Raw genomic sequence first — 57,252 nt, forward strand, 5'->3', positions numbered from 1 at the left:
CCCAGCAGGCGCTGAGCGACCGCGGCTACCGGCCGGTGATCGTGCACTCCCGCGAGGAGGTCGACGCCCAGATCGCCGCCTTCCCGGCCGCGCTCTTCGTCGACCCGCTGACCGGGCCCATCACCCGGACCGCGCTCCAGTCGCTGCGTCAGGCCGCCGTCGCCGCCGAGGTTCCGGTGCTGCTCGCGGCCGGCCTCGGTCAGGCGACCAGGGAGGCGGCGTACGGCGCCGACCCGGCCGTCCTGCTCAAGGCGCTCGCGCCCCGCGACAGCGAGCAGCACCCGTCCCGGGTCCTGCTGATCGAGGAGAACGAGACCATCGCGGAGGCCCTCGCGGCGACCCTGGAGCGGCGCGGGATGCAGGTCGCGCAGGCGGAGACGGACACCGAGGCGGTCATGCTGGCCACCCAGACCCGGCCGAACCTGGTGGTGATGGACCTGATGCAGGTGCGTCGCCGCCGGGCCGGGATCATCGACTGGCTGCGCGCGAACGGGCAGTTGAACCGCACTCCGCTCGTCGTCTACACCTCGACCGACCTCGTCGAGGAGGAGCTGCCGAGGCTCGACTCCGGCGAGACGGTCCTGTTCCTCGCCGAGCGGTCGAACAGCGCCGAGGTCCAGGCGCGGATCGTCGACCTGCTCGCGAAGATCGGCACCAACTAGGGCGGGGAGGGCTTCCGCCCTCCCCGCCCCGCCCCGCCCCGCCCCGGTCCGGTCCTGTCCGGTCCGCTACAGCCGGGTCACGTCCAGCTCGCCCTCCGCGTACTGCCTGCGAATGACCTTCTTGTCGAACTTGCCGACGCTCGTCTTCGGCACGGCCGGCACGATCGCCCAGCGCTCCGGCAGCTGCCACTTGGCGATGCCGCCCTCGTCGGCGAGGAAGGCCCTCAGCGTCTCGTAGTCCGCCGTCGCGCCCTCCTTGAGGACGACGGTGGCGAGCGGGCGCTCTCCCCACTTGTCGTCGGGGACCGCGACGACGGCGGCCTCGGCGACCGCCGGGTGCGCCATGAGGGCGTTCTCGAGCTCGACGCTGGAGATCCACTCGCCGCCCGACTTGATGACGTCCTTGGCGCGGTCGGTGAGGGTGAGGTAGCCGTCCGGGCTGATCACGCCGACGTCGCCGGTCTTGAGCCAGCCGTCCTCGCTGAACTTGTCGGCGGGGCGGATCGCCTCGGCGTCGACGCCGCCGAAGTACGCTCCCGCGATCCAGGTGCCGCGCACCTCCAGCTCGCCCGCCGACTCGCCGTCCCAGGGGAGGTGTTCGCCGCCGGGGCCGACGAGGCGCGCCTCGACACCGGCGGGGAAGCGTCCCTGCGTGACGCGGTACGGCCACTCCTCCTCGGCCGTGAGACCGGCCGGCGGGTGGGCCATCGTGCCCAGCGGGGAGGTCTCGGTCATGCCCCAGGCGTGGCAGAGGCGGACGCCGAGCCGGTCGTACGCCTCCATCAGGGAGGGCGGACAGGCGGCGCCGCCGATGGTGACCTGCTTCATGGAGGAGAGGTCGCGGGGGTGCGCGGTGACCTCGGCGAGGAGGCCCTGCCAGATGGTGGGGACGGCGGCCGCGTGGGTCGGCTTCTCGCGCTCGATCATCTCGGCGAGCGGGGCCGGCTGGAGGAAACGGTCCGGCATGAGCATGTTGATGCCGGTCATGAAGGTGGCGTGCGGCAGTCCCCAGGCGTTGACGTGGAACTGGGGGACGACGACCAGACTGGTGTCCTCGGCCGTGAGGCCCATCGACTCGGCCATGTTCACCTGCATGGAGTGCAGGTAGATGGAGCGGTGGGAGTAGACGACGCCCTTGGGGTCGCCGGTGGTGCCGGAGGTGTAGCACATCGCGGCGGCCGAACGCTCGTCGAGCTCCGGCCAGTCGTACGCGGTCGGACGGCCGGCGATCAGCTCCTCGTAGTCGTGGACGCGCGGGGCGGCGCCGTCCAGGACGGAACGGTCGCCCGGGCCCGCGACGACGACGTGCTCGACCGTCGGCAGGTGCGGGAGGAGCGGGGCGAGGAGCGGGAGCAGGGAGCCGTTGACGATCACGACCCGGTCGGCGGCGTGGTTGACGATCCACACCAGCTGCTCGGCGGGCAGACGGAGGTTGAGGGTGTGGAGCACCGCGCCCATGGCGGGGATCGCGAAGTACGCCTCGACGTGCTCCGAGTTGTTCCACATCAGGGTGGCGACGCGCTGGTCGCCGGTGACGCCGAGTTCGTCGCGCAGGGCGTGGGCCAGCTGGTGCGCGCGCGTTCCGGCCTCCGCGAACGTGCGGCGCTGCGGCTCCGGCTCGCCCGTCCAGGTGGTGATGGTGGACTTCCCGTGGATCGTCATCCCGTGCTGGAGGATGCGGCTCACGGTCAGTTGTACGTCCTGCATGGTGCTGTACACGGGGCGTCCTCCCGGTGGGCGCTACGTGGCAGAAGGGGTGTGGAGATTCTGCGCACATACCACGCGGTATGTCACTACCCGAGAGTACGGAAAATGCCAGTGATCGCTGGCGGGACCCGCCGGTCGGCTGCCGTCCCTACCGCACGGGCGTCAGCTCCGGGTCCTCGCGGAGCTTCCCGAGCGCCCGTGACACCGCGCTCTTCACCGTCCCGACCGACACCCCCAGCACCTCGGCCGTCTGGGCCTCGCTGAGGTCCTCGTAGTACCGCAGGACCACCATCTGGCGCTGCCGCTCGGGCAGCTTCAGGACCGCGCGCCACATCGCGTCGTGCAGCACCTGCCGCTCGGCCGGGTCCGGCTCCGGGAGGCCGGCCGGCTCGGGCAGCTCCTCGCAGACGAACTCGTCGACCTTGCGCTTGCGCCACTGCGACGTACGGGTGTTCAGCAGCGCGCGCCGGACGTATCCGTCCAGGGCCCGGTGGTCCTCGATCCGCTCCCAGGCCATGAAGGTCTTGGCCAGCGCGGTCTGGAGGAGGTCCTCCGCGTCCGAGGGGTTCGCGGTGAGGGAGCGCGCGGTGCGCAGGAGCACGGGCCCACGCGCCCGTACGTACGAGGTGAAGGTCGGGAACGACGCGTACTGCGAGGCACCGGCGCAGACGGGGCCAGAGGGTGGCGGAGTCATGGCTCCACGCTAGGAGCGGACGGGTGCCCGGCGGATCGGCCCCAGGTCCCGACCCGCCGTCCGCCTCAGGTTGTAGGGGTGGGGACGGCTCCACCTCCTCTGGGTGGAGGCCCGGGTCACCCGTGTCAGGGTCGGTGCCGCGTCAGGGCCGCCGGGACGTGACGAACGACAGGGGCACCGGGACGCGTGCGGCGAACCGGGCCGGGGCGGTCACCCGGGCCACGGGCGCGTCCATCGCGTTGCGGTCGATCGCGACGGTGTGCCCTCCGTACGTCTCGGTGACGTTCCCCGCGTACTGGTGGATCCGGGCGTGCGGCGTCCAGGCCTCCGGATGCAGCACCGACTCGGTGAGCAGCGCCGGCTGCCCCCGCCAGCGCGCGAACCACATCACGCCCGGCAGGTCCTTCGTCCCCGCCCTCCGCTGCGCCTCCAGGTCCCGCACCCCCGTGTCGGCGCTGCTGTAGAAGCCGGGGAGGTAGCCGAGGCGCCGCACCTCCCGGTTCCAGGCGCGGACGAACGCGAGGGTGGTCGCGGCGCAGGCCGTGTCGCCCCGCCGGTAGGCCTCGATGTCGAGGTAGAGCGGGCTGCCCGTGCCGATCCCGAGGGCGCTCGCGGCCCGGACCGCGTCGCCCCCCTCCTTGGTGCCCTGCCCCGTGGGGTCGGAGCCGATGGCGAAGCGGCGCTTGGCGAGGGAGTCCACGCACGGCGCCTGGGAGCCGACGAAGAGCGGCAGCAGCCGCCAGCCCATGGCGTGGGCGGAGGCGACCCAGGCGGGGGTGAGCTCCTTCTGGACGGGGCAGCCCCGCCCCCGCCCCCCGAAGTAGATCCCGACGGCCCCGTACGGGGACCCCCGCCAGGCCCTCATCACCGTGAGGGACGGCGCCGCACAGGTGTCGAAGGCCTTTCCGGCGAAGAGGACGGGGGTGGCGGGAGCTGCGGGAGCGGCGGGGGCGGCGGGAGCCGCGGGGGACCCGGCGGAGCCGGGGCCGGGGCCGGCCTCCGAGCGGGTCGCCGGGGCCGGGACAGGGCCCGGCGCCGGGGCGGCCCCCGTGGTCACGGGCGGGCGTTCGGCCCCCGTGGTCACAGGCGGGCGTTCGGCCCCCGTGGCCACGGGCAGACGTTCGGCCCCCGTGGTCACGGACGGGCGTTCGGCCCCCGTGGTGGCCGGGGGCGGGACGTCGAGGAGGACCGTCCCGGCCAGCGCCGCCATCACGACGGCGACCACGGCCCGCGCCCCGGGAGGCGGCGCGGAGCGCGGACGGACCGGTGCCGACGGCGGGTTCGGCGCGGGGGCGGGCGCGGCCGCGGAGGCGGCTGCCGAAGCGGCTTCGGATGCGGGCGGCGTGCGAGTGCTCATGGCGCGAGTGAAGGACCGCCCGCCCCGACCGGCCACCGCTCAGGCCGTCGCCTCAGCCGTCCGTGCCCAGGATCAACCCGGACGTGGGAACCCCCGTCCCCGCCGTGACCAAGGTCCGGGCCGCGCCGGGCACCTGGTTCACCGAGGTGCCGCGGATCTGCCGCACCGCCTCCGCTATGCCGTTCATGCCGTGGAGGTACGCCTCGCCCAGCTGTCCCCCGTGGGTGTTGAGCGGCAGCGCGTCGGCCGCGACGAAGTCGGCCGCCTCCCCCGGCCCGCAGAAGCCGAACTCCTCCAGCTGCATCAGCACGAACGGGGTGAAGTGGTCGTAGAGGATCCCCACGTCGATGTCGGAGGGCGCGAGCCCGGACGTCCGCCAGAGCTGCCGGGCCACCACGCCCGTCTCCGGGAGCCCGGTCAGGTCGTCCCGGTAGAAGCTGGTCATGGCCTCCTGTTTCCGTCCGGCGCCCTGGGCCGCGGCCAGGATCACGGCGGGTGGCCCCGGCAGGTCGCGGGCGCGCTCGACGGAGGTGACGACGATCGCCTGGCCGCCGTCGGTCTCCTGACAGCAGTCGAGGAGCCGGAGCGGTTCGACGATCCAGCGCGAGGCGGCGTGGTCGGCGAGGGTGATCGGCTTCCCGTGGAAGTACGCGGCGGGGTTGCGGGCCGCGTGCCGCCGGTCGGTGACGGCGACGTGGCCGAAGGCGTCCGGGGTCAGCCCGTACGCGTGCAGGTACCGCTGGGCGGCCATGGCGACCCAGGAGGCCGGGGTGAGCAGCCCGAAGGGCAGCTGCCAGCCGAGGGCGGCGCCCTCGGCGGAGGGTTCGCGCCGCTGGACGCCGGAACCGAAGCGGCGCCCCGAGCGCTCGTTGAACGCCCGGTAGCAGACGACGACCTCGGCGACCCCGGCGGCGACGGCGAGCGCGGCCTGCTGCACGGTGGCGCAGGCGGCGCCGCCCCCGTAGTGCACGCGGGAGAAGAACGACAGCTCGCCGATGCCGGACGCCTGGGCGACGGTGATCTCGGGGTTGGTGTCCATGGTGAAGGTGACGAGGCCGTCGACGTCGGCGGGGGCGAGCCCGGCGTCGTCGAGGGCCGCGCGCACGGCCTCGACGGCGAGGGAGAGTTCGCTGCGTCCGGAGTCCTTGGAGAACTCGGTCGCCCCGATGCCCACGACGGCCGCCCGCCCGCCGAGCGCGTCCCGGCCCCGGACGCTCATCGCGTCACCTCCACGGTGACCGTCCCGGTGACGTGGTGCCCGAGGCCGTTGGCGCCGACGACCCGGACCCTCGCCGTGTCCCCGTCGACGTCGGTGACCGTCCCGGTCAGGACCATGGTGTCGCCGGGGTGGTTGGGGGCGCCGAGCCGGATGGCGACCTTGCGGAGGACGGCGCGGGGGCCGAAGTGGTCGGTGACGTACCGGCCGACGAGGCCGTTGGTCGTGAGGATGTTCATGAAGATGTCCGGTGAGCCCTTCTCCCGGGCCAGCTCGGCGTCGTGGTGCACGTCCTGGTAGTCGCGGGAGGCGACGGCCCCGGCGACGATCAGGGTGCGGGTGATCGGGACGGCCAGCGGCGGCAGCTCGTCCCCGGGCCTCATGACGGGTCCCCCTTCGCGAGCCGGTCGCCGAGTTCGGCGAGGAGTTCGGTGCCGCAGCCCAGGTAGGCGTCGAGCTGCCGGCCCCAGAGGAAGTGCCGGTGGACGGGGTGGTCGAGGTCCGCGCCCAGTCCGCCGTGGAGGTGCTGCCCGGCGTGCACGACCCGTTTGCCCGCCTCGGAGGCCCACCAGGCGGCGGTCAGGGCCGCCCCGGCGGCGTCGAGGCCCTCGTCGAAGCGCCAGGCGGCCTCGTAGGCCGTGACCCGGATGGCCTCGGTGTCCATGTGGGCGTCGGCGGCCCGCAGTTGCACCGCCTGGTGGGTCGAGAGCGGCCGGCCGAACTGTTCCCGTACGGACGTGTGCTCCACGGCCCGGGCGAGCGACCCGGCGCACACCCCCGCCTGGAGCCCGGCGAACGCGATCCGCGCGGCGGCGAGCACGTCCTCGTACGGGGCGGGGGAGCCCTCCCCCAGCCGCTCGGCCGGCGTCCCGTCGAGGACGAGCCGGGCCGCCGCCCAGGGCGCGGTGAGCTCGACGGCCTCGACGGCGGCCGCGTCCTCGGTGCGGACCAGCCAGAGGGCGCGGTCCCCGTCCGGCACGAGCACATGGGTGGCGTCCCCGAGCCACGGCACCCAGCCCACGGCGCCGCCGAGTCCTTCCGGGCCCGAGGTCACCGTGCCCGGTGCCGGGAACGCGCCCGCCACCACCGTCGTGCCGTCGCGCAGGCCGGGCAGGAGCCGGGCGCGCTGCTCCTCCGTACCGTGGCGGGCGACGGCGAGGATCCCGTACACGCAGCTCGCGGCGAACGGCACCTGTGCCGTCCTGCGTCCCTGCTCCTCCAGGAGCAGGACCAGGCCGAGCAGGCCGGTCTCCTCGACGGCGCCGGGCAGTCCGGCCGCGCAGAGCGCCTTCCAGAGCCCGGCGTCCGTGCCGGTCCCGACGGCCCGGAGCCGCTCGTGACCGGCGAGGTCGGCGAAGATCCGTCCGGCCAGCTCCCGGGCGGCCGTCTGCTCCTCGGTGGGGGTGAAGTCCATGTCAGTCCTCCCTTCCCGCACGGAAGACGGGAAGCTCCAGGTCCTCGTCGACCCGCAGGAACCCGAGGCGTACGGGCATCCCGATCCGCACCTCGTCGTACGGCACCCCCACCACGTTGCTGATCATCCGCACGCCTTCGGCGAGCTCGATCAGTGCGACCGCGTACGGAGGGTCGAAGGCGGGGAAGGAGGGGTGGTGCATCACCACGTACGAGAAGACCGTCCCCTCGCCGCCCGCCTCGACCGCGTCCCACTCCCGCGAGCCGCAGTCGGCGCACCCCGGCAGCCAGGGGAGGCGCAGGGACGCGCAGCCGCCGCAGCGCTGGATCAGCAGCCGGTGGCCGGCCACGCCCTCCCAGAAACCGGCGTTGTCCCGGTTGATCACGGGCCGGGGGCGCCGGGCCGGGGGTTGCCGGGGCGGGCGGGCGGCGGGCGCGTACTTGAGGATGCGGAAGCGGTGCGTGCCCGCGAGCGCGCCGCCCGCCCGGACGTCCGTCCGGGTCGTCACGAAGTACCCGGTGCCGAGCTTGGTGGTCTTGCGCTCGGACACGGACTCGATGACGGTGTCGAAGCCGATCTCGTCGCCCGGGCGGAGCGGGCGCAGGTACTCCTGCTCGCAGTCGGTCGCGACGACCGAGGTGTATCCGGCGCCGTCGAGGAGGGCGAACAGCTCCTCGTACGCCGAGGACCGGTCCGTGTGGCCGGAGAGACCGCCCATCGTCCACGCCTGGAGCATGGTCGGGGGCGCGACGGCGTCCGGCCCCCGGTAGGCGGGGTGGGCGTCCCCCATCGCCTCGCACCAGTGCCTGATCATGGGCAGGTTGACCGGGTCCTTGCCGGTGCCGGCGGTGGCGGCGGCCAGACCCTGGAAGGCCACGAGCCGCCGGTGAAGCGGGTCGGACGCTTCCGGGGGCTTCGCGCCGGGTGCGTCAGGGGGCTTCGTACCGGGTGCGTCCGGAGAATTCGCGCCGGGTGCGTCCGGAGAATTCGCGCCGGGTGCGTCCGGAGGATTCGTACCGGGTGCGTCCGACACCTTCGTACGGCTCCTCACGGGGGCCTCCGGGGCACTCACCGCCGCCCCCTCCGTGGCACCCGCCCCGGACCGCTCCGGGGCACTCACCGCCGCCCCCTCCGTGGCGCCCGCCCCGGCCCGCTCCGTGGCGCTCACCGCCGCCCCCTCCCCTTCATGCCGAGCCGCATCCTCGCGACGATCTCGCGCTGCACCTCGCTCACCCCGCCCCCGAAGGTGTTGATCTGCGCGGCCCGGTTCATGCGCTCCAGCTCGCCGCCGTCGAACTCGCCCGGCGATCCCGCCCGGACCGCCCCCGGCGGCCCCGCGATCTCCTGGCAGATCCGGTACACCTCCACCGCCGACTCGGTGCCCGCGAACTTCACCCCGCTCGCGTCCCCCGGGGCCAGCCGGCCGGCGCCCACGTCGCCCACCAGGCGCCAGTTCAGCAGGCGCGTCGCGGCCAGCCGGGCGTGCGCCTCGGCGGCCCGGATCCGGATCCACGGCTCGTCGATGCGACGCCGTCCCGTCTCCGGGTCGGGGGTGCGGGCCCGGTCGAGGGCGGCCGCGAAGAAGTCCTCCGCCTGCATGCCGATCGCCGCCAGCGCGACCCGCTCGTGGTTGAGCTGGCTGGTGATGAGGCCCCAGCCGCCGTGCTCGGGGCCGACGAGGTTGCCCGCGGGGACCCGTATCCCGTCGTAGTGGGTGGCGGTCGTCGTCAGTCCGCCCACCGTCTCGATCGGGGTCCAGGAGAAGCCGGGGGAGTCGGTGGGGACGAGGAGGACGGAGATCCCGCGGTGCGGGGGCGCGTCGGGATCGGTGCGGCAGGCGAGCCAGATCCAGTCGGCGTTCTGGGCGTTGGAGGTGAAGGCCTTCTGGCCGTCGATGCGCCAGGAGTCCCCGTCCCGTACGGCCCGGGTGCGCAGGGAGGCGAGGTCCGTGCCGGCCTCGGGCTCGCTGTAGCCGATGGCGAAGACGGCCTCGCCGCGCAGGATGCGGGGCAGGAAGAAGGCCTTCTGCTCCTCCGTCCCGTACGCCATGAGCGTGGGGCCGACGGTGTTGAGGGTGACCATCGAGACGGGGGCGCCCGCGCGGTACGCCTCGTCGAAGAAGACGAACTGCTCGTCGGGCCCGCGGCCCTGCCCCCCGTACTCCTCGGGCCACCCGAGACCGAGCAGTCCGTCGGCGCCGATCCGGCGGAGCAGTCGGCGCTGGGCGTCGGCATCGGTGGCGGGCGGCGGCCCGTCGGGCATCACGTCCCGGAAGTACGCGCGGAGTTCGGCGCGCAGCCGCAGCTGCCGCTCGGTCGGGGCGAGGTGCACGGCGACGGCCTCCCGTGGGACGACTGAGGTTTCTGACTGTCCGTCAGATTCCGTGCGCCTGTCAAGGCCGGCGACGCCCGCGCCGCCCCGGAGGCCGCGCGCGCCTGCCGGAGACCCGGCGCCCCGTTCCGGAGGCGGCGCGCGAAAACGCGACGGCCCGCGCACCCGTACCGAAGTACCGGTGCGCGGGCCGTCGTCCCCACCACGGTCACGCCCCCCGTCGGGCCGGCTCAGACGCCGCCGGTCACCACCACGGGTGGAAGTTGACCACGTTGTCGGTCTGGTCGATGCGGGTGAAGGCGGAGCCGTTCACGCTCGCGGTGTTGTTCTGATTGGAGGCACCGGAACCGGTCGCCACCTGCTGCGTCGTGGTCGAGTTGCCGAGGTTGTGCCCGCCGACTCCGCTGCCGATGATCGTGGCGACGCTCGTGTTCGATCCGTCGTCCGCGAAACCGCCGTTGTCGGCCTGGGCCACCCCGGCGAAGAACGCGGTGGCGAGGGGCAGGGCGGCGGCGACGGCGAGGATGCGGGCGGTACGGATGCTTGCCATGTCTGTTCCTCCGGGAACTGAAAGCTGATGCTGCTGCACGGAACTGCTCTACGGAACTTCTCTGCGGAACTTCTCTGCGGCACTTCTCTGCGCCACCGCTCTACGGAACTCCTCTGCGGTATCGCCATGAATGAAGGCCGTTCCCGGGGCAGTTGGCCGACCGCCCCGGTCTTCGTGCTCGACGTCGCGCATCCAGAGTTGCCCACCGAATCCCCGGCGAACCACCCCGGAGCGGCCGATTCCCCCGCAAGCGTGAGGACAAGCCGATAAACCCGCCCACGGCGAGAAAGACGCAGCTCAGCGGGGATCCGGGACCCATGCGCGGCGCGTCGGCCGATACGGCCGTTGCGCTCCAAGGGATGAAGCGTTCCGGCAGCTTTTCGGTCGGTCCTCCGTACGGAACTCCGGTGCCGGGACATCCACGAGGAGACGGGAAGGAAAAAGCCGAACACATTCACCGGACGGGTGAACGTGTTCGGCAGCGGCTCCGCCGAAAGGGCCCTAGCGTTCGAGGGCGGCCTCGAAGGCGGCGTACGCGGTCGCGTCGAAGAGCACGAAACGGACCTCCTCCACCTCGGTCGCGGCGGCCCGGACGGTCTCCACGGCGATCCGGGCGCCGTCGTCCATCGGCCAGCCGTACACGCCGGTGGAGACGGCCGGGAACGCGACCGTACGGTCACCCAACTCGTCCGCCACCCGCAGCGCTTCGCGGTAGCAGGAGGCGAGCAGTTCCGAGCGGTCCTCGTCGCGCGACCACACCGGCCCCACCGTGTGGATCACGTGCCGGGCCGGCAGCCGCCCGGCCGTGGTCGCGACGGCCCGTCCGGTCGGCAGCCCCTTGCCGTAGTGCGAGCTCCGCAGGTCCCGGCAGGCGGCGAGGATCTCCGGGCCGCCCTTCCGGTGGATGGCCCCGTCGACCCCGCCCCCGCCGAGCAGCGAGGAGTTCGCGGCGTTGACCACCGCGTCGACCGCCTCGGCGGTGATGTCCCCCTGGACGAGCACGATCCTCATTCCGACTCCCGTCTCCCCCGCGTCCCCTGTCTCCGCGGTTTCCCGGACCCTAGGCCCCTGCCCGCCGGTCGGCACCGCTTTTACCACCTCGACGGACCGGGAACCCCCGTCCGGAGCCACGGGCGGCCTGGGCGCGGAGCGATGCATACGTACGGGAAGGCCCCGTGGAAGCGACGTCACACGTACGGGTGGGTGTGAGGGCCGGGCAGTCGGGTACGGGACCGCCGTTCCGGACGGAGAAGGCGCCCGCGGGCACCGTCGGGCCGTGGAAGCGAAATACCCGGCCCAGAAGGCATTTCCGGCCTTCAATCGCTCAGAGCTGTGCGCGTGTCTAACCCCAACCCGACGCCTAAATTGTTCAGAATGTCACCTACTGCCCCACTTGAAACTACGAAGTTTCGTTGCCGAGGAGCGTGTCATGCAGATTCGCAGGTGGCTCCCAGACCAGCCCACCCGCATCGGCCGCCATGACTGGCCGGACGAGGGCGTCAAGGGAACACATCTGCGGCTGCAGGCCGGATCCATCGTCGTGCTCGACCGGCAGGCGTGGCGCGTCCTGGACATCACCGGCTATCCGGGCAACCACTGGCCGGAATCCTACGAGAAGGCATGGCGCGACCACGTCGAGCTCTGGTGGCACGCCAACGAACTGCGGCGGGCCGAGAACCAGGCGGTCAAACCGGCTCCCGAACGCGCCGAGTTCTACAGGCGTCCGGTGGTCCTGGTCCTGCGCGACGAGAACCTGCCCCGGTCCGCGGCGAAGCACTGGTGCGCCCCCGCCAGCCAGGACTGGCAGGTCCTTCCCGAGCACTACGCCGTCTGCCGGGCCTGCGGCGAACTGCCGCCCTGCCACCACGGGGAGTACCGCCCGGAAGGCGGCCCCCGGCGCCCCGAGCAGAGCGGCGGCATCCCGCTCCTCGTGCCGGAGGGCTGCTGCATGGGGTGCGCCGAGGAGATCAAGCCGCGGATGCGGACCGTGCGCTTCCCCGGACCCAACCTCTGGTACCCGGACCTGGGCGACAACACCGCGATCTTCCACGCCCGTTCCTCCTGCGAGGACCAGGTGGAGTACTACCGCGCGCAGTGGCAGAGCGAGTACGCCCAGCCCGCCGCCCACCCGGCTCCGCCGGCGTTCCCCGGCTTCGACCACTTCGTCCTGCCCCGGGCCCGCAGCTCCCGGCCCCCGGTACTGGGGCCGGTCCCGCAGCACGGACAGGACCCCGCCGCCCCGCATCCCCAGGAGGAGGCGCACACCTCGCTGGCCGTCGGCTCCGGCACCTTCTCGCCGTCGTTCGAGGGCTACCGGACGGAGCCCGACCCGTACCCCTCGGCCCCGCCGCCCGCACCCCAGCCCGCGCCCACCCCTGCACCCGCACCCGCACCGGCTCCCGCGCAGAACACGGCACCCGCACCCGCCGCCGCTCTCGTCGGGGACGGCGGTCCCGCCGGCCCCGCCGTCCGGGCGGCGGAGGAACTGAGCCGCACCCTCACGGACCGTCCGGCCTTCCACAACGCGGAACAGGCGGCCCGGGTGATCGAGGAACTCACCGCGGCCGTCCGCAACATCGCCCTCTGCCTGAACAACCCGCAGACCCGCGCCCACCCCTGACGCCACCCCCGTCGCCGGGAACACCGGCGGCCCCACCCGGCCCACCGGGTCGGCCCGGTCGCCGGAGAAACCCCGGAAGCAGATCTCCCGCGGCTCCCCCGCTCGCCGTGCAGCACGGCGCACCGCCCGCACCGACGCCAGTGGTCGAACTCCTCGCACCCCGGCACGTGCGCCCGGGCGGTCTTCCGCCGACAACTCTCCCGGTCCGAGTTCGCCGGCGATCCAGGGGCACGGGAGCGGGTACGGGTACGGGAACGGGAATGGGAATGGGAACGGGAATGGGAACGGCCCCCGACCGAGTCGCCCGGTCGGGGGCCGTTCGCCTGCGGTGGGTGTGGGATTTGAACCCACGGTGACTCTCGCCACGACGGTTTTCAAGACCGTTCCCTTAGGCCGCTCGGGCAACCCACCCACGCCCCGGCCCACCTGGGGCGGAGCGGGACACAGCCTACCGGTTGGGCGCCTCGGGCAGGGAAAGACGGGCGGAGGAGGGGAGCGCCGGGCGTCCGGTGCTCCCCTCCTCCCTTCCGGTCGTGTCCGTCAGCTGTCGCCGGTGCGTTCGCCGAGGACGACGGTGGCCGTGGCGGTCTTGCCGTCGCGCTCGTAGGTGATCTTCACCGAGTCGCCCGGCTTGTGGGTCCAGATCTCGCTGATCAGCGTCGGGCCGCTGTCGATCGGGTGGTCGCCGAAGCCGGTGATCACGTCGCCGGCCTTCAGCCCCGCCTTCGCCGCCGGGCCGTTCGGCGTGACCGAGGGCGTGCCGCCGGAGCCCTGGCCGGCGATCGTCGCGCCCTGGCCCTTCTCGTTCATGTTCACGGTCGCGCCGATCACCGGGTACACCGGCTTGCCCGTCTTGATCAGCTGCTGCGCCACGTTCTTCGCCTGGTTGACCGGGATCGCGAAGCCGAGGCCGATCGAGCCCGCCTGGGACTGGCCGAAGCCGCCGCTGGTCGACTGGATGGCCGAGTTGATGCCGATCACCGCGCCGCTCGCGTCGAGCAGCGGACCGCCGGAGTTGCCCGGGTTGATCGAGGCGTCCGTCTGCAGCGCGCTCATGTACGAGTTGCTGCCGCCGGAGCCGTCGCCCGAGGCGACCGGGCGGTTCTTGGCGCTGACGATGCCGGTGGTCACCGTGTTCGACAGGCCGAAGGGGGCGCCGATCGCGATCGTCGAGTCGCCGACCGCCACCTTGTCGGAGTCCCCGAGCGGCAGCGGCGTCAGGCCCTTCGGAGCGTCCTTCAGCTTGATGACCGCCACGTCGTAGCCCTCGGCTCGCCCGACGACCTCCGCGTCGTACGTCTTGCCGTCCGAGAACGTCACGGACAGCGTGCCGCCGTCGGCCGCCGACGCCACCACGTGGTTGTTGGTGACGATGTGGCCCTCCTGGTCGTAGACGAAGCCCGTGCCCGTGCCGCCCTCGCCCTCCTGACCGCCGGACTTCGCCTGGATGGTGACCACGCTCGGCAGCGCCTTCGCGGCGACCGCCGCGACCGTGCCCGGCTCGCGCTTGAAGGAGGCCGGGGCCTGGCCGGAGGAGACCGTGGTCGAGCTGAAGCCGTTGTCTCCGCGCTCGGCCGCCCAGTAGCCGATGCCGCCGCCGATGCCGCCCGCGACGAGCGACGCGACGAGCACGGCCGCCACGAGACCGCCGGTCCGCTTGCGCGGGGCGGGGGGCGCGGGATGCGCGGACGGGTGCGGGGCGCCCCAGGCCGGCGGGGGCGGCGGCCAGCCGCCGGCGGGGGCGGGCGCGGGGGGCGCGGGGGGCTGGTGCGGCGGTGCCGGGGCCGCGGCCGGGACCGGGGCCTGGACCGCCGTCGGCTCGTCCCCCGACGGGGACGTCTGCGGGGCGGGCCGGGCGGGCTCCGACGCCGCCCGCGAGGGCGTCTCGCCCGCCGGCTCGTCCGTCGTCGGGGGCACGGGAGGGGCGGAGGGGGCAGCCGGGTCCGCCGGAACCGGCGTGCCCTCGTTCTCGGTGCTCACAGCTCGCTCTCCTCGTTGACTGCGCGGGATGGGGTACGTGGGTGGCTCCAGGGTGCTGCACCAGCTTTTCCCACAGGACGTCAGGCCGCTGTAAGGCGGAGCTGTGCGTTCGCACCCCATCCTTTATATACGGACAGAACGGACACTTCCCGAGGTGCCCTCGCCACCCCGCCAATGGCACCATGACGCGGTGACTCACGCACGGCAGCACCCGAACCACAACCCCCTCCAGGTCGTCGCCCACCGCGGAGCGTCCGAGGACGCTCCGGAGCACACCCTCGCCGCCTATGTGAAGGCCATCGAGGACGGCGCGGACGCCCTGGAGTGCGACGTCCGGCTCACCGCCGACGGCCACCTCGTCTGCGTCCACGACCGTCGCGTCGACCGCACCTCGAACGGCCGCGGCGCCGTCTCCGCGCTGGAACTCGCCGACCTCGCCGCCCTCGACTTCGGCACCTGGAAGGGGCGGGACGACTCCGGGGAGGTCCCCGACTGGCGGGACCCCGGCTCCACCTCCGTCCTCACCCTGGAGCGGCTCCTGGAGCTGGTCTCCGACGCCGGGCGCCGGGTCGAGCTGGCCATCGAGACCAAGCACCCCACCCGCTGGCGCGGCCAGGTCGAGGAGAAGCTGCTCCAGCTCCTCAAGCGCTTCGGCCTGGACGCGCCCGCGTCCCCCGCCGAATCCCCCGTACGCGTCATGAGCTTCTCGGCCCGCTCCCTGTACCGGATCGCCGCCGCCGCGCCGACGCTGCCCACCGTCTCGCTCGCCCAGTTCGTCTCCCCCCGGCTGCGCGACGGACGCCTCCCCGCGGGCGCGCGCATCGCGGGCCCGTCGATCCGGATCGTCCGGCACCATCCCGCCGTGATCCTGCGGCTCCAGAAGGCCGGGCACCAGGTCCACGTCTGGACGGTGGACGAGGCGGAGGACGTCGAGCTCTGCGAGCGCCTGGGCGTGGACGCGATCATCACCAACCGTCCGAAGCAGGTGATCGCCCAGCTGGGGCGCGGCTGAGCGCCACGGTTGGAGCGCGGCCGAGCGCCACGGCCGGGGCGTGACGGAGCGCCGTCGGGCCGTGGCCGGGCTCCGTCGGGGCCTCTCTCCCGTCACTCGTTCCCCATGCGCCACAGAGGACAACAGCCCTCACGGGGCGCGCCCCGGCGCGTTCCACGCGTACGCGATCGTCACGAGTGCCTCATCCCACACGGATTGGCCGGTTTCCGGTCCAGGCCATTGGGGCATCCACACCGTGGCGTGGGGCAAAGGAGGTCTCGGGGGTGGCGTTGGTGGTGGCACAGGAGGTGCCCACGTCGTCGAGCATGGCCGTACCCCATGGTCCTGCGGGCGTGGGTGAGGCGCGACACCGGATGCGGGACGAGCTGTACCGCAGCGGGGTGGCCGAATCGGTCGTCGACGACGCGGTGCTGATCCTTTCCGAACTGCTCAGCAATGCCTGTCGCTACGGCAGGCCGCTGAACCACGCGGAGCGGGGCGAGGGCGACGTGCGGGCGGCCTGGCGGGTCGACCCGGGGGGCGGCCTGCGGGTCGAGGTGACCGACGGGGGTGGTCCCACACGGCCCGTTCCATCGACGCCCTCGGTCACCGCACGGGGCGGCCGCGGGCTGAACATCATCGGGGCCCTGGCCCGGGACTGGGGCGTACGGGACAGCGCGACCGGTGAGGTCACCGTCTGGGTGGTCGTCACCGAGGGACACCGCCGCGAGGACTTCGCCGCGCGCGTCGGCGGCGGCTCGGGCTTCGACTTCCTCGACGCGTACGACGATCTGGACTGACTCCACGCGTACGGCGGTCCGGACCGGAGCGCGTTCTCCCGGACCGCCTGCGACGGCCGGACCGGAGCGCGGTCCTCCGGAGCGCCTGCGACGGCCAAACCGGACCGCGTACGGCGGTCCGGACCGAGGGCCGGCGGGCGGGAAGGCGGTGGCGGGCGCGGCCGTCCGGTGGTGCCCGTCGGGGCCGTCGTGCCGCCCCGCCTGAGCGGCGCCGGAGCCCGGTGCGGCTAGGCTCGCGCCCGATACAGCACCGCACACAGCACAGCCGCGATCGGGAGAAAGCCACACCATGGCCAAGAAGCGCCCCCAGACGAAGGCCGGCAAGACCGGCCAGGCCCAGGTCACGAGCGGGGAGATCCCGGTCGTCGGCGCGCGCGAGCCGTGCCCGTGCGGTTCGGGCCGCCGCTACAAGGCGTGTCACGGCCGGGCCGCCGCGCACGCCGTGACCGAGCTCGTCCAGCGCCCCTTCGAGGGGCTTCCCGGCGAGTGCGACTGGGTCGCGCTGCGCGAGCTGGTGCCGGCCGCCACCGTGCCGCTCACCCTGAAGGACGGGCTGCCGGAGGGCGTGCCGTCGGTGACGCTCGCGACCGTGCTGCCGATGGCGTGGCCGGCGCTCCGCCGCGACGACGGCTCCGTCCTGCTCGCCCTGCAGAACGACTCCACCTCCGGCGACCTGGCCCGCGACCTCGCCGACACCCTCCAGCGCGCCCTGGAGACGGAGCCGGGCACCCCGGTCCCCGCGCGCCGCGTGCCGGCCGAGGGCCCGCGCCTGCAGGATCTGCTCAACGCGGACGCCCCGTTCGTCCCGGAGGTCCACTCGGGCTTCGAGTTCTGGATCCCGCAGTCCGCGGACGGCGCGGACCCGGAGGTCGCGGCCTCCCTGGAGCGGGCCAACGCGGCCGCGATCCCGACCGTGAAGCTGACGAGCGTCGACTCCGCGTACTGGTGCGAGGTTCCGGACAAGAACCACCTCCGCTGGGTCATGCCGCACCCGGAGGAGAAGCTCCTCGACGCGCTCGCCCGCCTCCACGCCGGCGAGGGCACCTCGCTCGGCGCGGACACCCGGCTCGTCGGGTCCTTCCGCGCCCACGGTCTGATGGTGCCGGTGTGGGACCTGCCGTCCTCGATGACCGCCGAGGACTGCGAGAAGCCGGCGGCCGAGTTCGCCGAGCGGCTGGCCGCGGCGCTCGCCTCGGACGCCCCGCTGACGGCGGAGGAGCGCCGGGCGCGCGGCGGCCTCACGAACCGTCAGGTGACTCTCAGCTGATACCCCAGGCGGTACCGGTGACAGGCAGACCGACCGGTCGGTGACCTCCGCCACAAAGTGGGTCCCCGGACGGATAATTCCCTGTCCGAATAACCGAGATCGAATTTGCGAACAGCAGATCTCTTGTTACCGTTCTTGGAGCCCGGTCGCTGGTGCATCCCCCGTCGCCAGCGACCGGGCCTTTCCATGTCCGCTTCCGGCAGGGCCGGGGCGTCCGACGCTCAACTTCCTTCTTCGTCCGCCGTGTTGCTCCCCGCCCGGAGCAGCAGCGGAGTCGTGTCCCTCTCGCCCGCTCCCGCCAATTCCGCGACCGCCGTATACGCCGTGACCGCGCCGCGAGCGCGCTCCCTCGGCGTTTCGCACGTCCCCGGTTCGTCCTGCGCCGGGACCGGGCAGCTCACTTGCACGGTCCGTCCGCCGGGACCCATGAGGGTCAGAAACGCGTCGAACCGCCGGCTCGTGGCGTTCCGGTAGTACGTACGCGCCCAGACCTCTCCCTCCTCCCCCAGGACGCAGGTCTGCGCCTCGGCCCCCTCCGGAGAGGCGAGTTCCGGCCCGCACCGCGTGACGCGCTCGGGAGCCGCGGGAGCCGCCGGGACCACGGGGGCCGCGGCGGGAGCGGCGGAGGCGGGGCCGGAGGCGGCGGAGTCCGGCGTACGGGGTCCCAGGCCGAGCCCCCCGAGCAGGTCCCCGGGCTTCGCGTCCCCCTCGGCGCTCGCGCCGGCCGGCCGTACGGGATGCCCCGTCGGCCTCGCCGTCGCGACGAGGGGCAGCAGGACGGCGACCGTGACGGCGGTCCCGAGTCCGACCACGCGGAGGTTCACCGGGCTCATGGGACCCACCTGCTCCTGCTCGGCTGGAGATCCGGAGATCTGGAGATCTTGGACGGTGGGGCGAACATAGCGGCGGGATCGGGGCGCGCGGCCGGCCGCGCGCCCGTTTCCCCTGCAAGTCGGACCGGGACGCACCCGTTCGGGTGAACGGGTGCGTCCACCGGGTTCAGTACGCCAGCCTGCTCCCGCCGCCCGGCGTGCTCGTGCCGGCCTCGACCAGGGCGTCGACCACCGCCTCCACGTCGGGCAGCCACGGCCGGGCCGAGCCGGCGAGCGGCGCCCGCTCCCAGCGGACCTGTCCGGTCCCCACGGCCGACGGCGGGAGCGGCAGGTAGCCGCCCTCGCCGTGGAACCGCAGGGAGCTGGGCACGCTGTCCTTCGCGTACAGCAGCTCCCCCAGCCGTTCGAGGCCGTACGGGGCGACGAGGAGGGACCACCGGGTCGGGGTCGCCACCACCGGGCCGAGCCGCATGCCCGTCGCGTCGAGCGCGGCGAGGGCCCGCGCGCCGGCCACCGCCGGGAGGCTGACCGCGCAGGGCGCGGCGCCGCCGGTGGCGAGGAGCACCGGGGCGTCCGGGCGCCGGGTCCACCACCAGCGGACCATGCGCTCGTCCGTGGTGGCCGCCAGCAGCCCGGGGTCGTAGGGGTGCGCGCCGGGCACCACGCAGTCGGGGTCGGGGCAGGAGCAGGCCACTCCCGTGGCCGTACGGGTCGTCGCTCTCAGGCCCGCGCCCGGCAGGACGGGCCAGTTCCACCCGACCGCGAAGGTGACCGCGGCGTCGAGCCGGGCGGTCCTCTCCTTGCGCCGGAACCGGAGCCCGCGTCGCCTTCCGAGGATCTCGCGCATGAGCGCTCGTTCCTTTCCGTTGAACGCCGAATCCACATCACACCATGTGCAGAACTCTTCACCGTGCGTATCAGCGCGTGCCGGTTCGGCGGGGTGCCGGCCCCCTGGGAAGCGGGGCGGACCGGGCCGGTGCCGGATGGATCCCGGGGGAACCGGGTGGAGCCAGGTCAGAGCCGGAGCGGGTCAGAACACGTTCCCCGCCACTCGGTGACGGGTTGCGGCCTGCGGCGGGAAAGACGCCGGGGGTCCGCGTCACGTTCCGGGGCGGTGTCAACTGCCCCTGCCTGTCACCGATTACGTACCCAGCACGCTTGGAATGACGCGCTTTCAAACGACGCCAGTCGACCGCAAAAGGTGCACACCGGGGGCAATTTTCGGCCAACTTCCCGTGTACTTCAACCCTCTCGCACGACCTCACGGACACCACAAGTCCCGTGGGGACAATGCTGGACATCGTTCCTCTTGTGCGTGTACATGTGGATGCATCGAGCGGCTCTGATTGACATGGGGGTTTGCGATGCTTTGGCGTCAAACGCACCGGTCGGAAAGCCGACTGCCATGAGCGCCCCACACATGCCGAAAGTGGCCGGAATCGATTCCACAGCTCCCGGGCCCCCGCACACTACGTCTCCCCTCCCCGGCGTGCCCGCGGCGGCGAGCCCCGCCGACGCGGCCCTCCCGCCCGGAGCCCTGATCCAGGACCGGCTGGCCTCCTGGGTCTCCGACCTCACCACCCTCCACGAACTCACCGAGCGCCTCGTCAGGACCGCCTCCCTCGACGAGGCCCTCCGCGAGGTGCTCGGCGCCGGCGCCGCCCTCGTCGGCGCCCGCCGCGGCATGGCCGTCCTCGAACCGGCCGACGGCCGCGGCCCCACCCGCACCATCGGCCTCGGTCTCGCCCACGCCGACCTCGGCACCATCGAGACCGTCCCGCGGGGTGCCACCGGCCACGGCCGCCTCCTCGACGGCCTCCCCGACCCCGGGCACCCCGAGCGCGTCCCCGCCCCGATCGCCATCCGCGACGTCCGCACGGAGGAGGGCCTCGACCCGCGCCACCGCGAGGTCGCCGTCCGCCTCGGCTACGCCGCCAGCTACGCCCTGCCCCTCGCCACCGAGGAGGCCGGCCGGCTCGGCGCGGTCGTCTGGCTCTACGACGAGCCCGCCGAGCCCACCGACCGGCAGCGCCACCTCATCGGGCTCTACGGCCGCTTCGCCACCGAGCACCTCGCCCGGCTCCTCCAGGTCGAGCGCGCCCGCGTCCAGGTCGCCACCATCGCCGGGGAACTGCTCCCCAGCCGTCTCCCGCGCGTCCCCGGCGTCCAGCTCGCCGCCCGCCACCGCACCGGTCCGCTGGGCGGCGGCGACTGGTACGACGCGCTGCCGCTGCCCGACGGCGCCCTCGGTCTGGCCGTCGGATCCGTCTCCGGAACCGGGCCCAGCGCCCTGGCCGCCATGGGCCGGCTGCGCGCCTCCCTCCGGGCGTACGCCGTGATGGAGGGCGAGGACCCCGTCGCCGTCCTCTCCGACCTGGAGCTGCTGCTGCGGATCACCGAACCCGCCCGCTCGGCGACCGCCCTCTTCGCCTACGCCGAGCCCGCGCAGCGCCGGATCGTCCTCGCCGGCGCCGGTCACGCCCCGCCGCTGGTCCTCGGCGAGCGGCGCACCGAGTTCGTCGAGACCTCGCTGTCGGCCCCGCTCGGGATGCTCTCCTGCTGGGAGGCGCCGAGCGTGGAGCTGTCCCTGGCACCCGGAGAAACGGTGCTTCTCTACACGGACGGGCTGCTGCGGCGTACCGGCGACGCCATGGACCGGTCCTTCGCGCGGCTCCACGCGGCCGCCGCGAGCGTGCCGAGGGCGGACCGGGGCGACCCGGGCGCCGTCGCCGACCACGTCCTGCGGGCCCTGCTCCCCGAGGGCCTGGACCCGGCCGTGGACGGCGAGGACGTGGTCCTGCTCGCCGCCCGCTTCGAGTGAGCCCCGCCGCCCGTTCCGGGTGGGGCACCCGCCCGCTCCGAGTGACCGGAATGTGACGCTCCGGTAATGGGTCTTCCGGCCCTGGGCCCCCTTCCGCACGACCGTACGATGGTGGGGGTTCAGTGTCGTACCAAGAGGAGGCAGACCCGTGGCCGAGGAGCTCACCCCGGAGACCCCGGAAGAGACCGAGACCGAAGAGCAGCCGATCAAGCAGCGCAAGAACGGGCTGTACGGGGGCGTGTCCGACGAGCTCGCCGAGAACATGCGGTCCGGCTGGGCCGACACCGAGCTGCACGACCTCGCGCCGATCGCGCAGGCCGACAAGACCGCCGCGCGCCGCGCCGCGCTCTCCGCCCGCTTCCCGGGCGAGCGCCTGGTGATCCCCGCCGGAAAGCTGAAGACCCGGTCGAACGACACCGAGTACGCCTTCCGCGCCTCCACCGAGTACGCGTACCTCACCGGCGACCAGACGCAGGACGGCGTCCTCGTCCTGGAGCCCACCGCCGGCGGCCACGAGGCCACGATCTACCTGCTGCCGCGCTCGAACCGCGAGAACGGCGAGTTCTGGCTCGACGGCCAGGGCGAGCTGTGGGTCGGCCGCCGCCACTCCCTCGCCGAGGCCGAGCAGCTCCTCGGCATCCCGGCGAAGGACGTCCGCGAACTCGCCGACGCCCTCAAGGAGGCCACCGGCCCCGTCCGCGCCGTCCGCGGCCACGACGCCGGCATCGAGGCCGCGCTGACCGACAAGGTCACCGCCGAGCGCGACGAAGAGCTGCGCGTGTACCTCTCCGAGGCCCGCCTCATCAAGGACTCCTTCGAGATCGCCGAGCTGGAGAAGGCCTGCGCCTCCACCGCCCGCGGCTTCGAGGACGTCGTCAAGGTCCTCGACAAGGCCGAGGCCACCAGCGAGCGCTACATCGAGGGCACGTTCTTCCTGCGCGCCCGCGTCGAGGGCAACGACATCGGTTACGGCTCCATCTGCGCCGCCGGCCCGCACGCCACCACCCTGCACTGGGTCCGCAACGACGGCGACGTCCGCTCCGGCGACCTGCTGCTGCTCGACGCCGGCGTCGAGACGAACGAGCTCTACACCGCCGACATCACCCGCACCCTGCCGATCAACGGCCGGTACACCGAGATCCAGCGCAAGATCTACGACGCCGTGTACGAGGCCCAGGAGGCCGGCATCGCCGCGGTGAAGCCCGGCGCCGCCTACCGCGACTTCCACGACGCCGCCCAGCGCGTCCTCGCCGAGAAGCTCGTCGAGTGGGGCCTCGTCGAGGGCCCGGTCGACCGCGTCCTGGAGCTCGGCCTCCAGCGCCGCTGGACCCTGCACGGCACCGGCCACATGCTCGGCATGGACGTCCACGACTGCGCCGCCGCGCGCACCGAGATGTACGTCGACACCACGCTGGAGCCGGGCATGTGCCTGACCGTCGAGCCCGGCCTGTACTTCCAGGCCGACGACCTGACCGTGCCCGAGGAGTACCGCGGCATCGGCGTCCGGATCGAGGACGACATCCTCGTCACCGAGGACGGCAACCGGAACCTCTCGGAGGCGCTGCCCCGCCGCGCCGACGAGGTCGAGGCGTGGATGGCCGCGCTGAAGGGCTGAGATCCGCGTACGTTGGAACCGAAGGGCCTCCGCCGACCGACCGGCGGAGGCCCTTCTCCGTCCCCCGGGAGGGACTCACGCCATCAGCAGCGACGGACTGTCCCGCCACTTCAGGATCTTGTCGAAGCTGACCACGGCGCCGCCCCGGCCCGAACGGTTGCCGAACTGCACGTGATCGGACAGCTCCTCGATCAGCCGCATCCCCCGGCCGTGCTCGGCCTCCTCCGCCGGGACGGCCGGCACCCCGGCGCCGGGGAAGCCCGGGCCCGAGTCCGCCACCTCGATCCGGCACGTCTCGCCGTCCAGGTACGCCGTCACCCGGTACGCACCGCCCGGCGCCCGGGGGCCGGCTCCGCCGCCGTGCTCGACGGCGTTGGCGCACGCCTCGGTCAGCGCGACCGACAACTCGTACGACACGTCGGGATCGACACCCGCCGTCTCCATCGTGCCCAGCAGAAGCCTTCGCGCGAGCGGCACGCTCGCGGCCTCGCGCCGCAGATGGAGTGACCACCAGATGCTCATGCTCCAGCCTCCCGGCAGCGGCTCGACATACCGATACCTATTGCCGGAGCGGACGCTCCGTAAGCGCCCGGAGGCGACAAGAGCGCTCGTTCGGCGGATGCACCGGGCGGGGGCGCCGGTGTATGTCGCCCCGGCGCGTCACCCCGATGCCCCCGCCCGACGGCTCGGCGGTCGGCTTCGGGGCCGGCTCGGCGGTCGGCTTCGGGGCCGGCTCGGCGGTCGGCTTCGGGGCCGACTCGGCGGTCGGCTTCGGGGCCGACTCGGCGGTCGGCTTCGGGGCCGACTCGGCGGTCGGCTCGTCCGTCGGCTCCGTGGCCGGCTCGCCCGTCGGCTCCGGGGCCGGCTCGCCCGTCGGCTCCGTGGCCGGCTCGACGGCCGGTTCGACGGTCGGGGTATCTCGTCGCGAAGGCGCCCAAGAACGACCTTCCGGACCTGCCTCATGGAGACGGCACGCGTGGTGCGATGATGGGGCCGCCATGACTGCCCCCGCGCTCGCTCCACGGCTGCTGAGGGCCGCGGTGTTCACCGCGGTCTGCGTCGTGCTGTCCGCGCTGGGACACGCCCTCGCCGCCTGCGCGGGCATCGCCCCGTGGACCCTCGTCGCCGGGTTCCTCGGCGTCTTCGGCGTCACCGTCCTCCTCGCCGGCCGCACGCGCTCCCTCGGCTTCGTCGTCGGCGCCCTCACCGGCGGGCAGCTCGGCCTGCACGTCCTCTTCGGGTTCGGACAGCGCCGGCTCGCCCTGGGCGACCAGGCCGACGACGCCCTCGTCCGGATGGCCGCCCGGCTGGTGTGCGGGGCGGGCCCCGCCTCCCTCAGCCCCGCCGACGCCACCCGGATCATCACCGACGCCGGGCTCGACCCGGCCGACGCGCACGCCCACATGGGACACCTCGCCGCCGGAACGGGCGCGGCCGCGTCCGCGGGCGAACTGCTGCCCGGCCTGCCCATGCTCCTCGGCCACCTCCTGGCCGCCCTGGCCACGGGCTGGCTGCTGCGCCGCGGCGACCACGCCCTCGGCCGGCTCGTGGACCTCTCCGAACAGGGCGCGACCGAGCTCGCCGAGTGCACCCTCGTGCGTTCCCTGCGGGCCGCGCTCCGTCTCGTACGGGCCCTGCTCGCCGGACTGCCGTTGGCACCGCGCACGGGGCCGCGACGGACCCTCCGGGCCCCCTCCGACTCCTCGCCGCCGCCGGTGGCCGAGGCCCTTCAGCACACGGTGATCAGGCGCGGCCCTCCGGCCGCCGACTGCGTCCTCGCAGCCTGACACGGACCGCTCGACGTGAGCGTGCCGTGCCCGTCCGCGCGCCTGCGCGGGACCCCCGTCCCCCGGCGCGCCGGACTCCTCGTTCCTCACCGACCCTTCGAGCTGGAGTGTCTTCCGCCATGAGCGTTTCCCGTACCCGCACCTCCGCCCGCGCCGTCCTCGCCGGCGGCATCGCCCTCTCCTCCGTGGTGCTGCTGTCCGGCACCGCCTTCGCGCACGTCAGCGTGCAGCCGCAGGGCGAGGCGGCCAAGGGCGGCTACGCGACCGTCAACATCAAGGTCCCGAACGAGCGCGACAACGCCTCCACCGTGAAGGTCGAGGTCAACTTCCCGCTCGACCACCCGCTGGCCTCCGTCATGCCGCAGCCCCTCCCCGGCTGGAAGGCCGAGGTCACCAAGGGCAAGCTCGACAAGCCGCTGGAGCTGCACGGCAAGAAGATCAACGAGGCCGTCTCCAAGGTCACCTGGACCGCCGACGGCTCGAAGATCGGCCCCGGCCAGTTCCAGCAGTTCCCGCTCTCCCTCGGACAGCTGCCGGAGGACACCGACCAGCTGGTCCTCAAGGCGATCCAGACGTACGACAACAAGGAGGTCGTGCGCTGGATCGAGGAGCAGAAGGAGGGCGCCGAGGAGCCGCAGAACCCGGCCCCCGTCCTGAAGCTCTCCGCCGCCTCCGAGGACCACCACGGGGGCGCCGCTCCGTCCGCCTCCGCCGACACGGACGAGAAGGCCGGTCACGACGACAAGACGGCCGACCACCAGGAGACCGCCGCCGCGTCGTCCGCCACCGACACCACGGCCCGCGTCCTCGGCGTCATCGGCATCCTGGTCGGTGTCGCGGGCGTCGCCTTCGGCGTCCTCGCCGGCCGCCGCCGCTCGGCCTGACGGCCGCGCCCCCACCCGATCCGGAAGAAGCACCATGTCTGAAGAGAAGACGCCCGGGGCGGTCACGTCCCGCCCCGGGCGGCGCATGCCGCTGGTCATCTCGGCCGTCGCGATCGTCGCCGCGATCGGCGTCACCGCCGCCGTCGGCCTCGGCGACGACGACAAGCCCTCGGGCTCCGGCTCGGCGGTCGCCGAGGTCTACGGCGGCACCGACCCCACCGAGGCCGCCACCGTCCTCGACCGGCCGTTCACCAAGCCCGCGCTCGTCCTCACCGACACCAAGGGCCAGAAGTACGACCTGCGGGAGCGGACCAAGGGCAAGCCGACGCTCATCTACTTCGGCTACACGCACTGCCCCGACGTCTGCCCCCTGACGATGAGCAACATCGCCATCGCCAAGAAGAAGCTCCCCAAGGCCGACCAGGACAAGCTCCAGGTCGTCTTCGTCACCACCGACCCCGAGCGGGACACCTCCGCCGAGCTCGCCAAGTGGCTGCCCGCCGCCGGCGACCCCTCCTTCACCGGCCTCACCGGCGACTTCTCCGCCATCCAGGCGGGGGCCAAGCAGATCGGCATCGGCATCGACCCGCCGAAGAAGGAGAAGGACGGCTCGGTCGTCTCCATGCACGGAGCCCAGGTGATCGCCTTCTCGCCCACCACCGACCAGGGCTACGTCCTGTACGGCGAGGACGCGACCGTCGAGGACTACGCCAAGGACCTGCCGAAGATCATCAAGGGGGAGAACCCGTGACCCGCCGCACCACCGCCCTGTCCGCCGCCGTGGCGCTCGCCGCCGCGCTCGCGCTGACCGGGTGCTCGTCCTCCGAGAGCAAGCCCGACCTGGAGGTCAGCGGCGCGTTCATGCCCCAGCCCGTGATGGACATGGCCGGCGGCTTCCTCACGATCAAGAACGACGGCGACACGGCGGACAGGTTGACCTCCGTCACCAGCCCGCTCTCGGACGACATCACCATCCACGAGACGAAGAACCAGAAGATGCAGGAGGTGAAGTCCTTCGACATCCCCGCGAACGGCGAGCTGAACCTCGAACGCGGCGGCAGCCACATCATGTTCATGGAGCTGAAGTCGAAGCCCAAGCAGGGCGACAAGGTCAGCATCGAGCTGCACTTCGAGAAGTCCGACCCCATCAAGGTCGACCTTCCCGTCGAAGCGCCCAACCACAACCCGCAGCAGCACTGAGCTCGTTGACGGAGTGACACAGAGATGACAACCACCGCCCCGCGCCTCGGCAACGCCCTGGCCCGGCTGCTGATCCTCGCGGCCGCGCTGCTCGGCACGCTGCTCGCCGGCGCCGCCCCCGCCTCCGCGCACGCGGCGCTCACCGGCAGCGACCCGAAGGACGGGGCGGTGGTCGCCTCCGCCCCCAAGGAGGTCAACCTGACCTTCTCCGAACAGGTCGCCATGAGCGCCGACTCCATCCGGGTCCTCGACCCGGCGGGCCGACGGGCCGACACCGGCGAGATACGCGATCTGTGCAGCGGCTCCGTCGTCCGGTACGGGGTGGGGCTCCGCGCCGGGCTGCCCGACGGCACGTACACCGTGGCCTGGCAGGCCGTCTCGGCCGACAGCCATCCCGTCGCCGGTGCCTTCACCTTCTCCATCGGAGCTCCTTCCACGACCTCCGTCGCCCTGTCCGACCAGGCGCCCGGCGGCGGCCTCGTCGGCGCCCTCTACGGCATCGCCCGCTACCTCGCGTACGCCGGGTTCGCCGTCCTCGTCGGCGGCGGCGCCTTCGTCCTGGTCTGCTGGCCGCGCGGCGCGAGCGTCCGCGCCGTCCAGCAGACCGTGGTCCGGGGCTGGCTGGCCCTCACCGGCGCCACCCTGGCGATGCTGCTCCTGCGCCATCCGTACACCGGCTCCGGGAAGCTCTCCGACGCCTTCGACCTGGCCGGCCTGAAGACCGTCCTGGAGACGAAGACCGGCGCGGCGCTCACCTCCCGGCTGCTGCTGCTCGGCGCGGCCGCGCTGTTCGTGGCCGTCCTCTTCGGCGCCTACACCCGCCGCACCGACCCGAAGGAGAAGAAGGACCTCTCCTTCGGACTCGCCCTCGGCGGCACCGTCGTCGCCGCCGGCATCGCCGGGACCTGGGCCCTGGCCGAGCACGCCTCGACCGGCCTCCAGCCGGGCGTCGCCATGCCCGTCGACATCCTGCACCTCCTCGCCGTCGCCGCCTGGCTCGGCGGCCTCACCGTGCTCCTCGTCGCCCTCTACCGGGCGCCGTCCGTCGAGCGCTCCGCCGTCGAGCGCTTCTCCAAGGTGGCCCTCGGCTCCGTGGCCGTCCTCGCGGCCACCGGGCTCTACCAGTCCTGGCGCCAGGTCGGCTCCTGGTCCGCGCTGACGGGGACCCGGTACGGTCAGCTGCTCCTGGTCAAGATCGGCCTCGTGGCGGTCCTCATCGGCATCGCCTGGATCTCCCGCCGCTGGACCCGGCGCCTGGCCGACCCGGCGCCGCGCGGAACGGACGAGACGCCGGACGGGGACGAGTACCCGGACGGGGACGAGACGCCGGACGGGGACGAGTACCCGGACGGGGACGAGACGCCGGACGGGGACGATCGTGAGGGATCCGAGAGCGACGGGTCCGAGGCCTCGGGTGAGGTCGGTGGGTCGGGCGATCCGGTGCGGGCCGCGCAGCTCGCCCGGCAGCGGGCCGCCGTCGCCACCGCCCGGCGGAAGCGGGAGCGGGACGCCGACCCGGAGCGGACCGGTCTGCGCCGCTCGGTGCTGACCGAGGCCGCCGTCGCCGTCGTCCTCCTCGCCGTGACCACCGTCCTCACCTCGACCGAGCCCGGTCGCACCGAGGAGGAGGCCGGGCGAGTCGCCTCCGCCTCCGGACCGGCCGCGGTGCCCGACCGGCCCGTCGACATCCGGCTGCCCTTCGACACCGGCGGCGTCGACGGCAAGGGCGTCGTCCGTCTCAGCCTCGACCCCGGCCGCACCGGTGCCAACGCGCTCCACATCTTCGTCGAGCGTCCCAACGGCAAGCCGCTGGACGTCCCCGAGATCAAGGTCGCCCTCACCCTGGAGGCGAAGGGCGTGGGCCCGCTGCCCGTCGCCCCCGACCGGATCCAGACCGGACACTGGAGCGCGAGCGGCGTCCAGATCCCGATGCCGGGCGACTGGAAGATCCAGGTGACCGTCCGTACCTCCGAGATCGACCAGACCACCATCGACAAGAACGTGAAGATCGGCTGAGCCTCGTGACCGACAGCGACAACCTCGATCTCTCCCGGCGGCGCCTGCTCGGCGCCGTCGGCGCGGCGGGCGCGGCCGGCCTGGTCGCCGGCGCGGCCGGTGGGGCCGGGATCTCCGCCGCCCTGTCCGACGACACCGCCGGAGCCGGCGGCGCCCCCGCCCTGACCACCGTCGGCTCGACCTCGGTGATGTTTCACGGGAAACATCAGGCGGGCATCACCACCCCCCTCCAGTCCCGTGGCCATCTGATCGCCTTCGACCTCGCCCCGGGCGCCGGTCGCAAGGAGGCCGCCGCCCTGCTGCGCCGCTGGTCGGCCACGGCGCAGGTGCTGATGGAGGGCAAGGCCCCGGCCGAGGACACCGGGATCGCGCTCGACGCGGGCCCCTCCTCCCTCACGGTCACCTTCGGCTTCGGCCGCACCTTCTTCGACCGCACCGGACTCGCCTCGCGCCGCCCCGCCGAGCTGGATCCGCTGCCCGCCTTCTCCGCCGACGCCCTGGACCCCCGGCGCTCGGAGGGCGACCTGTGGGTGCAGATCGGCGCCGACGACGCGCTCGTCGCCTTCCACGCGCTGCGCGCCGTCCAGAAGGACGCGGGGGACGCGGCCCGGGTTCGCTGGCAGATGAACGGCTTCAACCGCTCGGCCGGCGCCACCGCGAAGCCGATGACCGCCCGCAACCTGATGGGGCAGGTCGACGGCACGGGCAACCCGAAGCCCACCGACCCGGACTTCGACCGGCGGATCTTCGTCCCGTCCGGGTCGGGCGGCGCACCGGAGTGGATGGCCGGCGGCTCGTACGCGGTGGTGCGCCGGATCCGGATGCTGCTCGACGACTGGGAGAAGCTGCCGCTGGACCGGCAGGAGAAGGTGATCGGGCGCCGGAAGTCCGACGGGGCCCCGCTCACCGGCGGCTCCGAGACCACCGAGCTCGATCTGAACAAGCTCGGGCCGGACGGGAAGCCCGTCATCCCCGACAACGCCCACTCCCGGATCTCCGCCCCCGAACAGAACGGCGGGGCGGCGATGCTGCGCAGGCCGTTCTCCTTCCACGACGGGATCGGTCCGGACGGGACGCCGGACGCGGGGCTCCTCTTCGTCTGCTGGCAGGCGGACCCTCTCAGGGGCTTCGTCCCGGTGCAGCGCAAGCTCGACCGGGGCGACGCGCTGTCCGCGTTCATCCGCCACGAGGCGAGCGGGCTCTTCGCGGTCCCAGGCGGTCCCGCCGAGGGCGAGTACGTGGGCCAGCGCCTGCTGGAGGCCTGACCGTCCCGACCGGAGAGGTGCCCCGCCGGTGCGGCGGCCCTCTCCGGCGGCGACCATTAGGGTGACGTCATGTCCGCCACCCGGTACACCTACCTCGGCCCCGAAGGCACCTTCACCGAGGCGGCGCTGCGCACGCTGCCCGAGGCCGCGACGCGGGAACTCGTCCCCATGGTCTCGGTCCCGGCCGCCCTCGACGCCGTGCGGAACGGGGAGGCCGCCGCCGCGCTCGTCCCGATCGAGAACTCGGTCGAGGGCGGGGTGACCGCGACGCTGGACGAACTGGCCTCCGGCGAGCCGCTGATGATCTACCGCGAGGTGCTCCTCCCGATCGCCTTCGCCCTGCTCGTCCGGCCCGGGACCAAGCTCTCCGAGGTCAAGACGGTCACGGGCCACCCGGTGGCCCAGCCGCAGGTGCGGAACTGGCTGCGGGCCCACTTGCCCGAGGCGGTGTGGGAGTCGGCGGCCTCCAACGCGGACGGCGCCCGGCTGGTGCGGGAGGGCCGGTTCGACGCCGCCTTCGCGGGGGAGTTCGCGGCGGCGACGTACGGCCTGGAGGCACTGGTCACGGAGATCCACGACGCGGAGAACGCCGAGACGCGGTTCGTGCTCGTGGGTCGGCCGGCCCGGCCGGCGGCTCCGACCGGCGCCGACAAGACCTCGGTGGTGTTGTGGCTGGGTGACGATCATCCGGGTGCCCTCCTCGAACTGCTCCAGGAGTTCGCTGTGCGCGGGGTGAACCTGATGCTGATCCAGTCCCGGCCCACGGGGGCGGGGATCGGGAACTACTGCTTCGCCGTGGACGCGGAGGGCCATATCTCGGACCGGCGGGTGGGCGAGGCGCTGATGGGCCTCAAGCGGATCTGCCCCAAGGTGCGGTTCCTCGGCTCGTACCCCCGGGCGGGCGTCTCGGTGGAGGACGTGCCGGCGCTGCGGCGCGGAACTTCGGACGTGGAGTTCATGGAGGCCTCCGACTGGCTGGCGAGGGCCCAGGACGGTCGGGCCTGAGGTGATGGTGGAGGAATTCCCGGGTCGGCGTGAGCGGTCGTCCACAGGTACGAACCACTAGTCCTACCTGCATACTTTTCAGTTACCCACAGAGGTTATCCACAGGCGCCCGGTGAGGCCTGGGGACAAGTCGACACCTCGTCGAGACAAGGTCGACAAATCACCCCGCCCACCCCCCGTCCATCCGTGCGCCATCCACAACGCCTCCTGGGCGCCCCCGTCAGCGGCCCGCCGCCGACCCACTCGCCGGGGTGACCAATTCCCACCCAAATGAGCGCGCGAAGGGTGTTTGATCACGGAATTCCCAGGCGCCATGAGGGGATTCCCCGGGGCCTTATCCGTAGTCCACAGATTTTCCGCACAGCCTGTGGATAAGTGAAGGGGACAGCTCCGTCCATCGGTGTTTCCACGGGTCTCAATTCGGGCGAATCAACACGCGCCCCCTTATCCGGTGGGGGCACGCGAACGCGCACCGGTAGCCTGGTGGGGTGATTGACCTTCGCCTGCTCCGTGAGGACCCCGACCGTGTTCGCGCCTCCCAGCGCGCCCGTGGAGAGGACGTCGCGCTCGTCGACGCCCTGCTCTCCGCCGATGAGCGGCGCAGGTCGTCCGGCGTCCGCTTCGACGAGCTCCGATCCGAGCAGAAGGCGCTCGGAAAGCTGATCCCCAAGGCCGGACCCGAAGAGCGCGCCGAGCTCCTGCAGAAGGCCGAGCAGCTCAAGACCGACGTCAAGGCCGCGGAGGCCGAGCAGAACGAGGCCGACGAGACGGCCAAGCAGCTTCTGCTCCAGCTCGGGAACATCGTCCACCCGGACGTCCCGGTCGGCGGCGAGGAGGACTTCGTCGTCCTCGAGACGCACGGCACCATCCGCGACTTCGCGGCCGAGGGCTTCGAGCCCAAGGACCACCTGGAGCTGGGCGAGGCGCTCGGCGCCATCGACGTCGAGCGGGGCGCCAAGGTCTCCGGCTCGCGCTTCTACTACCTGACCGGCGTCGGCGCCCTCCTGGAGCTCGCCCTGGTCAACGCGGCGATCGCCCAGGCCACCGAGGCCGGCTTCATCCCCATGCTCACTCCGGCGCTGGTCCGTCCGCGCGCCATGGAGGGCACCGGCTTCCTCGGCCAGGCCGCGGAGAACGTGTACCACCTGGAGAAGGACGACTACTACCTCGTCGGCACGTCCGAGGTGCCCCTCGCCGCGTACCACATGGACGAGATCATCGAGGCCGGCAAGCTGCCGCTGCGGTACGCGGGCTTCTCGCCCTGCTTCCGCCGCGAGGCCGGCACGTACGGCAAGGACACCCGGGGCATCTTCCGCGTCCACCAGTTCGACAAGGTCGAGATGTTCTCGTACGTCGCTCCGGAGGACGCCGAGGCCGAGCACAAGCGGCTCCTGGAGTGGGAGAAGCAGTGGCTGACCTCGCTGGAGCTGCCGTTCCAGGTCATCGACGTCGCCACCGGTGACCTCGGTGCCTCCGCCTCCCGCAAGTTCGACTGCGAGGCGTGGATCCCGACGCAGGGCAAGTACCGCGAGCTGACCTCCGCCTCGAACTGCGACAGCTTCCAGGCCCGTCGCCTCTCCGTCCGTCTGCGCGACGACAAGGACGGCAAGAAGGTCGTGCAGCCGCTGGCCACCCTGAACGGCACGCTGTGCGCCGTACCGCGCACGATCGTGGCGATCCTCGAGAACCACCAGCTGGCCGACGGCTCCGTGCGGGTGCCCGAGGTGCTCCGTCCGTACCTCGGCGGCCGCGAGGTCCTGGAGCCGATCGCCAAGTGAGCCCCTTCCCCTACCGCCTGGTCGCGACGGACCTCGACGGCACGCTGCTGCGGTCCGACGAGTCCGTCTCGGACCGCACGCGGGACGCGCTCGCCGCGGCGACGGCGGCGGGTGCCGCGCACATCGTGGTCACCGGCCGGGGAGTGCCCTGGACCCGGCACATCCTGGACGACCTCGGCTACCGGGGGATCGCGGTGTGCGGGCAGGGCGCGCAGGTCTACCACGCCGGCGAGCACCGGCTGCTGACCTCGCTGACCCTGGACCGGCAGCTCGCGGGGCTCGCGCTCTCCAAGATCGAGGCGGAGGTGGGCCCGCTGGCGCTGGCCGCCAGCCGTGACGGCCTGGAGGGCGAGGTCCTGATGGGCCCCGGTTACCGGGCCCACGAGGGGCCGCTGCCGTACGTGCCGTACGAGGACCCGGCGGAGCTGTGGGCGGCGCCGCTGACCAAGCTGTACGTGCAGCATCCGGCGCTGTCCGACGACGAGCTGACCCGGGCCGCGCGGGAGACGGTCGGCGGCCTCGTCGACGTCGTCATGGCGGGCCCGGGCATCGTGGAGATCCTCCCGCTCGGCCTCAGCAAGGCGACCGGCCTGTCGCTCGCGGCGCGCCGGCTCGGCGTGAAGGCCGCGGAGACGATCGCCTTCGGCGACATGCCGAACGACATCCCGATGTTCGGCTGGGCGGCGCACGGCGTGGCCATGGGCAACGCGCACGAGGAACTGCGGACGGTGGCGGACGAGGTGACGGCCTCGAACGAGGAGGACGGCATCGCGCTCGTCCTGGAACGCCTGCTGGCCGTCTGACCCGCCCGCGGCCTGATCCGGAAGACGGGCACCGGACCCGTGCGAAGGCCCGCTCCCCGAGGGGAGCGGGCCTTCGCGGGTTCACGGCCCGCGCGGACCGGGGTCCGCGCGCTCGAAGCGGCCGCGCCCGGGGGATCCCCCGTGTCCCCCGCGTGCAACTAGTGTGCGCCGGGCGGCCGTTCGAGGTCGACCGGTTTTCCGCCGGCCGGTGCTCCCCGGGTCAGCGGGTGGCAGGCCAGGCCGATCGCCAGCGAGATCGCGTGACCGAGGTCGGTGTACGTGCGGTCGGTGGCGAGCGGCACGAGGAAGAACGCGACCACCGCGGCGAGGTAGCACAGGCGCCAGGGGTACGGCAGCCGGTAGGTGAGGATCCCGGCCGAGGCGGCGAGGCCGTAGCTGACCCCGATGTCGACGACGTGCGCCATGCTGCGCGGCACGTCGTGGAGCTGGATGGCCGCCAGGACCACCTGCTGGCTGATGAGCGTGGCCGCGATGTGGGCGGTGGCGACGGTGAGGAGCCATTTCGGGGTGCCGAGCCAGCGTTCCACGGGGGCGTGGAAGACCTCGAAGAGCACCGCGTACAGCAGGAAGTCCGACGGGTTCTCGATCCAGAACGCACTGCCCAGCAGGGCCCGCATCGGGTGGTGCGCGAGCTGGTGGAGATTGCTGCTGTTGCGATGGAGGAGGTAGGTGTCCAGCGCGGCGGGGGAGAGCGCGATGACGAGGCTGGTGATCGCGATGACCGCCAGCCACACATGCGTACCGGGTGACGAACGCACCCACGACCTGATCGGCCGGGACGGTTCGCCACCCGGGGAGGTTTCGCTCGGCACCTTTCAGTGCCTATCACCCGGAGCCGGGAGAAACCTCAGAAATTGATCATGTGTCCGGCAATACCGTGGATCGCTTCCTTCACGGCCTCGCCCAGCGTCGGGTGCGCGTGCACGTTCCGGGCGACCTCGTGGACCGTGAGGTCCCACTGCTGGGCCAGCGTCAGCTCGGGCAGCAGCTCGGTGACGTCGGGGCCGATCAGGTGGGCGCCGATGATCTCGCCGTACTTCGCGTCGGCGACGATCTTGACGAAGCCGGTGGCGTCGCCGAGGCCGTGCGCCTTGCCGTTCGCGACGAACGGGAACTTGGCGACCTTGACGTCGAAGCCCTTCTCGCGGGCCTGCGCCTCGGTCCAGCCGAAGCTGGCGATCTGCGGCTGGCAGTAGGTCGCGCGCGGGATCATCGGGTAGTCGAGCTCCATCGTCTCGGCGTCCCCGATGGTCTCGGCCGCGATGACGCCCATGGCCTCGGCGGTGTGCGCGAGCATCAGCTTCGCCGTCACGTCACCGATGGCGTAGATGTGCGGCACGGAGGTGCGGCAGCGGCCGTCGACGTCGATGGCGCCGCGCTCGGTCAGCGCGACGCCGGTGTTCTCCAGGCCGTAGCCGGTGACGTTCGGCGCGAAGCCGATGGCCTGGAGGACCTTGTCGGCCTCCAGGACCTTCTGGGCGCCGTCCTTGCCGGTGACCGTGACGCGGACCTGCGGGCCGGACTCGTCGATGGCCTCGACGCGGGTGGAGGTCAGGACGTCGATGCCGAGCTTGCGGTACTGCTTCGCGAGCTCCTTGGAGACCTCCTCGTCCTCCAGCGGCGCGATGCGGTCGAGGAACTCGACGATCGTGACCTTGGTGCCGTAGTTGTTCAGCACGTACGCGAACTCGATGCCGATGGCGCCGGCACCGGCGATGACGATCGACTTGGGGGCGTCCTCGGCGAGGATCTGCTGCTCGTACGAGACGACGCGGTCGCTCAGCGAGGTGCCGGGGAGCATCCGCGGGGAGGCGCCGGTGGCGATGATGCAGTTGTCGAAGGTGATCGTCTCCGAGGTGCCGTCGGCCTTGGCCACCTGGAGGGTGTTCGCGTCGAGGAAGGTGCCCCGGCCGCTGAACTCGGTGATCCCGTTCTTCTTCATCAGGAAGTGGACGCCCTTGACGCGGCCGTCCGCGACCGAGCGGCTGCGGCGGAAGGCCTCGCCGTAGTCGAAGGAGACGGTGCCGTCGACCTTGATGCCGAAGGTCTTCGCCTCGTGGTTGAAGATGTGGGCGAGCTCGGCGTTGCGCAGCAACGCCTTGGTGGGGATGCAGCCGACGTTCAGGCAGACACCGCCCCAGTACTTCTCCTCGACGACCGCGACCCGCTTGCCCAGCTGGGCGGCGCGGATGGCGGCGACGTAGCCGCCGGGGCCAGCTCCGAGTACGACGACGTCGAAGCGGTCTGACATGACTGACTCCCGAGGGTGGTGAGGGTGTTCGGCACACGTACGAGCCCACAGTAGTCCGGTCGCTGCGGCCCGGTCCGGGAGGCGAGGGAGCTCACTTGTAGGATGACTGGGCAACCGGGCGAATGGAGGATTTCGATGGCGCTCAAGGCGGCGGGGCGGACCTCGCTGGTGGACTCCGCGGTGGAACAGCTGCGCACACAGCTCGCCGACGGGGAGTGGGCGGTCGGCGACCGCATCCCGACCGAGCACGAGCTCGCGCAGCAGCTCGGCGTCGGGCGCAACACCGTCCGCGAGGCGGTCCGGGTCCTCGTCCACGCGGGTCTCCTGGAGTCCCGCCAGGGCAACGGCACCTTCGTCAGGTCGACCGCCGACCCGTCCGCCGTGCTGCGCGGCGTCCGGCACGCGGGCGCGGCCGACGTCCTCGAACTCCGGATCGCCCTGGAGGCCGAGGCCGCCCGCCTCGCGGCCACCCGGCGCGACACCCACGACCTGCTGCGGCTGCGGGCCGCCCTGAACGGTCTGCGCGAGGAGGGCGACCGGGACGCGGACGCGGACCTCGCCTTCCACCTCGCGGTCGTCGGCGCGACCCACAACGCGGCCTTCGTCGAGGTGTACCGCTTCTTCTCCGCGCAGGTGCACGAGGTCCTGGTGGAGGCCCTCGGCGACCGGGAGATGCCCCCGGTCGACATCGACGCCCACGAGGCCCTGGTGGTGGCCGTCGAGGCCGGCGACCCGGAGGCGGCGGAGCGCCAGGCCCGCGAACTGCTGCGGGCCCCGATGGAGACGGTCGCGGCACTGACGGGACAGGACCAGTGAGCTCCGGGACGCGTACGGGTACGGGTACGGGGAGGGGCGCGGACACGGGCACGGGCACGGGCACGGGATCGGGGACCGGACCGGGCTCGGAGGCCGGGCCGGGCCCCGGGACGCGGGCGGAAGCGGAGGCCCGCGTGCTCGTCGACGCCGAGGCCGGGGTCCGGCCGTCGGCCGAGGGGGCCGTGGCCCGGCGGGCCCTGCTCGCCCACCCGGCGCTGCTCCTGGTCGGCATCGTGCTGGCCTCGCTCAACATGCGGGTCGCGCTGGCGAGCGTGGCGCCGCTGGTCGGCGAGATATCCGCCGCCTTCGGGCTCTCGTCGACCGCGAGCTCGCTCGTGACCTCGGTGCCGGTGCTGTTCCTCGGCCTGGGCGCCCTGGTGGCGCCGTGGCTCGGGCGCCGGTTCGGCGCCGAGCGCGTGCTGTTCGCGGCGCTCCTGCTGCTCGGCGTCGGCATCCTCGCGCGCGTGCTGCCGTCCGTGTACGCGCTGTACGGCGGCGGGATCCTCGTCGGCACCGCGATCGCCCTGCTCAACGTGCTGATGCCGGGCCTGATCAAGCGTGACTTCCCGGGCCGGGCCGCCTCGATGACCTCGGTCTACACGGGCGCGATGATCGCCGGTGCCACCGTCGCCGCGGCGGCCGCCGTGCCGCTGGAGAAGGCCCTGGGCGGCGGCTGGGAGGCCTCCCTGGGCTTCTGGTCGCTGCTCGCCGCGGTCGCGGCCCTCGCCTGGCTTCCGCAGGTGCTGATCGCCCGGGGCCGCACGGGGCACGAGGTACGGGCCGTCCCGGCCGGCGGCGGCCGCCCGGTGAACGTCTGGCGCTCGGCGCTCGCCTGGCAGGTCACCCTCTTCATGGGGCTGCAGTCGCTGTGGTCGTACGTGCTGATCGCCTGGATGCCGACGATCTTCACCGACCACGGGATGAGCCGCTCCACGGCCGGCGTGATCTTCGCCTTCAACAACCTGATCCAGGTCGCCGGCGCCTTCGTGGTGCCGCTGCTCGCCGGCCGGATGCGCGGCCAGCGCCCGCTGATCGTGCTGGTCACGACGCTGGTCGCGGCCGGTTACGCCGGACTGATGGTGGCGCCCGTGGAGGGCGCCTGGCTCTGGTCGGCGGTCCTCGGCGTCGGTCAGGGCGGCGCCGTCGGCCTCGCCCTGACCCTGATCGTGCTGCGCTCCGGGGACGCGGTGACCGCGGCCGGACTGTCCGGCATGGCCCAGACGGTCGGCTATCTGCTGGCCGCCGCCGGGCCGCTGGCCGCGGGCGCCCTCCACCAGGCCACCGGCTCCTGGACCCTGCCGATCTCCCTGGTGCTCGCCGTCTGCGCGGCGGCCGCGGGCGTCGGACTGCTCGCCGCCCGGGACCGTACGGTCTGACGCTCCCCGGGGCGGCTACTCCTCTCCGGCCAGCTTCAGCGTGCGCAGCTTGTGGCCGGCGAACCAGGTGGCGCCGAGGGTGACGGCCACCAGCAGCACGGTCGCCGTCGGCAGGGCCACGTCCGACGTGACCAGGCCGTCGCCGGTGACCTTCTCGGCCAGCGCGAGCGCCCACTGCTGGACGCTGAGGGTGCGGGCGCCGGAGATCAGGGAACCGAAGAGCGCCTCCCACACCAGCGCGTAGACGAGGCCGATCACCACCGCGTGCCGGCTGACCGTGCCGAGCAGCAGGAAGAGCGCGCTGTAGGCGATGGAGGCGACCAGCGCGGCGACCGTGTAGGCGACGGCGACCTGCTGCCCGTTCCCGTTCAGGATGAATCCGGCGATCAGCGTCGGCACGGCCGAGAAGACCATGGTGACGGCTATGGCCACGAACAGCTTGGTGGTGATGATCGTCGTCCGCTTCACCGGCTTGGAGAGCAGGTAGACGATGGAGCCGTCGTCGATCTCCGGTCCGATCGCGCCCGTGCCGGCGATGACGCCGATCAGCGGGACCATCGTGGCGAGCGCGAAGCCGCCCAGGAGGTCGGCCGCGACCTGGTCGTCCGCGCCGTTGAGCGCGCGGACGGCCGCGGCGATGACCAGGAGCAGGGCGGGCAGGAGGAAGAGGATCGCCGCTCGGCGGCGGCCGAGGAGGGCCCGGTAGGTGAGCCGGGCGACAGTGGGGTCGTACATCGGGGTCGTACTCCTTTCAGGCCGCGACGAGATACGAGAAGACGGATTCGAGGGACTCGTCGGAGGGCGAGACCGCGAGCAGCCGGATGCCCCGCTCCCGCGCGACCTTCGGCAGCAGCTCGGTGAACCGTCCGAAGTCGACGGCCTGGATCCGCAGTCCGCCCTCCACCGCGTCGACCTCGATGCCGGCCGTGGACGGGTCGGCGATCAGGGCGGCGGCGAGCTCCCGGTCGTCGCTGGAGCGGACCAGGTAGCGGTGCGGACGGTCCGTCATCAGGCGACGGATCTTGCGGAAGTCGCCGGAGGCCGCGTGCCGTCCGGCGACGATCACCTCGATGTGGGAGGCGAGCTGCTCGACCTCCTCCAGGATGTGCGAGGAGAACAGGACCGTGCGGCCGTCCGCGCCCATCCGCCGCAGCAGGTCCATCAACTGCATGCGCTGACGCGGGTCCATGCCGTTGAAGGGCTCGTCGAGCAGGAGCACGGACGGTTCGTGGACGAGGGCCGAGGCCATCTTCACGCGCTGCCGCATGCCCTTGCTGTACGTGGCGATCTTCCGGTCCTGCGCGTACTCCATCTCGACGGTGGCCAGGGCCCGCTGGGCCTCCGCCGCGCCGAGGCCCTGGAGCTCCGCGTTGGCCACGACGAACTCGCGGCCGGTGAGGAAGTCGTACATCGCCTCCCGCTCGGGGACGACGCCGATGGAGCGGTAGACCGACTCGTTGCGCCAGACCGGCACGCCGTCGAGGGTCACGCTGCCGGTGGACGGGTCGAGGAAGCCGCCCATCATGTTGATGAGGGTGGACTTCCCGGCGCCGTTGGGGCCCAGGAGCCCGGTGACGCCGGGGCCGATCGACATCGTGATGTCGTTGACCGCCACCACGTTCCCGAACCAGCGCGAGACGTGGTCGATGTGCAAGGTGCTCACAGTCCGACCTTTCGGTAGCGGCGCATCAGGATGCCGTAGGAGGCGGCCATGAGGCCGAGGACGACCAGCAGGTAGACGGCGCCCACGCCCGCACTGACCTGCATCTCGCCGGGGAAGGAGGCGGGAGCGCCGAGGAACGCGTTCTGCAGGCCGATGACGAGGGTGAGGGGCGAGAAGAGGCCGAGCCAGACGATGGAGCCGGTGTTCTCGGTGGCGTAGGAGATGCCCTGGAGGGTGGAGACCGCGCCGTAGGAGATGGTGAGGACGGCGATCACGGCGGCGACGCCGAAGCCGCGACGCGGGGTGAGCGCGGCCATGACCAGGCCGACGCCGGCGAAGAGCACCGACAGGATCGCGACGGAGACGAGCCCCTGGCCGAACAGCTTGGCCTGCTCGGCGAAGTCCATCTTGGCCAGCATCGAGCCGATCCACATGATGAGCAGCGGGGTGGCGGTGAGGACGAAGAGCGCCGAGGCCATCGCCCCGTACTTGGCCAGCACGTAGTCCACCCGCTCGATGGGGCGGGAGAAGTACAGCGGGACCGTCCGGAACCTCAGGTCGCGGGAGACCGACTGGGGCGCCTGGGAGGCGAGGAAGACGGCGATGACGAGCTGGAGGTAGACCGCGTACTGGGTGTACTCCATGAAGAGCTTGTCGGCCTTGGTGTACACCGAGATGGCGACGATGATCAGCGCGGGCGCGCACATCACCGCGAAGAGCAGCATCGGCAGCACCTTGGACTTGGCGCTGCGGCCCAGTCCGTACGCGCCGCGCAGCGACTGCGAGAACAGGGACCGGCGCGCGTACGCCCGGCCGTGGCGCGGGCCGTCGTAGGACCGGTAGCCGATGTTGTGGATCCGGGTCGTGTCGGGGGCCTGGGAGCTCATCGAGCGGGCACCTCCTCCTGGTCCTTCGCCTTGAAGACCTCGGCGATGTGGTGGCGGCGCTGCTCCATGCGGACGAGGCCGAGGCCGAGCTCGGCGACGGTGTCCCGCACGAGGTCGTACGTCTCCTCGCCGGCCGCCTCCAGGAGCAGGATGTGGCCCGCGCCCGGCAGGCCGTCCTCCACGCCCGCGTGGACCGGGACGCCGGCGGCGGCGAGGGCCGCGCGGAGCGCCGCCGTGCCGTCCGGGACGGTGTCGGAGTCGGTGACCTCGACGGCGAGCGTCGTGGTGGTTCGGGTGAAGTCGCTGGTGGAGCTGGAGCGCAGCAGCCGGCCGCCGTCGATGACGACGACGTGGTCGCAGGTGCGCTCCAGCTCGCCCAGCAGGTGCGAGGTGACGAGGACGGAGATGCCGAAGTCGGTCCAGATCCTGCGGATCAGTCCGAGCATCTCGTCCCGGCCGACCGGGTCGAGGCCGTTGGTCGGCTCGTCGAGGAGGACCAGCTTGGGGTCGTGGACGAGCGCCTGGGCCAGTTTCACCCGCTGCTTCATGCCCGTCGAGTAGCCGCCCATCGGGCGGTAGCGCTCCTCGTAGAGGCCGACGTGCCGCAGGGTGTCGGCGGTCCGCTCCCGGGCGGCGGTCGCGGGCAGCCCGGACATCCGCGCCATGTGGACGACGAACTCGGTGGCCGAGACGTCCGGCGGAAGGCAGTCGTGCTCGGGCATGTACCCGACGCGCTCACGGATCTCGGAACCGTGGGTCCGGACGTCGAGGCCCAGGACCTGGGCGCTGCCCTCCGTGGCGGGGGAGAGTCCGAGCAGGATCTTGATCATCGTGGACTTGCCGGCTCCGTTGGCACCCACCAGTCCGGTCACACCGGGCCCGATGTCCAGGGAGAGCCGGTCGAGAGCGGTCACCCGGGGGAACCGCTTGCTGAGGCTTTCGGTGGCGATCACAGTCACGCTTCGACGGTAGTGGCGTGCGCCACAGCAGTCGTCAGCCCAACGGCTCGATCCTTCTCCCACTTCAGGAGTACAAGCCCGTAGGGGCGTCGCGACGAAAGTCTTTTTCCGGGGACGGTAACCGCGGTTTTCCACAGGCCGTCGTCCGCCCCCTTGACGCAGCCGCCGGGCATTGTCACATTCATCGGTGTCAAGTTACGAACGCGTAGCGCAGTCGGGCGCTCACACGGGACGGCGGGTGGCATGGCCTCAGCAGTGACAGGCGAACTCTCCGCGGAGCTGCGGGGGTTCAGGGAAGTGCAGCGGCTCTCCTACGAGTGCGCGGAAGCCGTCGCGGCCCAGCTCAAGCCGGGCGTGACCGAGCGCGATGCCGCCCGGATGCAGCGGGAGTGGCTCCACGAGCGGGGCGTGCGGGACTGGTTCCACCGGCCCTTCGCCTGGTTCGGCGACCGCACGGCCTTCGTGGACTTCAGGGTTCCGCTGCAGTTCTTCCCCACGAACCGGCGTCTCGAGGCGGGGATGCCGTTCATCCTCGACATGGCGCCGGTCTACAAGGGCTACACGGCCGACATCGGCTACAGCGGCTGCCTGGGCCTCGATCCCCTGCACGACAAGCTGCTCGCCGACCTGGAGGCCCACCGCGAACTGATCCTGCGCGAGGTGCGCGAGCGCCGCACGCTGCGCGAGATATACGAGGGCGTGGACCGGCTCATGGTCCGCCAGGGGTACGCGAACCGGCACCGCGCCTACCCCTTCGGCGTCATCGCCCACAAGATCGACCGGGTGAAGGAGCGCCGCTGGGCGCCGACGCTCTTCGGCTTCGGCACCCAGTCGCTTAAGGGGCTCGCGAGCGACGCCCTGCACGGCCACCGGGACGGCTGGTCCCCGCTCTGGTCGCCGTACAAGTTCTCCGACCACCCGCCCGTGCCCGGGCTGTGGGCGGTCGAGCCGCACCTCGGTTTCCGGGGGACGGGCGCGAAGTTCGAGGAGATCCTGGTCGTCACCGACTCCCGGGACCCCGAGCAGAGCGCTTTCTGGCTGGACGACGATCTGCCGCACGTGCGGCGCTGGAACGAGGGAGCGGTCTGATGGCGGGGCTGAACGGGGCGCGGGAGCGCCGGGTCCGGACGGGCGGGATCGAGCTGTGCGTCGCCGAGCTGGGCGACACGGACCGGCCGACCGTCCTGCTCGTGCACGGGTACCCGGACTCCAAGGAGGTGTGGTCGGAGGTCGCGGTCCGGCTGGCCGAGGAGTTCCACGTGGTGCTGTACGACGTCCGGGGCCACGGCCGGTCGACGGCGCCGGTCCCGCTGCGCGGCGGCTTCACGCTGGAGAAGCTGACGGACGACTTCCTCGCGGTCGCCGACGCCGTCAGCCCGGACCGGCCGGTCCACCTGGTCGGTCACGACTGGGGTTCGGTGCAGGCCTGGGAGTTCGCCACCGTGCAGCGCACGGAGGGCCGGATCGCCTCCTTCACCTCGATGTCGGGGCCCTCGCTCGACCACTTCGGGCACTGGATCAAGCAGCGGATGACCCGGCCCACCCCGCGCCGGATCGGCCAGCTCCTCGGCCAGGGCGCCAAGTCCTGGTACGTGTACATGCTGCACACGCCCGTGCTGCCGGAGCTCGCCTGGCGCGGCCCGCTCGGCAAACGCTGGCCGAAGGTCCTGGAGCGGGTGGAGAAGGTCCCGGCCGGCGACTATCCGACGTCCTCCCTGCCGGACGACGCGGCGCACGGTGCCTGGCTCTACCGGGACAACGTCCGGGCCCGCCTCGGCAGGCCGCGCCCCGACGCGTACGCGCACGTGCCCGTCCAGCTGATCACGCCGACCGGGGACGCGTTCCTCTCCGAGCGCCTCTACGACGACCTGGGCACCTGGGTGCCCGACCTGACCCGGCGCACGCTGCCGGCCAAGCACTGGGTGCCGCGCACCCGTCCGGACCAGCTGTCCGCATGGATCGCCGAGTTCGTCCGGGCCAACGAGGACGCGGCGGCCAGGGCGCCGAAGCCGGTCGCGGCGAAGAGCGACGTGAAGCCGGAGTACGCGGAGCGGTTCGGCGGACAGCTCGTCCTGGTGACCGGGGCGGCCAGCGGCATCGGCCGGGCCACCGCCTTCGCGTTCGCGGAGGCCGGCGCCCGGGTGGTGGCCGTGGACCGGGACGCCGAGGGGGCGGTCCGCACGGCCGAGATGGCGCGCCTGATCGGTGCCCCGGAGGCCTGGGGCGAGACGGTCGACGTCGCCGACGAGCAGGCGATGGAGCAGCTGGCCGCGAAGGTGGCGGCCGAGTACGGCGTCGTCGACGTCCTGGTCAACAACGCGGGCATCGGGCTCACCGGTTCCTTCTTCGCGACCTCGGGCGAGGAGTGGAAGCGGGTCCTGGACGTCAACCTGTGGGGCGTCATCCACGGCTGCCGCTTCTTCGGCGCGCAGATGACCGCGCGCGGGCAGGGCGGCCACATCGTCAACACCGCGTCCGCAGCGGCCTTTCAGCCCTCCCGGGCGCTGCCGGCCTACAGCACGTCGAAGGCGGCGGTGCTGATGCTCAGCGAGTGCCTGCGCGCCGAACTGGCCGACCAGGGCATCGGGGTGTCGGCGATATGCCCCGGCATCGTCAACACCAGCATCACGGCGACCGCGCGGTTCGCCGGGGTCACGGACGCGGCGGAGGAGAAGCGGCGGCAGCAGAAGGCCTCCCGGCTGTACGGCCTGCGGAACTACCCGCCGGAGAAGGTCGCGGACGCGATCCTGGGGGCGGTTCTGCACGACCGGGCCGTGGTCCCGGTGACCCCCGAGGCCCGGGGCGCCCACCTCCTGTCCCGCCTCAGCCCCGGGGCGCTGCGGGCACTGGCCCGCTGGCAGCCGCCGGCGTGACGGTCGGGGCCTGATCCGGGCAGGTCACCGATCCGGGCAGGCCACTGATCCAGGAAGACCACCGATCCGGGCAGGTCACGGCGTGGGGACCGGCGGGGTCGTGCCCGGACCGGTGGCCACACCGGCGCGGCCGGCTGGACCTGAGCCGGGCCGGTGGTCGCCCCGGTGCGACCGGCGGGGTCCGGGGCGGGCGGCGGTCGTACGATCCCTTCCAGGAGGGACCCCGCGACGGCGGGGTGGAGGACGCGGGTGGTGGGAGCGGGTTTGGCCGAGCAGTCAGCACAGCCGGAGTACCGGATCGAGGATCTCGCCCACCACAGCGGGGCCACGGTCCGGACGATCCGCGCCTACCAGGACCGCGGCCTGCTGCCCCGCCCGGAGCGGCGGGGCAGGTCGAACGTGTACGGGGACGCGCACCTCGCGCGGCTCCGGCAGATCGCCGACCTCCTCGACCGGGGCTACACCCTGGCCTCGATCAAGGAGCTCCTAGAGGCCTGGGACACCGGCCGGGGCCTCGGCGGGGTGCTGGGGCTGGTCGCGGAGGTCCACGGGCCGTGGACGGACGAGGAGGCGGACCGGATCTCCCGCGCGGAGCTGGACGCCCGCTTCGGCGGCACGCCGGACGAGGAGGCCATCCGGGAGGCGGTCGAGCTCGGCGTACTGGAGCGGCTGCCGGAACGGGAGGGCGAGGAGTACCTCGTACCGAGCCCGCAGGAGCTGGCGGTGGCGGCCGAGTTGTACGCGGCGGGTGTGCCCCTGGCGGCGATCACCGGTCACCTGAGGGAACTTCGCGACCAGGTCGAGCACATCGCCTCCCGTTTCCTGGAGTTCACGACCGAGCACGTCTTCGCGCGCTATCTGGAGCACCGGCCGCCGACGGACGCGGACGCGGCCGAGGCGGCGACGATGGTGCGGCGGCTCAGGCCGCTCGCCCAGCAGACCGTGGACGCCGAACTGGCTCGGGCCATGCGCCTGTTGGCCACCCGCCACCTCCAGATCCACCTGTCGCCGGACCCGCCCCGGGCGAGGGACGACCAGCCGCGCGCGGTGTCGCTCCCGGCCGGGACGATACGGGCCGTGCAGGGCCTGGTCGGCGCGGAGGGCGTCGAGGCCTTCATCGCGGCAGCCACAGAACGAGAGGTCCATAAAAGGACATTGGACGCACTTGCGGCAAGTCGTCACAAACAGGAGGGAATTGGGTAAATGCTTTGACCGGACAGCCCCGTTGTCCACAGAATCTCAAACTTGCCTGTGGATAACTCCACTTGCTTGTGGATCAAACCCGAACGGGGAAGAAATCGAGATGGATGAACGACGCACCGTGAAGGTGTCGAAGTACCTCTCCAGGCATCTGCGCCACCAGCCCGAGCGCATCGGACTCGTCCTCGACGCGCACGGCTGGACCGAGATCGACGCCCTGCTCCGGGCCGCCGCGGAGCACGGCTTCCCCTTCACCCGTGACGAGCTGGACCACGTCGTCGCGACCAACGACAAGAAGCGCTTCGCCGTCGAGGGCACCCGCATCCGGGCGAACCAGGGCCACACCGTGGCGGTCGACCTCGACCTGCCGGTCGCCGAACCGCCCGCGTACCTCCATCACGGTACGGTCGCGGACCGGATCCCGGCGATCCGGGCGGAGGGACTGCGGCCCATGGCCCGCCACCACGTCCACCTCTCCCCCGACCGGGAGACGGCGACCCGGGTCGGCGCGCGCCGGGGACGGCCCGTCGTGCTGAGCGTCGACGCCGGCGCCATGCGGCGGGCCGGACACGTCTTCCGCGTCAGCGCCAACGGGGTCTGGCTGACCGACGCCGTCCCGCCGGAGTTCCTCCGTTTCCCTTCCTGAGCCCGCGTCCCAGGGCCGTGCGGCATGATCGTCGCCATGGCTCATCCGCATCTGCCCACCACCGAGGCCGCCGTCACCGCGATCCGTGAGATCGCCCGGGAGTTCCACCTGGAGATGACGGTGACCGACGACATCGGCGCGGACCGGACCTCCCGGCGCACCTCCTCCGGGGCGTTCGCCGTCCTCGACCCGGACGGCTCGCTGCCGCACGAGGCCTACGTCGAACTGGGCGGCTCCCCCTCGGTCGCGGTCCAGGTCTTCCCCGAGGACGACGCCACGATCACCGTGGACGGGATCGCGTTCGCGGACGTGCCCCGCGACGCCGTCCCCGCCTTCCTCCGCTCCGTCCACGGCGGTCTCGCCCATGTGAAGGGACGGTTCTTCCCGCCCGGTTGGTGGCTGATCGTCCCGCTGCCCGGCGACGAGACGTACAAGGAGCTCGTCCCCGGGGCCTCGCTCACTCCCTGGATGAGCTCCCGCGTCCGCTGACCGCCGCGGGTTCGGGTACACAGCCCTCACTTCCGGGGGAATCGCGAGCGCCGGAGAGAGTCGGCGGCACGGGTCCGGGAAGACGGTGACCATGGGTGACATTCTCGTCGGCGCGTGTTCATGGACGGACAAGGAGCTGCTGTCCAGCGGCTGGTACCCGGAGGGCCACCGCGGCGCGGAGGCCAGACTGCGGTACTACACCACGAGGTTCCCGCTGGTCGAGGTGGATGCCACCTACTACGGGCTGCCCAGTACGCGTAACAGCACTCTCTGGGTCGAGCGCTCGCCGGCCGGTTTCCGGTTCGACGTGAAGGCGTTCTCGTTGCTGACCGGGCACCCGACGCGCCCCGGCGCGCTGCCGGCCGATCTGCGGGCGGCGGCGGCCCGGCCGCACGGTCGGGCGGAGGCGGACCCCGAGCTGCTCGACGAGGTGTGGCTCCGCTTCAGCGGCGCCCTCGAACCCCTGCGCCGGGCGGAGCGCCTGGGCACGCTCCTCTTCCAGTTCCCTCCGTGGCTGGCTCCGGGGACGGCGGCGACGTCGACGCTGCGCCGGTGCCGGGAGCGCACCGAGGGCTGGCCGGTGGCGGTGGAGTTCCGGCATCCCGACTGGTGGCGTCCGGACCGGTCCGCCTCCACCTTCGGCCTGCTGGCGGAACTGGACCTGACCGCCGTGGCCGTGGACATGGTGCAGTCGCTCCCCACGTCCATCCCGCCGGTCACCCCGGTCACCTCCGACCGGCTGGCGGTGGTCCGCTTCCACGGGCGCAACCGCGCCTGGGGGACGGGAACGAAGGAGGAACGGTTCCGCCACCGGTACACGCCCGAGGAGCTCTCCTCCTGGACGCCGGCCGTCCACGCGATGGCCGACCGGGCCCGCGAGGTCCACGTCCTCTTCAACAACTGCTGTGGCGATGCGGCCGTCCGCAGTGCCGAGACGATGAGCCGCCTGCTCGGCACGCAGCCCGACGCCGACCGGGCGGACGGCCGGAACGACGCGGACGGCCGGGGCGACGCGGTGGAAGGACCGGGTGGCACGGACGGCCCGGGGGGCACGGACGGCCCGGGCGTCGCGGCGGACGGCCCGGGTGGCACGGCGCCCCTCTTCTGAACGTTCTGAACGGCCGGTGGGCGGGCCGTGCGCCCGGACGGAGACCCGCCGGAGTCGACGCCCGGCCGACGGGGTCCCGTAGGGTCGACGGCATGCGACTGAGCACGGTGATCCTCCCCATCCACCGGTGGAGCGAGGGGCAGAAGACCTGGCGGCGGGCCGAGGAACTCGGCTTCCACGCGGCGTACACCTACGACCACCTCTCCTGGCGGAGCTTCCGCGACGGCCCGTGGTTCGGCGCGCTGCCCACGCTCACCGCGGCGGCGACGGCCACCGAGCGGATCCGCCTCGGCACCCTCGTGACCTCGCCGAACTTCCGGCACCCGGTGACGCTCGCCAAGGAGCTGATCACGCTGGACGACGTCTCCGACGGGCGGATCACCCTCGGCATCGGCGCGGGCGGCAACGGCTTCGACGCCACCGTGCTCGGGCAGGAGGCGTGGACGCCGAAGGAGCGGGCCGACCGGTTCGGCGAGTTCGTGGCGCTCCTCGACCGGCTCCTCACCGAGGACGCGGTGACGGAGCGGGGCACGTTCTACTCGGCCGACGAGGCGCGGAACATCCCCGGCTGCGTCCAGCGTCCGAGGCTGCCGTTCGCGGTGGCGGCGACCGGGCCGCGCGGGCTGAGGCTGGCCGCGCGGCACGGGCAGGCGTGGGTGACCACCGGAGACCCGAAGCTGTACGAGGAGGGGACGCCCGAGCAGTCGGTGGCGGCCCTGCGCGGCCAGGTCGAGAAGCTCTCCAAGGCGTGCGCCGAGTCCGGTCGGGACGTCGCCGAGCTCGACAAGATCCTGCTGACCGGTTTCACCCCGGACCGGGGGCGGCCGCTGGAGTCCGTGGACGCCTTCGTCGACTTCGCCGGACGTCACCGGGAGCTCGGCTTCACCGAGATCGTGATCCACTGGCCGATCCCGGACTCCGACTTCGCCGCCGACCCGACCGTCTTCGAGAACATCGCCACCGAGGCGCTCGCCCAGCTGGGCTGAGCGTTCCGGACCGCCCGGGGGGCGGCGCCCGTCAGGCCGTGTGTTCCGGACCGCCCGCGGCGGCGCCCGTCAGGCCGTGCGCCGGGCGTGGCTCCGCCACAGGGCGAGCATGACCGGGGAGTCGGCCGGTGCCGGACGGGCCGGGCAGACGTCGAAGTGGCTGACCCGGCACCCGTCCGACGGCACGGCCGCGCCCAGGTCGACCGCGGTCCCGTCGCCGCCGACGCGCCAGCGTCGGCCCGCCGGCACGAGCCGGGCCGTCAGCTCCCCGGGCTCGATCATGACCCAGCGCCCGCGCGCCGTGCGGTGCCACTCGGCGAGCGCCCCGCACCGGTCACAGACGGCCGGCACCGGGGCCCGCGCGTCCGGGGTGTCGCTCACGGGCCCCGCTTCGTCCCGTACCGCGCTCCCCGGCCGCGTCCGCTGTGCCACGACCCGGGCGCCCTGGGCCACGACCTCGACCAGGCCGGCCAGGACGTCGCCCACCAGCACCGGATCACGTTCGGGGTGCGCCGCTCCGGTCCGCTCGCACTCCGCGCAGAGGGTCATGCCGAGGCTCGTGACCCACGTCCCGTACGGCGTACCGCAGGAGTCGCACTCCGCGCTCCGCCGGCCCGCGACCATGCCGCCCTCCCTGAAGACGCCGTCAGCTCCCAGGGGGTCTTCCCCGCCGTGTCCAGAACGAACGGATGTTTACGGCCATCTCCTGGCGCATGTCGAAGGGCGCCGACCGCGTGCCGGCGCGGCGCCGGCTCCGCGCCGGCGCCGCGCGGTCCCCGTTCAGCCCTGACGCTTCGGCAGCCGGCGGTAGCCCGGGTGCACGCCGGGGGTGAGGCCCTGCTGTTCGGCGATCCGTCCGAGGAGCGCCGTCAACCGGTCCCGGTCCTCCTCGTCGAGCGCGGCGAACAGGTCGTCCTCGTGCAGCGCGGCGATCTCGCGGACCCGTCCGAGCACGCGGCGCCCGTCCTCGGAGAGGTACAGCTCGTGGTGGCGGCGGTCCTCGGCGCTGCGGCGCCGCTCGACGAGCCCCTTCTCCTCCAGGTTGTCGATGAGCGCGACGACCCGGCTCGGGACGACGCCGAGGTCGGCGGCGAGGGAGCGCTGACTCCGTCCCGGTTCCACGGCGATCATCCGCAGCAGACCGACGTCCGGCGGGGCGAGGCCGAGCTCGCCGACGCGCTCGCCGAAACGTCCCGCCGCGTGCGCCCCGAGCTGGGCGAGCAGAAACGCTCCGCCGCGCGGGGGCGGGGCCGTCGCCGCTCCGGGATCTTCCACTGGTTGCCGGTCACTGCTCACGGGGCTATCGTACGGGACAAGAATGATTCTCCATAGTGAACTATTCTCTTGAGAGAACGGACTGGACCCGTGTCTGCAGCAGAAGCAGAGAGCTGGACCGACCCCCGGCCGAACGACGCCCCCCGAGCACGCCGGGAGGCACAGGGAGGACCTCCGCCCGGCGTGCTCGCCGTGGTGTTCACCGGACTGTTCCTGGCCGCGCTGGTGCTCGGCACCGTGCTCGCCGGCGGTGACCCCTTCCCCTCCCCCTTCGGCGGGACCGGCGAGATCGTGGCGTACTTCCGCACCCACTCCGACGCCGTTCGGATCTCCGGCGCCCTCCAGTTCGCGGCCTCGATCCCGCTGGCCGTCTACGCCGCCACGGTCTCGGCCCGGCTGCACCGGCTCGGCGTCCGCGCCCCCGGCGCGACCATCGCCCTGGCCGGCGGCCTCCTCGCCGCCGGGTTCCTGGCCTGCTGCGGCCTGGTGAGCTGGACCCTGTCGCGTGCGGAGGTCCTGGAGCTCCCGCCGCTCGTCCGGGCCCTGCAGTACCTGGCCTTCGCCACCGGCGGCCCGGGACACGTCGTGACGCTGGGCCTGCTGGTGGCCGGGATCGCCGTCCCCGGGCTCCTCGCCGGACTGCTGCCCCGCGCGCTCGCCGTGACCGGCCTCGTCCTGGCGGCGGTCGCCGAACTCTCGACCCTCACCCTGCTCCTCGACGGCGCCGCCCTGCTGCTGCCGCTGGCCCGCTTCACCTGCCTGGGCTGGCTGATCGCCGCCGGCTTCCTGCTGCCCCGGCGCCGCACCCGTACCGAACCCCTCCGCAGCACCGGCAAGGAGCACTGACATGCCCGAGAAGCCCGAGAACACGACGGACGCGGACAAGAGGCCCACGGACAGGAGGCTCGTGGACAAGCTGGTGCGCTTCCAGCAGCCCGAGAAGACCCTCCGCTACCTGGGCGAGCTGCCCGACACCCGTCTCGCCGAGCTCTTCGGCCTGGACACCGAGACGTACCGGACGCTCCTGCGCGGCCTCGACGAACAGGCCCGGAACACCGCCGCCGACCTCCTCGGGGACCCCGCCTTCGCCGACCGCGCCGGCCGGTTGCCCTTCCGTCCCGGGCAGCGGGTCGTGGCCCTCGGCGAGAGCACCACCGCCGACCGGCTCTCCTGGTTCTCGATCCTGCGCCACCTCCTCCCGGACGGCGTCGAACTCGTCAACCTCGCCGTCTCCGGCTCCACCACCACACAGGCCCTCGCCCAGCTGCCCCAGCTCGGCTTCCTGCGCCCCGACTGGATCCTGTGCATGCTCGGCGCGAACGACGCCCAGCGGCTGGGGCGCCACGCGGGGGCCGCAGGCACCCGGCTGGTCAGCGAGGCGGAGACCGAGCGCAACCTCCTGGCCCTGCGGGACCTCGCCGAACGCGGCGGGCTCCCCGGCCCCCACCGCTGGATCTGGCTCACCCCGAGCGCCGTGGACCAGGAGCGGGCCGGCGCCCATCCGCACTTCCGGCGCGCCGGGATCGGCTGGACGAGCAAGGACGTCGACGGCGTCGCCGACTTCCTCCTCGGGCGTCCGGAACTCACGGTCGACACCCGGCGGGTCACCGCCGGCCTGCACCTCGACGACGGCCTGCACCTCACCCTCGACGGCCAGCGGGCCGTCACCGTCGCCCTCGTCGACGCGCTGGCCCGGCGGGCGGGGGCGGCGGCGTCATGAGGCTCATGCTCTTCGGCGCCACCGGCGGTACGGGCGCGCAGCTCCTGGCCCAGGCCCTCGACGCCGGCCACCGGGTCACGGTCGTCGCCCGCGATCCCGCCCGGGTCCCCGTCGTGGGCCCGGGGGCCGGGCTGACCGTCCTGCCCGGCGACGCGCTCGCCCCGGAGACCTGGCGGGAGGCGGTCGCCGGTCACGACGCCGTCCTCTCCTGCCTGGGCAGCACCGCCCGCAAGCACCCCACGACCGTCTACTCGCAGGGCACGCGGAACATCGTCGAGGCCATGCGCGCCTCCGGCGTCGGCCGGCTGCTCTGTCTCTCCTCCGCGGGCCTGGAGATCACCCCGGAGGTGCCGCTGCCGCAGCGGCTCGTCACCCGGTACGTGATCCAGCGGCTCTACCGGCACGGCTACGCCGACATGGCCCGGATGGAGAGCTTCGTACGGTCGCCCGGCGCGGACGGCACCGTGTGGACGGTGGTCCGGCCCCCGATGCTGACCGACGGTCCGCTGACCCGCGCCTACCGGACCGCGGAGAACGCCCCTCTGGCGCGGCCGAAGTCCCTCTCCCGCGCCGATCTCGCGCACTACCTGCTCACCCACGTCGACGACCACCGCGCCCACCGGGCCGTCGTGGAGGTCGCGTACTGAGGACACCCCGCGGACACCGCCCCGCGATCCCCTGCCCACGACCCCACCTGCACCGGACCGCGCGCGATCCCGCCTGCACCGCCCGCCGCCCGCGATCCCACGTGCACCGGACCGCGCGCGCGATCCCGCCCGCACGCCCGCACGCCCGCACGCCCGCACGCCCCCACACCCGCACGCCCGCACGCCCACGATCCCCTGCACTCATATGTGCGGCTCCTCGCACGCCCGTGCGTCCGGTGCGGAAGAATGGGGCGGTGACCTCTCCCCGTTCCCCGCGCCCTTCCGCCCCGGTGGCCCGGCTGATCGCCACCGACCTCGACGGCACCCTGCTGCGCGACGACAAGTCCGTGTCCCCGCGCACGGTCGCCGCCCTCGCGGCCGCCGAGCAGGCCGGGATCGAGGTCTTCTTCGTCACCGGCCGCCCGGCCCGCTGGATGGACGTCGTCAGCGACCACGTCCACGGCCACGGCCTGGCGATCTGCGCCAACGGCGCCGCCGTCGTCGACCTCCACTCGGGAGGCACCTTCCTGGAGGTCCGCCCGCTGGAGCGGCCGGTCGCGCTCGACGTGGTCCGCGCCCTGCGCGCCGCCGCGCCGGGGACGTCCTTCGCCGTCGAACTCACCACCGGCATCCACTACGAGCCGCAGTACCCTCCCTTCTTCCTCGACCCCGGTGCCACCGTCGCCACCGCCGAGAAGCTCCTCTTCGAGGAGAAGCCCGGCTCGGCCGCCCCGGTGCTCAAGCTGCTCGCCCAGCACCCCGAGCTCGACCCGGACGTGTTCCTCGCGCTCGCGCGGGAGGCCGCGGGCGATCTGGCCGCCTTCACCCGCTCCAGCCCGACCGCCCTCATCGAGATCAGCGCGCTCGGCGTCTCGAAGGCCTCCACCCTGGCCCTGTGCTGCGCCGAGCGCGGCATCTCCGCCGAGGAGGTCGTCGCCTTCGGCGACATGCCGAACGACATCGAGATGCTGAGCTGGGCGGGTCGCTCGTTCGCCATGGGCAACGCCCACCCGGAGGTCGTCACCGCCGCCTCGGGCCGCACGGTCGGCAACAACGAGGACGGCGTGGCGGTCGTCATCGAACAGCTCGTCACCGACGCCCTCGCCGCCAGGGAGACCACCGACTAGAACGGCACCGGGGAGGCAAAGGGCCGGAAACACTCACCGGCCGGGGCCGACACCGCGCCCCACCGGCCAGGACCGGCACCGCGCCTCCCGGACGCGGGTCCGAGCAGCACCTCCCCGGGGCAGACCCCAGGGCCGGCACCGCACCTCCCGGACGCAGGCGGAGCGGCACCTCCCCGGCGCGGAGTCGCGGGCTAGAGCGGTGCCTCCCACACCACCGTCGTCCCGCCGCCGTCCTCGCCCAGGCCCGGCCCGCACCAGCTCGCGCCGCCCAGCGACTCGGCCCGGCGCGCCAGATTGCGCAGACCGCTGCGGCGCCCGCCCGCCGGGATGCCGATGCCGTCGTCGGCGACCGAGAGGCGCACCCCGGCGGATCCGTCCGGCAGGGTGACGTCGGCGTCGACGACGACCTCGATGCGGCTCGCCTCCGCGTGCCGGAAGGCGTTCGAGAGCGCTTCGCGCAGGGCGGCGACGAGGTTCTTGCCGGTGAGTTCGCCGACCGTCGAGTCGATCGCGCCGAGGAAGCGGTGCGCGGGCTTGAAGCCGAGCGGCACGGCCGCCATGTTGATCTCCCGCAGGACACGGGTGCGCAGCCCCGATGGGGCCTCGGCGGGTCCCTGCTGGAGCGCGAAGATCGCCGTGCGGATCTCCTGGATGGTCACGTCCAGCTCGTCCACGGCCTTGCCCACGCCCTCGCGCACGGCCGGCACGATCGACCTCCGCTGGGCGCTCTCCAGCATCATGCCGGTGGCGAAGAGCCGCTGGATGACCAGGTCGTGCAGGTCACGGGCGATCCGGTCGCGGTCCTCGAAGACGGCGAGGCGCTCCCGGTCGCGTTGCGCGTCGGCCATCATCAGGGCGAGGGCGGCCTGCGAGGCGAACTGGGTGGCGAGCGTCCGCTCGGCCTCCGTGAACTGCCGGGCGCCGCGCACCCGGGGCGTGGCGAGCGCGCCGAGGACACGCCCGCCGCTCTGCAGCGGCAGGATCATGCTCGGTCCGTACGCGGACGTCAGCCTGCTGACCATGCGCGGGTCGGTCGAGGCGTCGGCCACGAAGACGGCCCCGCCCTCCAGGAGTTCCTTCACCACGGTGCTCTCGGGCGGGATCACCATGCCCAGCGACTTCGTGGGCCGGGGCGAGGAGACGGCGACGATCTCCAGGCCGCCCTCCTCGGCGGGCAGCAGCACGATCCCGGCGTCCGCGTCGGCGAGTCGGCGGGCCTGCTCGGCGACGACCGTGAGGGCGTCGTCGGCGTCGCCGCCGGAGAGCAGGGCGGTGGTGACGGCGACCGAGCCGTCGATCCACCGTTCGCGCTGCCGGGCCGCCTCGTACAGGCGGGCGTTGCCGATCGCGATGCCGGCCTCGGTGGCGAGGACCCGGACCATGTGCACGTCGTAGTCGTTGAACTCGCCGCCGCCGCGCTTCTCCGCGAGGTAGAGGTTGCCGAAGACCTCGCCCTGGACCCGGATGGGGACGCCGAGGAAGCTCCGCATCGGCGGATGTCCCGGTGGGAAGCCCGCCGCGCGCGGATCGGTGGACAGATCGGCGAGGCGGATGGTCTGCGGGTCGCGGATCAGCGCGCCGAGCAGCCCCGCGTGGCCGTCGGGGCGGCGGCCGATCCGGCGGGCCACGTCCTCGCCGACGCCGAAGGTGACGAAGTCGGACAGGCCCTCGCCCTCCTCGTCGACGACGCCGATGGCGGCGTACCGGGCGTCGGCGAGTTCGGCGGCGGTCTCGCAGATCCGGTCGAGGGTGGAGTGGAGTTCGAGTCCGGTGCCGACCGAGCGCATGGCCTCCAGGAGTTGCGGCACGCGGGCGGTGAGCTCCGTGGACAAGCCCTGGAGGCTGTGGGTGGCCAGGGTGGCGGCTTCCAGGGGGCCCGGGGGATCGGGCGCGGCAGCGGTCATGTGCCTGAGCCTAGTAAGTCCTATTTGGCGAGAAAAGTCGGCCTCTCCGTCCCGGGCGCCGCCGAGGTGACGAGCAGATCGGTTTCCCGCTCCTGCTCCAGCATCCGCCGCAGCGGACCGTCCGTCGCCGCGAGTTCGGCGTACGGGCCGCGCTGCACGGTCCGGCCCTCGTCGAGGACCACCACCTCGTCGACGGCGTCGAGACCGTGCAGCCGGTGGGTGATGAGGACGGTGGTGCGGCCCTCCGTGGCCCGGAGCAGATCGTCGGTGAGCGCGTCGGCGGTGGCCAGGTCCAGGTGCTCGGCGGGTTCGTCGAGGACGAGGACCGGGAAGTCGGCGAGGAGGGCCCGGGCGAGCGCGAGCCGCTGCCGCTGTCCCCCGGACAGCTGGGAGCCGTGCTCGCCCACGAGCGTGTCGAGTCCGGCGGGCAGCCCGTCGACCCAGTCGAGCAGCCGGGCCCGGCGCAGTGCCTCGCGCAGCTCCTCGTCGTCCGCGCCGACCTTGGCGAGCCGCAGGTTCTCGCGGACGGAGCTGTCGAAGAGGTGGGCGTCCTGGGCGCAGAGCCCGACGAACCGCCGGACCGCGTCGCCGTCCAGCTCCCGGGCCGGTACGCCGCCGATGCGGTACGTGCCGTACTCCACGTCCAGGAACCGCAGCAGCACCTGGGCGAGCGTGGTCTTGCCGGAGCCGGAGACGCCGACGACCGCGACCCGGCGCCCGGCCTCCAGGGTGAGCCCGAACCCGTCGAGCGCGAACCGCTCCTGGCCGGGGTGCCGGGCCGAGAGCCCGGCCAGCTCCAGCGGGAACGGGTGCGCCGGGGGAGCGGCGGGCGTGCGCGGCTCGTGTACGGGGACGGGGGCGTCGAGCACCTCGAAGACCCGCTCGGCGCTGCGCTTGATCCGCTGCCGGTACTGGACGGCGAGCGGCAGGCCGGTGACGGCCTCGAAGGCGGCGAGCGGCGTCAGGACGATCACGGCGAGGGCCACCCCGTCGAGCCGCCCGTCCCGTACGGCCTGGACGCCGACGAGCGCGGCGGCCGCGACCGTCAGACCGCAGACCAGAGCGGAGAGGCCGGCGCCGAGCGCGGTGGCGGCGGCCTGCCGGGAGGCGATGGAGGTGAGGGTGCGGTCGGCGTCCCGCGTCCGCTCGATCCGGCCCCGGAGCGCACCGGCGACGGTCAGTTCGGCACAGCCGCGCAGCAGGTCGGCCACGGCGGTCGCCAAGGCGCCGCGCGCGGGGGCGAGCCGCCGCTCGGCCCGGCGGGCGAGGGCCGCGCCGGCCGCCGGTACGGCGACTCCGGCGATCAGCAGGCCCACGGCGAGGACGGCACCGGCCTCGGGAAGGAGCCAGGCGGTGAACCCGGCGGAGGCGGCGCCCACGAGGAGCGCGGCGCCCACCGGGAGCAGCCAGCGCAGCCAGTAGTCCTGGAGGGCGTCGACGTCCTGGACGAGTCGCGCGAGGAGGTCACCGCGCCGGGTGCGGCGCAGTCCGGCCGGGGCGATCCGCTCCAGACGCCGGTAGACGGAGACCCGCAGGTCGGCGAGCATCCGCAGGACGGCGTCGTGGGAGACGAGCCGCTCGGCGTACCGGAAGACGGCCCGGCCGATGCCGAAGGCGCGCGTGGCGGTGACGGCCATCATCAGATAGAGCACGGGCGGCTGCTCGGAGGCCCGCGAGATGAGCCAGCCGGACACGGCCATGAGCCCGA

Annotated in this window: 53 protein-coding genes and 1 tRNA gene (2 of these 54 running past the window's edge); 29 read left to right on the forward strand and 25 right to left on the reverse strand. The window is 73.1% G+C overall.

From position 1 onward, the window contains the following. Positions 1-662: the final stretch of a PAS domain-containing protein gene (locus IE180_RS03930; RefSeq protein WP_190155332.1), read on the forward strand. 3,355 nt of this gene lie to the left of the window's left edge; the window shows 662 of its 4,017 coding nt (coding positions 3,356-4,017); its start codon lies off the left edge, out of view; its stop codon occupies positions 660-662. A 66-nt stretch (positions 663-728) separates the two neighbouring features. On the opposite strand, the gene IE180_RS03935 is transcribed toward IE180_RS03930, so the two are convergent. From IE180_RS03935 to IE180_RS03980, 10 genes are all read right to left on the reverse strand, one after another. Next, on the reverse strand, positions 729-2,381 hold the full coding sequence (locus tag IE180_RS03935) for a long-chain fatty acid--CoA ligase (RefSeq protein ID WP_190155333.1): 1,653 nt from the start codon (positions 2,379-2,381) through the stop codon (positions 729-731). Between the two features lie 136 nt (positions 2,382-2,517). Then, positions 2,518-3,063: a SigE family RNA polymerase sigma factor gene (locus tag IE180_RS03940; protein WP_190155334.1), complete on the reverse strand. Its 546-nt coding sequence runs from the start codon at positions 3,061-3,063 to the stop codon at positions 2,518-2,520. A gap of 142 nt (positions 3,064-3,205) precedes the next feature. After that, positions 3,206-4,420: a DUF1906 domain-containing protein gene (locus IE180_RS03945; RefSeq protein WP_229860278.1), complete on the reverse strand. Its 1,215-nt coding sequence runs from the start codon at positions 4,418-4,420 to the stop codon at positions 3,206-3,208. Positions 4,421-4,472: 52 nt separating this feature from the next. Then, positions 4,473-5,639 (reverse strand): lipid-transfer protein, encoded by a 1,167-nt coding sequence (locus tag IE180_RS03950; protein WP_190155336.1) that lies wholly within the window; start codon positions 5,637-5,639, stop codon positions 4,473-4,475. Then, the gene (locus tag IE180_RS03955) at positions 5,636-6,019 is read right to left on the reverse strand and encodes a MaoC/PaaZ C-terminal domain-containing protein (protein WP_190155337.1); all 384 of its coding nucleotides are present in this window, start codon (positions 6,017-6,019) and stop codon (positions 5,636-5,638) included. The genes IE180_RS03950 and IE180_RS03955 overlap by 4 nt, the downstream gene beginning before the upstream one ends. Further along, positions 6,016-7,050 (reverse strand): acyl-CoA dehydrogenase family protein, encoded by a 1,035-nt coding sequence (locus IE180_RS03960; RefSeq protein WP_190155338.1) that lies wholly within the window; start codon positions 7,048-7,050, stop codon positions 6,016-6,018. The genes IE180_RS03955 and IE180_RS03960 overlap by 4 nt, the downstream gene beginning before the upstream one ends. A gap of 1 nt (position 7,051) precedes the next feature. After that, positions 7,052-7,927: a bifunctional MaoC family dehydratase N-terminal/OB-fold nucleic acid binding domain-containing protein gene (locus IE180_RS03965; RefSeq protein WP_229860279.1), complete on the reverse strand. Its 876-nt coding sequence runs from the start codon at positions 7,925-7,927 to the stop codon at positions 7,052-7,054. Positions 7,928-8,214: 287 nt separating this feature from the next. Next, positions 8,215-9,381 carry an acyl-CoA dehydrogenase family protein gene (locus IE180_RS03970; RefSeq protein WP_190155340.1) on the reverse strand — a complete coding sequence of 389 codons (1,167 nt, stop codon included), beginning with the start codon at positions 9,379-9,381 and terminating at the stop codon, positions 8,215-8,217. A 244-nt stretch (positions 9,382-9,625) separates the two neighbouring features. After that, entirely contained in the window at positions 9,626-9,931 is a 306-nt protein-coding gene (locus IE180_RS03975) for a hypothetical protein (protein ID WP_190155341.1), read from the reverse strand. A gap of 501 nt (positions 9,932-10,432) precedes the next feature. Further along, entirely contained in the window at positions 10,433-10,942 is a 510-nt protein-coding gene (locus IE180_RS03980) for an O-acetyl-ADP-ribose deacetylase (RefSeq protein WP_190155342.1), read from the reverse strand. 418 nt (positions 10,943-11,360) lie between these two features. Here IE180_RS03980 and IE180_RS03985 point away from each other — a divergent pair, with 418 nt between their 5' ends. Then, on the forward strand, positions 11,361-12,551 hold the full coding sequence (locus tag IE180_RS03985; protein ID WP_190155343.1) for a hypothetical protein: 1,191 nt from the start codon (positions 11,361-11,363) through the stop codon (positions 12,549-12,551). Between the two features lie 326 nt (positions 12,552-12,877). Here IE180_RS03985 and IE180_RS03990 read toward each other — a convergent pair. Both IE180_RS03990 and IE180_RS03995 read right to left on the reverse strand, forming a co-directional pair. Continuing rightward, positions 12,878-12,962 (reverse strand) — tRNA-Ser (locus IE180_RS03990). 129 nt (positions 12,963-13,091) lie between these two features. Further along, positions 13,092-14,531, reverse strand: coding sequence for a S1C family serine protease (locus IE180_RS03995; RefSeq protein ID WP_190155344.1), 1,440 nt, complete (start codon positions 14,529-14,531; stop codon positions 13,092-13,094). Positions 14,532-14,721: 190 nt separating this feature from the next. Between IE180_RS03995 and IE180_RS04000 the strand changes: the two genes are divergently transcribed. The 3 genes from IE180_RS04000 (at position 14,722) to IE180_RS04010 (ending at position 17,589) form a co-directional block, all read left to right on the forward strand. Beyond that, positions 14,722-15,543: a glycerophosphodiester phosphodiesterase gene (locus tag IE180_RS04000; RefSeq protein WP_190155345.1), complete on the forward strand. Its 822-nt coding sequence runs from the start codon at positions 14,722-14,724 to the stop codon at positions 15,541-15,543. Between the two features lie 176 nt (positions 15,544-15,719). Continuing rightward, entirely contained in the window at positions 15,720-16,322 is a 603-nt protein-coding gene (locus IE180_RS04005) for an ATP-binding protein (RefSeq protein ID WP_190155346.1), read from the forward strand. 289 nt (positions 16,323-16,611) lie between these two features. Next, positions 16,612-17,589 carry a DUF5926 family protein gene (locus tag IE180_RS04010; protein ID WP_190155347.1) on the forward strand — a complete coding sequence of 326 codons (978 nt, stop codon included), beginning with the start codon at positions 16,612-16,614 and terminating at the stop codon, positions 17,587-17,589. A 221-nt stretch (positions 17,590-17,810) separates the two neighbouring features. On the opposite strand, the gene IE180_RS04015 is transcribed toward IE180_RS04010, so the two are convergent. Next, positions 17,811-18,422 carry a hypothetical protein gene (locus IE180_RS04015; RefSeq protein WP_190155348.1) on the reverse strand — a complete coding sequence of 204 codons (612 nt, stop codon included), beginning with the start codon at positions 18,420-18,422 and terminating at the stop codon, positions 17,811-17,813. Positions 18,423-18,588: 166 nt separating this feature from the next. Further along, positions 18,589-19,269, reverse strand: a complete 681-nt coding sequence (locus tag IE180_RS04020) for a bifunctional DNA primase/polymerase (protein WP_190155349.1) — start codon at positions 19,267-19,269, stop codon at positions 18,589-18,591. Between the two features lie 558 nt (positions 19,270-19,827). On the opposite strand from IE180_RS04020, the gene IE180_RS04025 reads away from it, so the two are divergent. Next, entirely contained in the window at positions 19,828-21,243 is a 1,416-nt protein-coding gene (locus IE180_RS04025) for a PP2C family protein-serine/threonine phosphatase (RefSeq protein ID WP_229860280.1), read from the forward strand. A gap of 148 nt (positions 21,244-21,391) precedes the next feature. Beyond that, the gene (locus IE180_RS04030; RefSeq protein WP_190155350.1) at positions 21,392-22,858 is read left to right on the forward strand and encodes an aminopeptidase P family protein; all 1,467 of its coding nucleotides are present in this window, start codon (positions 21,392-21,394) and stop codon (positions 22,856-22,858) included. Between the two features lie 75 nt (positions 22,859-22,933). Here IE180_RS04030 and IE180_RS04035 read toward each other — a convergent pair whose 3' ends face one another. Beyond that, complete coding sequence (locus tag IE180_RS04035) at positions 22,934-23,380, reverse strand: ATP-binding protein (RefSeq protein WP_190155351.1); 447 nt, start codon at positions 23,378-23,380, stop codon at positions 22,934-22,936. Between the two features lie 476 nt (positions 23,381-23,856). Here IE180_RS04035 and IE180_RS04040 point away from each other — a divergent pair, with 476 nt between their 5' ends. The 9 genes from IE180_RS04040 to IE180_RS04080 all read left to right on the forward strand — a co-directional run bounded on the left by IE180_RS04040 (position 23,857) and on the right by IE180_RS04080 (position 33,596). Further along, the gene (locus tag IE180_RS04040; RefSeq protein ID WP_190155352.1) at positions 23,857-24,645 is read left to right on the forward strand and encodes a hypothetical protein; all 789 of its coding nucleotides are present in this window, start codon (positions 23,857-23,859) and stop codon (positions 24,643-24,645) included. A gap of 119 nt (positions 24,646-24,764) precedes the next feature. After that, a complete protein-coding gene (locus IE180_RS04045; RefSeq protein ID WP_190155353.1) occupies positions 24,765-25,529 on the forward strand; it encodes a YcnI family copper-binding membrane protein in 765 nt (254 codons plus the stop codon). Between the two features lie 85 nt (positions 25,530-25,614). Then, on the forward strand, positions 25,615-26,280 hold the full coding sequence (locus IE180_RS04050) for an SCO family protein (protein ID WP_190155790.1): 666 nt from the start codon (positions 25,615-25,617) through the stop codon (positions 26,278-26,280). Further along, positions 26,277-26,729, forward strand: a complete 453-nt coding sequence (locus IE180_RS04055) for a copper chaperone PCu(A)C (RefSeq protein ID WP_190155354.1) — start codon at positions 26,277-26,279, stop codon at positions 26,727-26,729. Before IE180_RS04050 ends, IE180_RS04055 begins: the two co-directional genes overlap by 4 nt. Positions 26,730-26,753: 24 nt before the next feature. Further along, positions 26,754-28,745, forward strand: coding sequence for a copper resistance CopC/CopD family protein (locus tag IE180_RS04060; protein ID WP_190155355.1), 1,992 nt, complete (start codon positions 26,754-26,756; stop codon positions 28,743-28,745). Between the two features lie 5 nt (positions 28,746-28,750). Further along, the gene (gene efeB / locus IE180_RS04065) at positions 28,751-30,010 is read left to right on the forward strand and encodes an iron uptake transporter deferrochelatase/peroxidase subunit (protein WP_190155356.1); all 1,260 of its coding nucleotides are present in this window, start codon (positions 28,751-28,753) and stop codon (positions 30,008-30,010) included. A 69-nt stretch (positions 30,011-30,079) separates the two neighbouring features. Continuing rightward, entirely contained in the window at positions 30,080-31,015 is a 936-nt protein-coding gene (gene pheA, locus IE180_RS04070) for a prephenate dehydratase (protein ID WP_190155357.1), read from the forward strand. Between the two features lie 488 nt (positions 31,016-31,503). Next, on the forward strand, positions 31,504-32,793 hold the full coding sequence (gene serS, locus IE180_RS04075; RefSeq protein WP_190155358.1) for a serine--tRNA ligase: 1,290 nt from the start codon (positions 31,504-31,506) through the stop codon (positions 32,791-32,793). After that, complete coding sequence (locus IE180_RS04080; RefSeq protein ID WP_190155359.1) at positions 32,790-33,596, forward strand: HAD family hydrolase; 807 nt, start codon at positions 32,790-32,792, stop codon at positions 33,594-33,596. Before serS ends, IE180_RS04080 begins: the two co-directional genes overlap by 4 nt. Before the next feature lie 158 nt (positions 33,597-33,754). Here the strand turns inward: IE180_RS04080 and IE180_RS04085 are convergent, their stop codons facing one another. Continuing rightward, positions 33,755-34,375, reverse strand: coding sequence for a rhomboid-like protein (locus IE180_RS04085; RefSeq protein ID WP_373302660.1), 621 nt, complete (start codon positions 34,373-34,375; stop codon positions 33,755-33,757). An 89-nt stretch (positions 34,376-34,464) separates the two neighbouring features. Beyond that, positions 34,465-35,868, reverse strand: coding sequence for a dihydrolipoyl dehydrogenase (gene lpdA, locus IE180_RS04090; protein WP_190155361.1), 1,404 nt, complete (start codon positions 35,866-35,868; stop codon positions 34,465-34,467). A gap of 135 nt (positions 35,869-36,003) precedes the next feature. On the opposite strand from lpdA, the gene IE180_RS04095 reads away from it, so the two are divergent. After that, positions 36,004-36,684: a FadR/GntR family transcriptional regulator gene (locus tag IE180_RS04095; RefSeq protein ID WP_190155362.1), complete on the forward strand. Its 681-nt coding sequence runs from the start codon at positions 36,004-36,006 to the stop codon at positions 36,682-36,684. Between the two features lie 134 nt (positions 36,685-36,818). Then, entirely contained in the window at positions 36,819-38,060 is a 1,242-nt protein-coding gene (locus tag IE180_RS04100; protein WP_190155363.1) for a CynX/NimT family MFS transporter, read from the forward strand. Between the two features lie 15 nt (positions 38,061-38,075). Here IE180_RS04100 and IE180_RS04105 read toward each other — a convergent pair whose 3' ends face one another. Genes IE180_RS04105 through IE180_RS04120 form a run of 4 tightly spaced genes read right to left on the reverse strand, consistent with a single transcriptional unit; the run spans position 38,076 to position 41,563 of the window. After that, complete coding sequence (locus IE180_RS04105; protein WP_190155364.1) at positions 38,076-38,795, reverse strand: ABC transporter permease; 720 nt, start codon at positions 38,793-38,795, stop codon at positions 38,076-38,078. Between the two features lie 16 nt (positions 38,796-38,811). After that, complete coding sequence (locus IE180_RS04110) at positions 38,812-39,723, reverse strand: ABC transporter ATP-binding protein (protein ID WP_190155365.1); 912 nt, start codon at positions 39,721-39,723, stop codon at positions 38,812-38,814. After that, positions 39,720-40,610 (reverse strand): ABC transporter permease, encoded by an 891-nt coding sequence (locus IE180_RS04115; RefSeq protein WP_190155366.1) that lies wholly within the window; start codon positions 40,608-40,610, stop codon positions 39,720-39,722. Before IE180_RS04115 ends, IE180_RS04110 begins: the two co-directional genes overlap by 4 nt. Then, on the reverse strand, positions 40,607-41,563 hold the full coding sequence (locus tag IE180_RS04120; protein ID WP_190155791.1) for an ABC transporter ATP-binding protein: 957 nt from the start codon (positions 41,561-41,563) through the stop codon (positions 40,607-40,609). The genes IE180_RS04115 and IE180_RS04120 overlap by 4 nt, the downstream gene beginning before the upstream one ends. Before the next feature lie 249 nt (positions 41,564-41,812). Between IE180_RS04120 and IE180_RS04125 the strand changes: the two genes are divergently transcribed. From IE180_RS04125 to IE180_RS04155, 7 genes are all read left to right on the forward strand, one after another. After that, entirely contained in the window at positions 41,813-42,658 is an 846-nt protein-coding gene (locus tag IE180_RS04125; RefSeq protein WP_190155367.1) for a M24 family metallopeptidase, read from the forward strand. After that, positions 42,658-44,442 (forward strand): SDR family oxidoreductase, encoded by a 1,785-nt coding sequence (locus tag IE180_RS04130; RefSeq protein ID WP_190155368.1) that lies wholly within the window; start codon positions 42,658-42,660, stop codon positions 44,440-44,442. The genes IE180_RS04125 and IE180_RS04130 overlap by 1 nt, the downstream gene beginning before the upstream one ends. A 264-nt stretch (positions 44,443-44,706) precedes the next feature. Further along, on the forward strand, positions 44,707-45,645 hold the full coding sequence (locus tag IE180_RS04135; RefSeq protein ID WP_229860281.1) for a MerR family transcriptional regulator: 939 nt from the start codon (positions 44,707-44,709) through the stop codon (positions 45,643-45,645). Between the two features lie 100 nt (positions 45,646-45,745). Continuing rightward, on the forward strand, positions 45,746-46,288 hold the full coding sequence (locus IE180_RS04140) for an RNA 2'-phosphotransferase (RefSeq protein ID WP_190155370.1): 543 nt from the start codon (positions 45,746-45,748) through the stop codon (positions 46,286-46,288). Between the two features lie 36 nt (positions 46,289-46,324). Further along, complete coding sequence (locus IE180_RS04145; RefSeq protein WP_190155371.1) at positions 46,325-46,777, forward strand: hypothetical protein; 453 nt, start codon at positions 46,325-46,327, stop codon at positions 46,775-46,777. A gap of 91 nt (positions 46,778-46,868) precedes the next feature. After that, positions 46,869-47,885, forward strand: coding sequence for a DUF72 domain-containing protein (locus IE180_RS04150; protein WP_190155372.1), 1,017 nt, complete (start codon positions 46,869-46,871; stop codon positions 47,883-47,885). A 92-nt stretch (positions 47,886-47,977) separates the two neighbouring features. Continuing rightward, positions 47,978-48,871 carry an LLM class flavin-dependent oxidoreductase gene (locus tag IE180_RS04155; protein ID WP_190155373.1) on the forward strand — a complete coding sequence of 298 codons (894 nt, stop codon included), beginning with the start codon at positions 47,978-47,980 and terminating at the stop codon, positions 48,869-48,871. Between the two features lie 69 nt (positions 48,872-48,940). Here the strand turns inward: IE180_RS04155 and IE180_RS04160 are convergent, their stop codons facing one another. Next, positions 48,941-49,495: a DUF6083 domain-containing protein gene (locus IE180_RS04160; protein ID WP_190155374.1), complete on the reverse strand. Its 555-nt coding sequence runs from the start codon at positions 49,493-49,495 to the stop codon at positions 48,941-48,943. A gap of 156 nt (positions 49,496-49,651) precedes the next feature. Then, positions 49,652-50,167: a MarR family winged helix-turn-helix transcriptional regulator gene (locus IE180_RS04165; protein ID WP_190155375.1), complete on the reverse strand. Its 516-nt coding sequence runs from the start codon at positions 50,165-50,167 to the stop codon at positions 49,652-49,654. Positions 50,168-50,329: 162 nt separating this feature from the next. Between IE180_RS04165 and IE180_RS04170 the strand changes: the two genes are divergently transcribed. The 4 genes from IE180_RS04170 (at position 50,330) to IE180_RS04185 (ending at position 53,640) form a co-directional block, all read left to right on the forward strand. Then, positions 50,330-50,992, forward strand: coding sequence for a hypothetical protein (locus IE180_RS04170; protein ID WP_190155376.1), 663 nt, complete (start codon positions 50,330-50,332; stop codon positions 50,990-50,992). Position 50,993: 1 nt separating this feature from the next. Continuing rightward, entirely contained in the window at positions 50,994-51,866 is an 873-nt protein-coding gene (locus IE180_RS04175) for an SGNH/GDSL hydrolase family protein (RefSeq protein WP_190155377.1), read from the forward strand. Then, positions 51,863-52,513 (forward strand): NAD(P)-dependent oxidoreductase, encoded by a 651-nt coding sequence (locus IE180_RS04180; protein WP_190155378.1) that lies wholly within the window; start codon positions 51,863-51,865, stop codon positions 52,511-52,513. Before IE180_RS04175 ends, IE180_RS04180 begins: the two co-directional genes overlap by 4 nt. Positions 52,514-52,767: 254 nt before the next feature. Next, positions 52,768-53,640 (forward strand): Cof-type HAD-IIB family hydrolase, encoded by an 873-nt coding sequence (locus IE180_RS04185; RefSeq protein WP_190155379.1) that lies wholly within the window; start codon positions 52,768-52,770, stop codon positions 53,638-53,640. Positions 53,641-53,831: 191 nt separating this feature from the next. Here IE180_RS04185 and IE180_RS04190 read toward each other — a convergent pair whose 3' ends face one another. Both IE180_RS04190 and cydD read right to left on the reverse strand, forming a co-directional pair. After that, positions 53,832-55,544: a GAF domain-containing sensor histidine kinase gene (locus IE180_RS04190; RefSeq protein WP_190155380.1), complete on the reverse strand. Its 1,713-nt coding sequence runs from the start codon at positions 55,542-55,544 to the stop codon at positions 53,832-53,834. Positions 55,545-55,564: 20 nt separating this feature from the next. Beyond that, positions 55,565-57,252, reverse strand: the 3' end of a protein-coding gene (cydD, locus tag IE180_RS04195; RefSeq protein ID WP_190155792.1) for a thiol reductant ABC exporter subunit CydD. 1,900 nt of this gene lie beyond the right edge of the window; only the last 1,688 of its 3,588 coding nucleotides appear in the window; the start codon falls outside the window, past its right edge — the gene reads right to left on this strand; its stop codon occupies positions 55,565-55,567.

The organism is Streptomyces litmocidini, from assembly GCF_014649755.1.
GTDB classification, from domain to species: domain Bacteria; phylum Actinomycetota; class Actinomycetes; order Streptomycetales; family Streptomycetaceae; genus Streptomyces; species Streptomyces litmocidini.

Coding starts and splice junctions, on each gene's coding strand:
- IE180_RS03940 (WP_190155334.1), bottom strand. CDS start 3,063: ATGACTCCGCCACCCTCTGGCCCCGTCTGCGCCGGTGCCTCGCAGTAC.
- IE180_RS03945 (WP_229860278.1), bottom strand. CDS start 4,420: ATGAGCACTCGCACGCCGCCCGCATCCGAAGCCGCTTCGGCAGCCGCC.
- IE180_RS03950 (WP_190155336.1), bottom strand. CDS start 5,639: ATGAGCGTCCGGGGCCGGGACGCGCTCGGCGGGCGGGCGGCCGTCGTG.
- IE180_RS03955 (WP_190155337.1), bottom strand. CDS start 6,019: ATGAGGCCCGGGGACGAGCTGCCGCCGCTGGCCGTCCCGATCACCCGC.
- IE180_RS03960 (WP_190155338.1), bottom strand. CDS start 7,050: ATGGACTTCACCCCCACCGAGGAGCAGACGGCCGCCCGGGAGCTGGCC.
- IE180_RS03975 (WP_190155341.1), bottom strand. CDS start 9,931: ATGGCAAGCATCCGTACCGCCCGCATCCTCGCCGTCGCCGCCGCCCTG.
- IE180_RS03980 (WP_190155342.1), bottom strand. CDS start 10,942: ATGAGGATCGTGCTCGTCCAGGGGGACATCACCGCCGAGGCGGTCGAC.
- IE180_RS03985 (WP_190155343.1), top strand. CDS start 11,361: ATGCAGATTCGCAGGTGGCTCCCAGACCAGCCCACCCGCATCGGCCGC.
- IE180_RS04010 (WP_190155347.1), top strand. CDS start 16,612: ATGGCCAAGAAGCGCCCCCAGACGAAGGCCGGCAAGACCGGCCAGGCC.
- IE180_RS04015 (WP_190155348.1), bottom strand. CDS start 18,422: ATGAGCCCGGTGAACCTCCGCGTGGTCGGACTCGGGACCGCCGTCACG.
- IE180_RS04020 (WP_190155349.1), bottom strand. CDS start 19,269: ATGCGCGAGATCCTCGGAAGGCGACGCGGGCTCCGGTTCCGGCGCAAG.
- IE180_RS04025 (WP_229860280.1), top strand. CDS start 19,828: ATGAGCGCCCCACACATGCCGAAAGTGGCCGGAATCGATTCCACAGCT.
- IE180_RS04035 (WP_190155351.1), bottom strand. CDS start 23,380: ATGAGCATCTGGTGGTCACTCCATCTGCGGCGCGAGGCCGCGAGCGTG.
- IE180_RS04040 (WP_190155352.1), top strand. CDS start 23,857: ATGACTGCCCCCGCGCTCGCTCCACGGCTGCTGAGGGCCGCGGTGTTC.
- IE180_RS04045 (WP_190155353.1), top strand. CDS start 24,765: ATGAGCGTTTCCCGTACCCGCACCTCCGCCCGCGCCGTCCTCGCCGGC.
- IE180_RS04050 (WP_190155790.1), top strand. CDS start 25,615: ATGCCGCTGGTCATCTCGGCCGTCGCGATCGTCGCCGCGATCGGCGTC.
- IE180_RS04060 (WP_190155355.1), top strand. CDS start 26,754: ATGACAACCACCGCCCCGCGCCTCGGCAACGCCCTGGCCCGGCTGCTG.
- pheA (WP_190155357.1), top strand. CDS start 30,080: ATGTCCGCCACCCGGTACACCTACCTCGGCCCCGAAGGCACCTTCACC.
- lpdA (WP_190155361.1), bottom strand. CDS start 35,868: ATGTCAGACCGCTTCGACGTCGTCGTACTCGGAGCTGGCCCCGGCGGC.
- IE180_RS04095 (WP_190155362.1), top strand. CDS start 36,004: ATGGCGCTCAAGGCGGCGGGGCGGACCTCGCTGGTGGACTCCGCGGTG.
- IE180_RS04105 (WP_190155364.1), bottom strand. CDS start 38,795: ATGTACGACCCCACTGTCGCCCGGCTCACCTACCGGGCCCTCCTCGGC.
- IE180_RS04115 (WP_190155366.1), bottom strand. CDS start 40,610: ATGAGCTCCCAGGCCCCCGACACGACCCGGATCCACAACATCGGCTAC.
- IE180_RS04125 (WP_190155367.1), top strand. CDS start 41,813: ATGGCCTCAGCAGTGACAGGCGAACTCTCCGCGGAGCTGCGGGGGTTC.
- IE180_RS04130 (WP_190155368.1), top strand. CDS start 42,658: ATGGCGGGGCTGAACGGGGCGCGGGAGCGCCGGGTCCGGACGGGCGGG.
- IE180_RS04140 (WP_190155370.1), top strand. CDS start 45,746: ATGGATGAACGACGCACCGTGAAGGTGTCGAAGTACCTCTCCAGGCAT.
- IE180_RS04145 (WP_190155371.1), top strand. CDS start 46,325: ATGGCTCATCCGCATCTGCCCACCACCGAGGCCGCCGTCACCGCGATC.
- IE180_RS04150 (WP_190155372.1), top strand. CDS start 46,869: ATGGGTGACATTCTCGTCGGCGCGTGTTCATGGACGGACAAGGAGCTG.
- IE180_RS04155 (WP_190155373.1), top strand. CDS start 47,978: ATGCGACTGAGCACGGTGATCCTCCCCATCCACCGGTGGAGCGAGGGG.
- IE180_RS04160 (WP_190155374.1), bottom strand. CDS start 49,495: ATGGTCGCGGGCCGGCGGAGCGCGGAGTGCGACTCCTGCGGTACGCCG.
- IE180_RS04175 (WP_190155377.1), top strand. CDS start 50,994: ATGCCCGAGAAGCCCGAGAACACGACGGACGCGGACAAGAGGCCCACG.
- IE180_RS04180 (WP_190155378.1), top strand. CDS start 51,863: ATGAGGCTCATGCTCTTCGGCGCCACCGGCGGTACGGGCGCGCAGCTC.
- IE180_RS04190 (WP_190155380.1), bottom strand. CDS start 55,544: ATGACCGCTGCCGCGCCCGATCCCCCGGGCCCCCTGGAAGCCGCCACC.